The following is a 57,671-nucleotide window of genomic DNA, read 5'->3' as shown; positions in this document are numbered from 1 at the left end:
ATCACTAATTAACAGAAAGTAAGCGTCTATTGCTTGCAAGTATGCATCTTTACTTTGGTTTTTACATCTACCACATTTCCAATTCGCATATTGACGCTCCATCCCCAATCTCCCACACTCCGGACAAGCCACTCCAGGTAAAACCATCTCCGGCGTCACACCATATTGCCCCATAATATCTACGTCAAACTCGCCGCACTCTCGTAATATCGCATTTGCTATCTTTTGCAATGGCAGCCCGCCTTGTTTGTTACGTGAAAACGCGCCATCCATTTCGAGGATGCGTTGCGGAAGATGCTCGGCATGTACGACAGCTTTTGCAATGGCCTGCTTGTCTCCTTCAACTTTCACAATCGTACTCGGTTCAGCGATGGCAATGAAATAATAGATTGGGATATTGGAAAAGTGATGATCATGCAGCCAATTTCCGAAATGTATCTGATGGTTCTCCGCCTGTGTAATCGGATATTTAAAGCCGGTTTCTTTTTCCCCATCATCACGGATAAGCTGCTTGAGGACAGTATCAAAGGTGATTGTTCCTTTATAGTTTTTGCTTTCGATAATGAAAATGATATTTGGAGTGAGTATGAGAGAGTCGATTTGAACGGAATTACCATATGAGAGCTCGAGGTAGACATCGTGAAGAATAGTGTACTTGCGGGTGAGCAATCGCAACTGATAATCTACTTTCCTTTCACCGATATACCCGGTGACGCGGCTTGCTAAATCAGCTTGCATGATCGGCAACTGTTTGAAATAGGGTGGCGTTCGTGGGATAAGTACTTCCATCTTTTGCAGTGGCAACGGTTTGGGGCGTTTTCGAAGTAACATAGAATTCTCCTTTGTATGTAGTTTTTGTCAATCTATGTTCGATTATAGCATATTTTGAAATATAGTAAGTGGGTTGGTGATGCAAAAGCAATTATATCTAACTGGTACTTGAAATAACAGGGAAAAAAGATTCTTAAAGTTGTCTAATAGTTGATCAGCTAACCTAAATAGCCAGATACTCATAAATAAGCATCTAGCTATTGCGCGCACTTTATGGGGCTGTCTTTATTATATATTCATCCTTGTTCGGACTGAGAATCGGGTTATGGCTTGCAAGAAATCTATTGTACAATAAGTGATAATCATTTGCGATTTTTATCATAAGCTTTTCAACGTTCCATTCATCATAGAGATGCTTCATTTATATTAGTACTAATTTTTTACAAGAGTCTAAAAACCATGATCTTATACAACATCTTCTATCTAATTATACTCGAAAAATCATAGAATAAATGGTGAAGCTTTATCTCGGTATGATCTACCCAATAACAAGAAATATAGGTATGGAGAAATTTCCTATCAGCAACCATTTCATTTTTAACGCTAATAGCGGGATATTCTTCATTTTGAAGTTGGTTTATCTTGTTTGTGTTTAGACCAATATCAATATTTTTTACAACAAAACCAAACATACAATTTCGTTTGTAATACGATGAGTATAATGGCGGCGAATCCCCTACAAACCTATTTACTCCATCTTTTAAATATGCACGATTTAATGTTTTGCTTCCGTCTATTCTTTTACACTCGAAGATAAAATATTTATCACGAAAACTAAATGTATCTACACTAATCACTTTTAAATCAACACGGCCTTTTGGCTTATCATCCATATAATTTTCAGGCACCTCAGGAGTGAACAAGAACTCCCTTAGACCAACTTTTTCCCTGATATGATCATTGTCCAAATAATTATGCAATAAATAATCCCGAATATCTTCCTCATGATTATTTATTTTCTTACTTTCAGATCGGCAATCTGTCAACATCAACTCACAGCATGACAAAACCTTAGAAATAATTTTCTCAAGCATGTTTTTTGCAATTTTTGCGTTTAAACTTTTATCTTTAAATCCACTCATTATTATCTTCCCCTTCTGCAAGAACAGAATGGATTACCTTTGCCAAATCAAGCTCACTAATTGCGGGATGCCAATTTTTATATTCATTTGTTTTTAAAATATAAAATGAATTTTCTTCAAAGTTAATTATATCCTTCATTTGATGAAATAAATCATTGTGTTTATGCAACGCAAATTTACTTATCAGATCTAGGTTAGCCTCTTTTTCTTTTGCAACCCTTATTTTTTCAAAAGCTCCTTCCTCTTTAACAATCTTAAATTCAATGGCTGTAAATCTATTCTTTATCGATGGGTAAATTACCACTTGTATCGCTTGATTGAGTTCCTCTAGAACATCTTCCCAATAATTGATAAACGGTTGAGCATACTTATTCAAGTCTTCTTCGTTAGCTTCCCTAACGGCCGTTGGTCCTCCCGTTAATAACGGAATCTGTACTTCAAGAGCGTATTGGACAAAATGATCATCTAGTAAGTTGAAACACGATAAAACATACTCGTCCAAATCCCTTATTAAGGCATCCACATCTTCCGTTTGAACGAAAAGATTTTTTTTATTCTTATTTACAACAGTTTGAATGTCACAGACTTTTTGAGCCAACGTCGAATCAGCTGTTGCAGGGAAGTTTAATACTTCTGTTGGAAAGGCTTGTTCTCTTTCAATTCCTGCAGAAGTCCCTAACATTAAGTTTAAATAAGCATAAAAAGAGGAATTCAGCATCCCAACAAGTGATAACAATACTTTGCTACTATTCGAACCACCCGCAATTCCATAAATTGAATCTCTATACAAAAATTCGCTATTGGAGTAGGCTGCTTTCAATTTATAATTTGTAGTATTAAAGCCTTTTTTTAATAGAGCATATGGCGGTTTAAATAAATGTTCATCACGTGTACGGTGAATAGTGTTTTGTTGAAACACCGTCGATTGTGTCAAATCCACATGAAAAGATGTAATTCCGTTCGTTGAATCTATCATTTTTTTTCCATTTAAATGCTTAGCACTTTTTTTACCGGAGGATACCTGAAGTCCAGTACCTGACGCAAGCCCATTTCCTTCAATAATATTATTTATAGTGCCAAATTTCCCCTTAAGCTTCTTTATATTAAAATAATCATGACTAGTGCCATAAACAATTGTCTTCCATGCCCAATCATCATTTAAAAGTAGATTTTGCGGAATTTTCTTTTTATCATTTGATTCTATAACAATCGTACGAAAAAGTTTAAAGAAAATGTTTGGTTTTAAAGTGAGGTGAGTTAAAATATTATCTTCATTTCCTTGTTCACTAAATTTATAAAATATAACTGCTGCTGGACCTTTCGCTTTCTTAAATATCAAATTTCTAACAGCCGCGAGTTCAATGAACTTCTCGATCTTTGTTTCAGTCAAAAGCCATCTTCTGAAACCCTTTGCAAGGTCTTTCGAATTATAAAACAGCTTTGATACAACAATCAAACAGCATTGTGTATCTTTATTGGAGAAATCCTTTGTTCGAGCAATAAAGCTTCTGGAAATTTCATTATTAAGGTTTGGAATACCTTTTTGCTTACAGTATTCATTATGATAACCGTTTTTCACACTTCCCCATGGGGGGTTACCAAGAATGAAGTCAAATTTTTTATTCTTTAAATTTTCATCACTATTTGTATGAAAGAAATCATCGACAAATAAGTTGTTATTAACTAATTCCGGCAGTTTAAAATCTTTGAGACATTTAGGATCCTTGTAATCAAGTAGCGTAATATATAAAGAAAAAATTGCCACATTAACCGCTTCTTCGTTTTTATCGATCCCATATATATTATCGATTAATAGTTGATTTAATTTCTTATTATCATTAAAATATCGGCTACCTCTTAAATTACTTTCAATAATACTTCTTAATGTTTCTACAAGAAATATTCCCGAACCACAAGAGGGGTCCAAGACTCTACAAGATTCATTCTTTTGTAAATAAGGCTTAACTGTTTGTTTCAAAATAAAATCTACCAGATTGGGTGGAGTATAAAAAGCGCTGTCTTCTTTTTGTTTCTCCTCACCCAAGAGTCGCTCATAAATATTGCTAATTAATTCTACCGGGATAATATTAAAATCATACATTGGAAACAGAGAAAGCTGGCCATCTTCAAACCGAATTTCTCCTGACATCAAGTGATAAAGTTCAAGTAGACTTTCCTCGTCCAATAAATCCATCTCATAGGCCCTGTTTTTACGGAATTCGAATAAGTTACCATTAAATTTTGCTTTTAAATGCTCAAACAAGTTATATAAAGCTTCTTTTGACTTCAACGTTGTCAAAAATTGTCTCCTAGATTCCGATGGATTATTTGTGAACCCTTTGAAATCAATGTCTACTCCTCTATCAATTAGAAACCTGATAAAGATTAAACGCAAAGTTAATGTAACAGCGAAGGATTTATTTGATTTTCTTTGTAACTTATTTATTACAATCTTGATATTATCAAGCATGACGGTATCTATTGATGGCCTTGAAAATTCATTATTAAACTTTCGCCAAAAGTCATCACCAGTTATGTTCCAATAAGAGAAATCACCTAACTCATTAACTTCACTTTTATTAATCTCCTGAACTTTCATTAACATCTCATGTTCAGGTATTAGGTGATTACCATTATAAATCTCTATATGATCTTCATTGTCAAAAATTGCTATAGGAGTCTGGAAGTTCCATATCTCCTTATGTTTTTGTTTAAATGCCTCTTTGTTATCTATATGTTCAAAAAATAATACAAACGGCTTATTATCTACCAGGTAAAATGCATAAGGATTTAATTCTTTCAGTACGCGAATCCTTTGTAGGGATATTTCTGATGATAAACTTTCCTTCTTTAAATCACCCCTATAATAAAGTGAATTAGACTCGCTGTAACCCAATTCATTAATAATGTTATCTATTGGTACCATGCTATCACCCCTTTTTTGGGAGAACCAAATTTATAATCAACCATAATTACTATGTATAGATATTAAAATTATAGCATGTAATTAGTTAGATTACCAGAAAAAGAGAACGTATGATCTTGACTTTTATATTCTATCATTAATGTTAGCATTGATCTTATCTATATTCCATTTACTAATAAAGATACTATAAAATATTAACAATAAGTTTAAACGCATAATCATCAAAGTATTTCCATCTCTTTGATGCCCGAGAAAAAGTCTTTTGATTTTCGAAATGAATCCGATGGTTTTCCGCCTGTGTGATCGGATATTTAAAGCCGGTTTCTTTTTCCCCATCATCACGGATAAGCTGCTTGAGGACCGTATCAAAGGTGATCGTTCCTTTATAATTTTTACTTTCAATAATGAAAATGGCATTTGGAGTAAGTATGAGAGAGTCGATCTGAACGGAATTACCATATGGGAGCTCGAGGTAGACATCATGGAGAATGGTATACTTGCGGGTGAGCGAACGTAACTGATAGTCTACTTTCCTTTCACCAATATATCCGGTGACACGGCTTGCTAAATCTGCTTGCATAATCGGCAGCTGTTTGAAATGGGGTGGCATTCGTGGGATAAGTGCTTCCATCTTTTGCAGCGGCAGCGGTTTGGGGCGTTTTCGAAGTAACATAGAATTCTTCTTTGTATGTAGTTGTTGTCAATCTATGTTCGATTATAGCATATTTTGAAAATATGGAAAGCGGGTTGGTGATAGAATTTGAGAATTTCCTTTTATTTAAGAAGGGGAGAACCGCATCAAGCTTCGTGTTCTCTCCCTTCATCATCAAAACCGACAATGGACCCGTGTCTTATCCTCCTTATAAAACGCAAACGAAATAATATGGATAATAGCACTACAAGCTTTTAACTGAATACATTTCGATGCCTTCCATATCAATATGCGCAATTAATTCTTTATTCGTAATGCGCTCATAGTGAACCACGTCAAAAAAATATGGAAGATGGCTTTCTTCATTTAAGCTGAAATTCAAATCGGAAATCATGCTTCTTGTGATTCCTTCGCCCATAACAGCAATATCAATATCTGATCCCTTTTTGTAATTTCCCATCGCCCTGCTGCCAAAAACAACCGCACGCTTAACTTCATTATATTTGCCTATTGCCTGTTTTATTAATTCCTGATCGCTCTTTCGCAAACCAAACATTACTCCATTTCCTCCCGAAGCCGCTTGTACAGTATTTTCATTTGGGGCATAAATACGTTTGTAATTTCATCAACAAATTCTGTGGCCATTTGCTCATCATATGTATGAGTTGTCAAATTTCGTTTGGATAAGGCTTCGATCCAGATATGGCCATCATCAATTAAATCAATTTGATATGCTTGCTTAATGGCTTCCCTGGGACTCCTCGTAATATAACCTTGTGCTTCTAAATAATCTTTTAGAACCTTCCAAGACAACTCAAAAGTCATTTCAAAAAATTGAATGATTCCTGCCCGCTCTAATTCCGTATAAGCGGATTGCGTTGCATATTTCTCTAGAAGTTTGTACGAGCGTTCAAAGTTCTGAAACCGTTGCTTCCAACGAACTTCTTTTGATGGTCCCATAAAAAGCATCCCTCCCTAATATCAACATTATTATAATCCAAAACACGTGAAAAGCAAAGGAAACTCAGGCATGTCTGGCGCCCGAACAATAAAGGGAAACTTCATTCAGTGGAGGTTTCCGACGAACTCAGACGTTCTAGCACAGACTCCAACAGAATCGGACCTTTGTCATGCAGTTAACTCCTGAATATATTTTTTATTTCACCTTAAAATCTAGAAGTTAAGAGTGAGATCTGGCGGATGCTTGCTCCAAACGGGCGGCAACTCCGCAAAACAGGCGGGAAGCGAAAGTTTAAAACGAACCACTCTCTCTTTTTCAGCAGCCTCGCTCCGTTCCTCTGTCCCACTTGCAAGGTTGGTAACCGGCTTTTTATTAATAAGCCGGTTATATAAAAAAGGAATCTAACGTAGGTCGGATTCCTTTTTTGTATAAGAAAAATGCTTTATCGTCCACATTATGTCCTCTACCATTGCACTGATTTGCTCTATCTTTCATCCAGCATCACACCATCGCATACCATCCAAATGCGTCATTTTATCCCAAGCACTCCACCGCACATATTTAAACCTGCGCATGCTTTACTTTTTTCAAAGCTGTCTGCTCATCGGCCAACGCTTCCGGGTGGATGGCTTTTTGCTGCTGAATCATTCTTCTTACGGGCAAGGCATTTTTTGGTTGGTTGGCAATGAACGCGGCCTGGACGATATCTTGATCATCCAGATAGAAAACCGTGAATTTATTTGATGCGATCGATCCCCGTAAAACGGTTTTCGACCATCTTTTGGCATGCCCAAAATATTGAAACCGGCTATGGTATTGGTCCGACCAGAAGTACGGTGTATACGTATAGGGAGCGGATTGCGGATGCAGGATGTTCTGGGCGACTTTCTTGGCATGGTTTACGGCATGATCCCAATGCTCCACATGGATGGGAACACCCTGGTAGGGCCATGACGTACAATCCCCCGCCGCATAAATGTCCGGCACCGATGTCTCGCCATATTCATTAACAACATAGCCCCCATCTTCCTCTAAATACGGATGCGACACCGCCGTATTCGGTGTGACCCCCACACCTATCATGACAGCCTGGCATGGAATCCGTCGACCTTCTGCTGTTACGACTTCTTCTACGTTTATCTCGCCGTTAAACTGTGTGACAGCATCTTCTGTCAACACGTCAACGCCGTTTTGCTGATGCAAATCCAGAAAACATGCGGATACTTGCTGGCCAACAATATGTTCCATCGGGGAAGCGGACTTTTCCACAATCGTAACGTCGATTCCCAACTGGCTTAATGAAGAGGCAAGTTCGGCCCCGATAAAGCCGGCACCAATGATAACGGCCTGCTTCACGTGTTGCATATGTTGTTTCATTGCTATCGCATCATCCATGTTACGCAAATAAAAAATGCCGTTCCTATCATCTCCTGGTATGGACAATGTACGTAACCTTGATCCAGTCGCAAGGATGAGTTTATCCCACGCATAGGAAGGGCCATTTTTCGTCTCGAGGCTTTTATCAACGGGATCAATCCCTGTCACCTCAACCCCTAGCTTTAAGTCTATGTCTAATTTTTCATACATGGCAGGATCGCGCAATAAAATACCAGCATCCGCTTGCTCGCCCTTCAGCCACTCCTTTGATAGTGGGGGACGATCATAAGGCATCTGTCTGTCACGATCCAACAGCATAATTCGTCCCGGATACCCTTCTTTTCGCAAATTTTCCGCGGCATGCACGCCTGCAATGCCAGCTCCGATAATAATCGTAGTCGTTTCATGCGCCATTCCATTACCCCCTTTCGTCCATGACCCACACGGATCCGTTATGCTCGATAGCTTTATAGACGTGCAACGGGGTTTCTGCCGGTCCTTCCAATACGGAACCGTCACGAATATCGAAACAGGCAAAGTGCAATGGACACGTTAGACAGGTTCCCTCCAGCTCTCCATCGACCAGTTCGGAATATGCATGGGTACAAATCCCTTCTACAGCATAAACCTTCCCTTCTCCCCGGCCGACGACAATCGTTTTATCCTCTGTTTCACATTCCATCAGATCCCCTTCTTCAAGCTCGGAACTGGAACAAACATACATATAAGATTCATCTAAGACAACATTCGTCTCCTCTGAATGGTGCATGGCGATCCCCCTCGTGTTTCATTTTATATACGTTAAAACCAGTTAACTGGCTCAGGTTTTAAATTTCGAAAAACATGCTTGATTTCCTGATATTCCTCCAGCCCCGTTTTGCCGAGTTCGCGCCCGATCCCAGACTGTTTAAAGCCGCCCCATGGTGCCTCTGGAAAGTACAAGTTCACGTCGTTGATCCAGACGGTGCCCATTCGCATTTGCGCAACGCAGCGCTCGGCTTTAGCAATGTCATTAGTAAAAACACCCCCGGAAAGCCCGTAAATCGAATCGTTCGCAAGGCGGATAGCCTCCTCTTCGGTTGTGAATGTTTCCACTGTAATGACGGGACCAAATCCTTCATGCTGCACAACATTCATCTCTGTTGTACAATTGGTCAATACCGTTGGCAAATAGAAAAATCCATGTTGCAGTTTGGGATCATCGGGACGTCCGCCACCGACTGCGACCGTAGCGCCTTCCTGCTTGCCAGCTTCCACATACGTACCCACTTTATGTAAATGTTCCGCTGAAATGAGCGGCCCCATTTGTGTGGATGGATCAAAACCGCTGCCAAGCTTGATGTTCTTCACACGGTCGACAAGTGCCTGGATAAAATCATCATGCATGCTTTCTTCTACTATCAGGCGGGTTCCTGCTGAACAGATTTGACCGGCATGGAAAAATACCGCGTTTAACGCCTGATCGACAGCCGTTTCAAATGCAGCATCAGCAAACACAATGTTCGGGTTTTTTCCGCCAAGTTCCAGTGCCAGCTTTTTCACATTTACACTTGCTGCCTGCATAATCTTCTTACCGGTTTCAATCCCGCCTGTAAAAGAAATCAGATCGACATCCGTATTCGATGCAAGCTCCGCACCAACACTATTGCCGGGTCCGAGTACCAGGTTGACAACACCTGCAGGAATACCAGCTTCTTCCATTAACTCGAAAACTTTTACCGTTGTAAGGGGTGTAATTTCACTTGGCTTCATGACAAGTGTGTTGCCCGCCACCAGCGCCGGTGCCAATTTCCATGACGCCTGCAGCAATGGGTAGTTCCATGGCGTGATCTGCCCACAGACGCCGACAGGTTCACGGACCACCTTGCTGGTTGAATTGGCAATAGGTGAATCGATCAACTCGCCGCCGTCCTTGTCGGCCATTTCAGCAAAATAACGAAAAACGCCTGCGATATCATCCATATCCCCACGACTTTCCACTATTGTTTTACCGGTGTCGAGCGATTCAAGTTCAGCCAATTCCTCATGGTCACGCACAATCAAATCGGCAATATCACGCACAACCTTCGCGCGTTCGATAGCCGGGACGGCTGCCCATTCCTTTTTGTCAAACGCCTCCCGGGCAGCGGCAATTGCCAATTTCGCATCTTCCGCATCGCCCTCCGCTGCTGTTGCAATAACTTCTTGGTTATATGGATTGATAATTTCCCTCGTTTGTTTGGAACTGGCTTCCACCCACTCCCCATTAATAAACATCTTTTTCATACGCTCACCTCAAGCTTATTTATATACAACAACCTGGTCATCCTCAATGGTGACTTGGAAACTGCGTAATTTTTTATCAGGTTCTGCAAGCATCGCGCCATCATTTTTAATGTCATATTCGATCGCATGCCATGGGCAACGAAGGATTTCACCGTCTTTAATATATTCATAGTTTCCATGAACATTGGTCCGTTTCGTATCCCCACATAAGACGCCTTCTGAAAGCGGTGCGCCCTGGTGCAGACACCGATTGGCAAATGCGTAAAACTCGCCATCCTTTGTGCGGCAAACCACAATCGGAATCTTTCCTAAGGAAGCACTTCGCATCTTACCAGGCAGGATATCTTCTTTATAACAAACAACTTCTCGCATTACTTCACACTCCCTGTCAGTCGCGGCAATTTGGGATAGGATGCCCGCGCATTTTCGGAATAAATTTTTGTCTCCAACGCCTCATCCAGTTTAGGAAGCGCCTCGAGTGGTGAATCATAATCCCAATGTGGATAATCGGTTGCAAAACAAACCATATCCTCTGACCCCATTTGATCCACAAACTGCATAAATTCTTTCTGGCTTAATTCTTCAACGGGTTGGGTGGTAAACCGGACATGCTCCTGAATAATGCGACTGGGCATCCGTTTTACCCAAGGAATTTCGTGACGAAGCTGCTTATACTGCTGGTCCATCTTTTTCATCAGATGCGGAGCGTGCGTGAACCCACCCTCAATCATGACCAGGTGCAGGTCAGGGAATTTATCAAATACACCATTAAATACCATATTGGAAACCTCCATCATATGCGCTGTTGGCAACATCGTATGCCACTCGATAAAATAACGCGGCCAGCGTCCAAAATGGGTAGGTGGCTCATTATGGTGCATACCAATCGATAAATTATGGTGCTCGGCAGCTTCATAAATCGGATGGTAATACGGATCCCCCCACAGCCGGGTATCAATCGGCAGCAATATTTGCACCATTTTCGGATGAGGGCCGACCCGTTCTATTTCACGTACCGCTTGTTGTGGATCCTGCGCTGCAATATGTACGGAACCATATAAACGACTATCCTTTTCCAGCCAATTTTCAATTTGCCAATCATTATAGGCACTCGCTAAAGCAGTCCCCATTTCATACCAGCCATGCATGGACGACGGAGACGGGTCTAAAGCACCGGTCAAAATACCATATTCATGCCCTTCCGCATCGAGTAGTTGTTCTTGCATAAAACCAAGATCCGTACCCGCAGCTCCGCCATCCGGTGTTACCGCATCTGCACGATCAACACCAGCCACAGTCGGCTGCGTATAAGGCATATGCTTTTCCTGAATCCAATGATTATCTTCTATATATCGTCTCCATGGATTATCCAAATAAGGAAGAAGCTCCGAATATGTCACCCGTTCATGGATATCTGTGTCAATGATCCGACGTTTGTTCTGCCGCTTTGGCATAAAATCACCCCTGTTTTATCGTAAAAATTAATGTATTCACGCGCATGAATTGATTACAGTCTACAGAAGCCCCGGATTACTGGCAAACCCGATTTCATGAACTGAGTGGCCTCAGTGAAGCCCAGTGACTACCAGTGAACCTCAGTGAGCGTATTACTCCAAATTTGCATAAAACAAAAAAATCGATCGGCCGAGAGGAAAAAAGTTTTAATTAGATACACAGTTTCGTTGATTGGAATGGTGAGCAGCGACTCCTGCTGGAAAAGTGAAATAGATTTGTTTTGGGTAACTATGTAACTCGCACGTTTCGGACTTGCTGATGCACGATTTGGGTCCGCTATTGCACGAATCGGGCTTGCTGTCGCACGTTTTGGGCCTGCTCTCGCACGAATCGGGTCTGTTCCCGCACGTTTCAAGCCTGCTCTCGCACGAATCGGGTCTGTTCCCGCACGTTTCAAGCCTGCTCTCGCACGAATCGGGTCTGTTCCCGCACGTTTCAAGCCTGCTCTCGCACGAATCGGGTCTGTTCCCGCACGTTTCAAGCCTGCTCTCGCACGAATCGGGTCTGTTCCCGCACGTTTCAAGCCTGCTCTCGCACGAATCGGGTCTGTTCCCGCACGTTTCAAGCCTGCTCTCGCACGAATCGGGTCTGCTTTTGCACGTTTCGGGCTTGTTCCCGCACGTTTCAGCTCCGTTCTCGCACGTTTCGGGCTTGCTGTCGCACGTTTCAAGCCTGCTCTCGCACGTTTTCTTCCAAACTTATGAAAAAAGCATAAACCTTGAAACCTCGCAGCGAGATTAGCGAACAAGGTGACCAGCCATATCCGCAAAGAGCATCCGCCTGCTGTGGAAATCAACAGCTTTAGCACGTGTTCATAGAATCCGGGGTTACGCTTGGATTTTAGCTCCATATAACTAATGAATCAAATCGGTTAGTATTTCTTTGACTGAACGTCACTGAGCTTCACTGAGCAAGTTTAATGCATGAAACCGCCTGAAAACGTTTGTAATCGACATTGAATTGTCATTCTTTTTGATTTATCCTACTTATTAGTCGACAAATGGTGGAACAACATCTAGCAAGAATTCGCGAAAAACAATTTAACAGAAAGGATGATATTAAACACAGTGATGTCATTATCAAAGAAATGGATTACCCTATTAATTATTGGTATTGTACTTATGTTGACAGGTTGTCAAGAAGAATCCAGCAGTAAAGATGCTGAAGAAAGTAATGATTCCGCCGACATCAAAGAAATTGTCGGCATTGAGCCGGGATCAGGGACGATGGATATCGCCAAAAAAACAATTGATGCATACGACTTGGATGTTGATCTGCTCGAAAGTTCAGAAGCAGCCATGTTATCGGAATTAGAACGCGCAATTGATGCCAAAGAGCCGATTGTTGTTACCCTTTGGCAGCCACACTGGATCTTTAAAAAATACGATTTAAAATTTTTAGAGGATCCAAAAGGAACACTCGGTGAATCGGAAAACATACATACGATGGTCCGAAAAGGGCTTAAGGATGAAAAAGCTTCTGCTTACCAATTGCTGGATAACTTCCACTGGGAAGTAGAAGATATGAACGAGGTCATGTCAAAGTTTACCCAAGATGATGTTGAACCGAGCGAAGCAGCTGCCGAATGGATTGAAAACAATCGGGATAGAGTGGACGGTTGGCTGGAAGGTATTGACCCGGTTAAAGATGAGTCCATTGAGCTTGCCTATGTAAATTGGGATACAGAAACTTCCTCAACGAATGTCGTTAAACTTGTTCTTGAAGAATTGGGCTACGATGTCAAATTGACGACCGTTGATATGGGGATCGCCTTTCAAGCCCTTTCCGATGGCGACGTTGATGGGATGTTAATTGCCTGGCTTCCAGTAGGTGCAGCTTCTTATTATGAAAAATACAAGGACGAGATTGTCGACCTAGGTCCGAATTTAGAAGGTGCTCAACAAGGTTTTGTCGTACCAGATTATATGGATATTGATAGTGTGGAAGATTTACCAACGAAATAAGGTATGATAAAGGGAAACTTCAGCCAGGGGTTCCGACGAACAGGATGTGTCGTTCTTAGCCATTGTTTCCCCCACTGATAGGAGGGAATAATGGCTAAGTCCTTAGACGTCTGAATTGTAACGTCTTTGTGAACTGTGTCCTGCAGCCGAACAGCAGCGAACCCACGTTTAGGCGAGACCTTTGACCGTTTTGAGGGGGCTCTTTTAATGGAGGCCCCGACATTTTGAGGAAACTCCCGCACGTTTTAGCGGAAAACTCGACCGTTTTCAGGAAACTCCTGCACATTTTTTATGTGCCCTCGACCAATTTTAAAATCATTCGAACTAATACAAGCGATCCCGCTGAAACTTCATGCTTCAAGCCGCTAAGAAAGGCGCAAGCGCCCGAACGAAAGAACGCCGACTAAGTTCGGCACGTCCTGTGCCAACGTCGGCATGACCTGTATCCGCAGGCCCACGTACAAACTGCGCCCTGCCATGCAGGGTGGATCGGCGTTGCAGCGCAAAGCGGCGAAGTTAGCCGATCCTCCTCTTCATTCGCAATGAGATAAAGGAAACATGCCCCTGCAACAGGGGTATGCCGACGTTGGGCGGCAAGCCCGTTCTTAGTCGGCCTTCCTTTGTCCCCTGAACCGATGTTGACTTGATCTGCGTGGAGAAGTGTGAAGTTTGCTTGACTTTAGCGCTGGAGCCGGACATGGCCTATTTTGGAATGAGTAAAATAGAGCCTAATTTTTTATACTTTCTTACTTTTAAAGAAAACCCTCTTGCAACATCCTGCAAGAGGGTTAATCAACTTACTGTGCTTTTACCCAGTACGCTGCTTCATTAGTAGAAGCAGAAAGTGGGAATAGCTCCCTTTCCCCATCTTAATTTGCGTATCATCGTTATTTTTCGATCCGCTATTAACGAGACTTTCTACCTTTTAGTTGCCGCTTTCCGGTGCATTTTCACCCGTTTTAAACGTGTTATTAAATATTTTGAATTTACCGGAATGGTTCTCGAAAACAGCTATACAAAGCTGGATTCCGCAAATGCCAATGGAAAGTTTCAATGCACCTGTCTTTATTACAATAACAGTATTTAGTATTGTTTTCATGATGATCGGTTATCTTGGTTATCGTAGACGGGATATGGTAAAGGGTTCTTAACGTCAAGGAAACAAGAACTAAATTAAGGCTTTATAAGCTAACTGATTCCATTTGTTTATGGCATGGGTTGGCTTCTTTGCTCGATTTTCTTCGTTACTATGAAAGTGTATCATGATCGACATTTACTATCGTTTGATCAAACGCGCCAAACAGCAGGCACATGCTTATTTTAAATTTTGGATAAGCATTTGACCAGACGTTCCATCATGAGAGGATTTGAATTGGAGTATGAAAGATAATTTTTGGCGTGACTTACCGCGACCGTTTTTTGTATTGGCACCCATGGAAGATGTGACGGATGTTGTTTTCCGCCATGTGGTGAGTGAAGCAGCTAGGCCGGATAAGGGTAGCGACTACCAAAGAGTGTCCAGAAGGCCTTTCTAAACTGGAAGTTCCTGCTTGTACTTGGGCTGTTTTCGAATCGGTAGGTCCTTTTCCCAGCACATTGCAGGAAACATGAGGACGTATTTATTCGGAATGGTTTCCATCCTCAAGCTATCAACAATAGATAGACCGGAAATCCTGTCGATTAAAAGTAAAGATTTCACTTTACCAACTGTCAAAAGTGAAATTTGGATCCCGATTTCGAGAAGTAAATAAAATAATGAAAATAGCTGTTGAGATCCCCTTGGCAGCTATTATTCGATTAAATAAAAAGGACTTTTTCTTTTAGGGGAATGAGACTAGTTGGGGAGATTATTACTTTTTAACCCATTTAAAGGGGGGATAACTTATGGATCTAGGAACTCCAATAGCTATAGGAAATACAGCTGAAATTTATCGTTGCGGAAAGTGGTTTGTATAAAGAGAGATTTTAGAATGGATCCCATGATAGCTAGCGCGCGATTGGTGGAGCGTGCTTCAGAAGAATCTGAACGTCTTTTGAAGATCGTAAATCAATATTGCTCCTGATCATGTATACAGGTGTTTCTTCTTTTGAAGGTGAAGGTAAACCAAGTCCCCTATTGTAAGGAGACTTGATGCTTATTCCCATTTATCTATTATTTCATCTGCATCTGCTTTCAAAACAAGAAAAGCTTCTTCGGAAATCAGTTCATTTTCCCGTTGGTAGTTCAGTAATTGTTCGAATCCTTCATATGCTTCACAACCTTTTCTCCTTCCTGTTGCTCTTCAAATTGTACCACTGCGGTTAAATGTGTTTGTATTGATTTGGAACTTGTATCATCCGCAAAATCACCTGCGTCTTGATAGTAATCCACTACGTCTCGTATATCCACTATTTGGTCTGGAGATGTTCCGCCATTCGTACCAAAAGCTGTATCATCTTCTAGTAATGGACTTGTCAACAGTGTACCTGGCAGCTTTTCATCCTCTGGCGCTAGTCTTAAAGTGACATTTCCTGCGTCATCATCCGGCCAATCGGAATGTGTTTCCCATCCCTTTGTCCCACTTATTCTTGGGTAAGCTGTTCTTTGGCAAGTTCTCGGCAGGCACGTGGTGCAGTCCAAAAGGTCGTCAGCATGAGCAGGGATACTGGCACGGCTGTTACCACGATAAAGGATTGCAAAGAGTCTACACTGTTTTCTCCAATGGTTAATAGGACCGTTGCAACAAGCCCCATGATTAATGCCCAAAATACACGCATTAATTTAGATGGATCCCCATTCCCGGTAATGGCCATGGAAATCGTCAAGGACATCGAATCAGTCGTAGTCAGGACAAAGATAATGGTTGCTAGTAGAAATAGAAAACCTAATAGCGTTCCAAATGGCAATTGATCGGCAATAGCTATCATTGCGGCAGGTGGTCCATTACTGTCTAAGGCAGTGGAAATAGACCCTGGATTGCTCATTTCTTTGAAGATGCCTGTCCCACCAACGACCGTATACCAAAATGTTGTGATGACAGGCGCTATGATGGCAACGGTAGTAACAATTTGCCGGATGGTACGGCCACGGGAGATACGACTGACAAACATGGCCATCATCGGACCATATCCAATGAACCAGGCAAAGAAAAAGACCGTCCAGCTTCCCAGCCAAGCTCCATCACTGCGGAACGTGTTCATTTGGAAAAAGTTTTGCACATACAGGCCAAACGACTCCAAATACGAGTCAAAAATGAATAGTGCCGGTCCCAGTACAAGGACGGCTGCCATCAGAAAGAGCGCCAGAATGACATTATAACTACTCAAAATCTGAATTCCTTTGTGAATACCTGTGGCGGCAGAGATCCCTGCTACCAGAACAATCACAATCACAATCAAGGTCTGTACCAATAGATTATCCTGAACGCCGAACAAAGAATTCAGTCCATAACTTGCCTGTAATCCGAGAAATCCGATGGGGCCAATGGTACCTGCTGCCACCGATATAATGGAAAACGTGTCGACGATGGTTCCAAGCACACTTTTATGAATGATTTTATCGCCAAAAATCGGATAAAGCAATGCTCTTGGTTTTAATGGTGCACCGCGGTGATAATGGGAATACATGAACACAAATGTGCCCAGTGTACCGAGAATAGCCCAGGCTAGAAATCCCCAGTCAACAAAAGTCGATGCCAGTGCTGGTGACACAGCCTCTTTACTACCATCATCGATACCAGAAAAATGTGGCGGTACCTCTAAAAAGTGACTCAATGGTTCTGCAGCAGCCCAGAATACTCCTCCGGCAGCAAGCAAAGTACACATAATGATCGAAATCCATTTAAAATTGCTCATCTCCGGCTTTTCCAATTTTCCTAAACGTATCTTTCCAAACTTCGAAAATCCTAAAACTAATGCGATCAGAAAGGTTCCCATCATCAGAAACTGATAAATGGAACCAAAATATGTTACGGAAAAGTCAAACAGGTAATTTACCAAATTGGTTACCAGCTCCTGGTTAATCAGCGCCAGAATCACAAAGGCAAGCAACACACCTCCACTGAGAAAAAGAACTGGCTTATCTACTGTTGGCTTGTTCTTACTTGAATTCAATAGTTGCCCTCCTAATTTTAGCTTATAGTAAAGCTCAAACAACACAAAAAACTCACATTCGGATCACTGGCCATTCTTTGTTCTATTCGGCAGTGTGTCATGCGTATGCGAGATTTAAAGCGTCCATTAAATTAACATACAGCATTATAGGTTACAGGTTTTGTGAAGATGTGTCAACCCAAAGTGAAGTTTGATAGCTATGAAGAGTAAATTTATCAATCACATGAGGTGTCGGTTATTTGTGTTAAAAGATAGTGATTCTTCATTGCATGATAATCATGACTGTTCGCATGTTGAATATAGTAGCGAATATTCTTCTGGGTATTGAATCCCTCATTTTCGATTTTCCAACGGCTTCTGCCTGCGTTAATACAATTGGCAGCCGTTTAAACGTATGTTTTAGCTTCTTTGCCATCCGATAAAAGGCATTTTGTTCACAATCTTGTTTTTCTACATCTTCTGATTCGTTCTCAATAAATTCGGATGCTATATTAAAAACCATGTCTCTAACTACTAGCTTTGCTTCCAAAACATGATGCATATATAGCGTCTTTTTCTCTCCGGTTTCTTCGTTCTTATATTCTCGTTTCAGGCAATGCTTTTTTCAAAATGTGAAAAGACCTGTTCCATCAATGATGATTCCCCAATATTTACCGTCTATCCGATAATTATAAAAGCACTTCTTATTTATGAGTTCTTTCTACCATGTAAGTCCGAATGTTTTCAAGTTCCTCTATATTTAATTAAGCGAGACAGGAAATCGTTCACCGTATCATAGTGTGGTAACTCCTCCAGGCCTTCTATTTCCAGTATTTTTGATAGATTTTCTATACAGTTATCTGTATTAAATGCATCTGTCTTTCCCGCATCGACTCTAGACTGGATGCATTTTCCATCATAACCATCATTAAAATAACATCTGGATGATACGTAACATAGCTTGGATGCCCTGGATCTTTTACTTGCTTTCATTTCTTATTTAGATCCTCGCAAAAATGATTCTGGATTTTCATGAACTCGAAAAAATACTTTTTATCCTTTTCCGCTTCACATTTTTCTTTTCTTGTTATCATAATTAAAAACCTCCCGTATATGCTGTTATTATAGTAATTTCACCATTACGTTATTTCATAATCAGCATATTTTTGGGAGGTATATAGTTGAATTTAGCACGAAAATTTTTTTCTCTTCATAGCTGGAAGTTTTGAGCTTTTTGCGATGCACCTTTTTTCAGATTCATCCCAAACATGACATGGTCATTGAAAGCCCCCACGGAATGATGTTCCACTTTATCCGCCATTCACTTTTCAACTGGCTCAGAATCCAGGCGCAGCGCCCTTTCTATTTCAACTGCAGCGTATACCCGGTTTCCGCTTCCATTTCTTCATTAATCTCAGCCAATTCAGCTGCACCTGGTTCGTTTGCTACTTTGACAGAAACCTCGCCCTTATCCATGTGCACAGATGGGTTGCCTTGTTGCCCCCACTCGGCTGGAATGGCCTGGTTCGTGATCCGGATGATTTCATTTTGTTTCGGCGATCTGGCGTACGTTACCGCCATACCGATTTCATTGCTCAATGCTTGCATCATGTCGCCATACCTTGATGCAACTTCAGGTGATATAAAATGCAGTTCCATCAGGTCATGGCCGTTCATTTGTTTCATGCCTGTTTTAAAAATTGTCACGCCATAATCTGAGGCATATTGCTTGGCAACTGCGATAGCCTGGTTGTTTTCCAATGGCGCGACAGTGGTTTCTGGCATGTAAATTCCGCTCTTGTCTCCTGCACTGCCTGCTGTGCTACCAGCAGCCGCGACATCGCCATCTTCCGCAAACTGCAGCCGAAATCCGGTTGTCTGCTTAAACTGCTCCATAATATGTGCGCTGTTTTCCGGTTTCGCTTCTTTGGTCATCACCACGGCATCATGAATATGAACGGATGGCATGGCGACGTTTTTTTCTAGCAGCGATGCAAGCAATGGCTGGAACGCCTCATGCCGGACCGAATCGGAAAATACCACGTCCCAGCCCGTCTGTTGCTTGATGGCATTCGTTATCTTTTTTCGTTCTGCGTCTGCAATACTATTGGGAAAATCAAACGACAGCAGAATATGTTCATTCTCTGTTCCATTTTCCTGCACCCCACAGCGCAGGAATCGCGGATGCTCGGCAAAATAATCGCGGACAGCATCCATGGCGTGATTGGCGTTCATTTTTATCGCCTGAATGGGCAAGTCCAAATTGCTCAGTTGAAACCGAAGCTCCCGATCCAGCTTGTACCCAACGCGCCCTTCCAAGTCTACATGCCGGTGTGATTCGGGTATGCTTTGCAAAGCCAGAGCAACCGCAAATTGTTGGGCCTCATCCGCTAGCTTGAGCCGCTGAAAAATTTCTTGCAAGGATAAAATATAATCCGGCAGCAAATCCCAGTTTACATCCTTTAACATTGGACGGCTAAAGGTTAGCACACGACTGGCTACATCAGCAAATGTCTCCATCGATAAGCCCCACGGTCCAAGCGTTTCCATCATATGGGTCGCTTCGACTTTAGCCAATTTTCCTTTGGGCGTGTCACAATAGAAGGTGGCAATTTTCGGATGGACATTTTGACAGAGGCCAAATTTCAATGTATTTTCCCCATCCTTATTGTAAAGCAGCACATGGCCGATATAACTGCGAAGGCGCTCCTGTTCGCGATTGCGCCTGTATTTTTTCCCCACCACGCCACTACCTTCCTTTCGTTTATCAAACGGATAGGTCTCCCCATTTTCCGTTAGAATCGGATGAAAGCGGGGATGGATTTTATCGCCCAGCGCCGCTCGAGCATCATCATCTCCATGCACGAGCAGGGTATACGTCGGATCCAACGTTTCAATAAACCGGGTCATCTCACTCGCATCCGCATGTGCGGACAAGCCAAATTTATCCACCCGGCACTTCACCTGATAGCTTGTCCCATCAATGTCCAGCGTGTCTTCTTTGCCTTCAGCAAGCGCGAGTAGTTTTTTGCCGGGACTTTCCTCATCCTGATAACCGGTCAGATAAACAGCATGCTTGGGATTCGTAACTAAATGTTTCGCATACCAAGCACTCGCCCCGCCCGTCAGCATCCCAGATGACGCAACAATGCATGCGGGCTTGCCATTGATCACGCTTTCCCGCTCCTTCGCGCTAACCGGAATACATCTGCCCTCGGTTAAAAAAGCATCCCCGTTTGTCCGCACCCGATGCGCAACCGGTCCTTTCAGGTAATGTGGGTAATTTCGATAAATCCGGCTAACCGGCGTGACCAGACCATCCACATAAATCGGAAACGACGGGATTAAGCCTTTTTCCATGTAATCCTGCAAAACGAGGAGAACCTCCTGCGCCCGGCCAAGCGCAAATGCCGGAATCAAGGCAAAGCCGCCATTCGCAATTGTTTCCGCCACATTTTCTGCCAGCCGCTTTTCCTCCGTATTCCTATCCGTATGCAGGCGATTTCCATACGTCGATTCCATCACAACTACATCCGGCTGGATTCCATCTGCAACCTTCGCACCAGGAATCGTCCGCCCGCCGCGAAATGATAGATCACCAGTCACCAGTATCCGCTCGCCGTCATTTTCCAGCAAAAACATCACCGCCCCCATTATATGCCCCGCACGATACGCCGTAATGGTCGTATTACCAATTTTCAGCACACCGTTTGCCGGAAACACCCGGACCGCTTCCACCAGCTGCTGCATCTGTTCTTCAGTATACGGCATCAACGTCTGATTCATCCGGCTTTGCTCCGTCAAAATTTTAAACGAATCCTTCATCATCAACTGCAATAAATCAACCGTCGGCGGCGTCGCAAAAATGGGAACATCCGGATATAGCGTATGCACCACCGGCAACGCACCAATATGATCCGCATGCGCATGCGTAACCAACAGCACATCCGGCTTGCCGAGTTCATCTGTCATCCCCAGCATCGGCAGCCGATCCTCCCCATGCATCCGCATCCCAGCATCAATTAATATATTCGTCTCCCCAATTTGTATATGTAAACAGGAAGCACCAATCTCACTACCCCCGCCTAACACCGTCACCTTCATCAAACTCATCCTCTCCGCAAAAAATCAATAGTTTTATTATAACATGGGACAGATGACCATTGTCAGGGCCATCGTTGAGTGCGCATCATCTCTTAACTTTGAAGTGCCGTGCAGGTTTCAATGTGGCTCTCACACGTTTTGGTGCAGTTCCCGCACGTTTTGGCGTGGACCCCGCACGTTTCGGTGTTGATCCCGCACGTTTCAGCATGGTTTCTGCACGTTTTGATGTGGCTCCCGCACGTTTCGACGTGGGTCCTGCACGTTTTGATGTGGCTCCCGCACGTTTCGGCGTGGGTCCCGCACGTTTTGGCGTGATTCCCGCACGTTTCGATGTGGCTTCCGCACGTTTCAGCGTGTTTCCCGCACGTTTCAGCGTGTTTCCCGCACGTTTCGGCGTGGGTCCTGCACGTTTCGATGTGCCTCCCGCACGTTTTGGCGTGGGTCCTGCACGTTTTGGTTTGCCTCCCGCACGTTTCAGCCCATCTCCCGCATGTTTCAGCCCAAATCACGCTCGTCTCCATTCCAACATTTACTTTTTTAAAATATCCTCTAATTTATATTCAGTTCCTATTACCCAGCGCCTGTGCTGTCTATCGTTTATCAGCCCTGTATCCTTCATAAGTCTAGTAGCAACATTTCTCGATTGGATTTTTAAAAAGCGCATGCACTCTGAATTGGTTATCCATGGACGAATGAGCAGAAGATAGGTGGCTAAAGCTTGTCTGTGTGCATGTGGTGAGCACGTTTTACATTTGGGACAATACCAATTGGAATGAGTGCGTTCCATCCCAAGGTGACCACACTCCGGACAGCGCACCCCAGGCAAAACTATCTCCGGCGTCACACCATATTGCCCCATGATATCCACGTCAAACTCACCGCACTCCCGTAAAATCGCATTCGCTATCTTTTGCACTGGCAGTCCGCCACGATTATGACGCGAACACGCGCTATCCATTTCGAGAATGCGTTGCGGAAGATACTCGGCGTGTACGACAGCCTTTGCGATGGCCTGCTTGTCTCCTTCCACTTTTACTATCGTACTTGGTTCAGCGATGGCAATGAAATAATAGATTGGGATGTTGGAAAAGTGGTGGTCATGCAGCCAATTTTCGAGGTGAATCCGATGGTTTTCTGCCTGTGTGATCGGATATTTAAAGCCGGTTTCTTTTTCCCCATCATCACGGATAAGCTGCTTGAGGACCGTATCAAAGGTGATCGTTCCTTTATAATTTTTACTTTCAATAATGAAAATGGCATTTGGAGTAAGTATGAGAGAGTCGATCTGAACGGAATTACCATATGGGAGCTCGAGGTAGACATCATGGAGAATGGTATACTTGCGGGTGAGCGAACGTAACTGATAGTCTACTTTCCTTTCACCAATATATCCAGTGACACGGCTTGCTAAATCTGCTTGCATAATCGGCAGCTGTTTGAAATAGAGTGGCATTCGAGGAATAAGCACTTCCAGCTTTAGTAATGGAATCGGTTTGGAGCGTTTTCGAAGTAACATAGAATTCTCCTTTATATGAAGTTTTTGAAATACTTTCTAAAATTGTACCACAAGTTTTTGAATAATGCGCGCATTTGTAATGTAGAAATTCAAATTGGCAATAACATTTTGCACGTGGCCTTCCGTTCGAATACTGCCCTCTCCCGTTTAGAAACTGCTCCCTACCGGTCTGACGCCGCTCTCTCCCTTTTTAATCAAACATCCCCCTTTCCACCTAAACCGCACACCCACAACCGGCAGTTCGTTAAAAAGGCCCACCCCTTTTCAAAGAAAAAAGAACCCAACCCAGGTGAGGCTGCTGAAAAGTGAAATAGATTCGTTTTGAAAATCTATGCATCTTACACATTTCGTACTTGCTGTTGCACGTTTCAGATCTGCTCTCGCACGTTTCGGATCTGCTGCCGCACGTTTCGGGTCTGCTCCCGCACGTTTCAGGCCTGCTCCCGCACGTTTTGGGTCTGCTCCCGCACGTTTCAGACCTGCTCTCGCACGTTTCAGGCCTGCTCTCGCACGTTTCAGGCCTGCTCCCGCACGTTTCAGGCCTGCTCTCGCACGTTTCAGGCCTGCTCCCGCACGTTTCAGATCTGCTCTCGCACGTTTTGGGTCTGCTCCCGCACGTTTCAGGCCTGCTCCCGCACGTTTCTTAAAAAGTAGCTCATGCAGATAACTATTACAGTAATCGAGCTTCCCGATAACTTCAGCCAGGCAAAGCCAGCAATTACGCTCTCCGCTCACTTCTAATCTTCTCTGTCTCGTCACCATCTACAGTAAGATCTTCCTTATTAATAACGACACCATATTCCTCGTAGGCGCCTTGGATGGTGACATAGCCATTTTTCACGTCTTCCAGTACAGCGTCTACGTCTCTTTCTAATGGGTTTCCCCAGCCGCCTCCACCTGCACGGTAAAATTGAATGATTCCTCCTGGCGGCATTTTCACAGCAAAGGATGTTTCGTCAACTTTTTCTGCTTGCGGTGTTCCGTAATTGACGATGACCTGATTACTTGGGGCGTCCTGTCCATCGGCAAAGCCTTTTGTCGTGTTGCGTACACCGGCCATCATGACGCTTGTTGAACTCTCGGTTAAGTGCTGAATTTGTACATCCAGCCCGGGGGTACCGCGCCATTTGCCAGCACCGGTGAAGTCCTCTACATATTCATGTTTTAATACGCGACTTGGATATTGAATCTCATTCATCTCGATGGAAGGCAGGGTTACACCTGTCATTACTGGCGGATACAGTCCCCAGCCATCTGTTTCGTATGCAGCACCAGCGCCGCCGGTATAACCGAAGAAGTTTAGGTTAACCCACTGATTTCCGTCTTTATCCACACCATTTGTATAAGCTAGCGGCAGTTTATGCGCATTTACCCCAACGCGTTTCGGTGCACATTCGGAAATCGCCAGTAACACTGCTTCGGCAATTTCCGCGCCGACACAAGCAGTCGCATGTCCACACGGTGCGGGTAACTCCGGATTGACCACGGTACCAGATGGCGCGGTGACGGTAACAGGGTTCATATATCCCTCATTAATTGGTATATCCTCGTCGCAGCAAGTAGATATCCCAACGAAGGCAAAGGATGTCGTATTGGAAAGCGGACTATTTATAAACCCTTTCGCCTGTGGGGACGATCCAGAAAAATCAATGTGTAAATCACTGCCGGAAACTGTTACTGTTGTGCGAACTTTAATATCCCGATTTCCTTGAAAGTCATGATCAGCAAACGTTTCGGCGCTGTAAGTTCCATCCGGCCAACTGGCAATCTCATCCCGTACCCTTTTTTCTGTATACGAAATCCGCTGATCGATCGCGTTCACCATTTGTTCTTGGCCATACTGATCCAACATATGCTGAATCCGGCTGGTGGCTACCTTACAAGCGCCAATCATCGCATCTAAATCCCCTTCGATTCTATGTTAAACCGTCATGGAAGATAAAGATGTAATGGGTACAGTGAATAAAGGATCGGGATTTCCTACCGTTGTAAAACGGGTTAAAGTGGATGATGCTTTCCAATACCAGATCAAAAATTCCAAAGGCGCAACGTTTTATATCATGGCATCGAGCAAATATGTTACGGTTAGTGGTGGAACGAAAAAGGCTGCAACAAAAACCGCAAAAAAAAGCGACCAAAAAGAAAACAACCCAAGCAAAAGGAACGGTATATTTGCCGGCTAGTGCGAAAATGTGGAAAACGTATAAAACCAATGTTAAGCCAGTAGCTAAGAATAGTGATTGGAGTTTGACCCCTTCCAAGTTTGGAGGGTTAACTTACAAGATTTTAGCCAGACCATACCCCGATGTTGTTACGATTCAAACCGACCGGAGGTAACGGAATATATACGTTGCGAAAAGCACCGGGGCAATTATAAAATGATAGCTTTATTGCTATTGATATTAATTATAATATTATTAATGAAAGGGTGAATTACATGGCTAAGAAAAAACAAGGACGGGTAAAGCCGGGGACAAAGTCTAAAAAGCAATCGCCGTGTCACAAAAAAGGATCAGCGGTTAAAGCAAAATAAATGATAATATTATTGTAATTAATATTGCTATCAATTACAATAGTATTAATATGAGGTGTCAAATACACAATATATTGTATTCATCTGCAAAATGATCACGTGTTATGTGTTTGGATTAGACCCCAGCAAGCGCACTATGTCGGTCAGCATAGTGCGCCTTATTTTTGTATGGAAATTTCAAATAAAAATGTATACAATTATATATAATGGGAACTGGGGGGATAATATGAATAAAAGGGTAGATAGGGAGGAATTAGAGGATTTTTTAAGGGACGTAAATCAAAACAGAGATCAAGTGCAAAAGAGATTGGATCAAGTAAAATCGGATATAGGAACTATCTTAAACATGGAATCATTTTCTGGTAAAACAGCCGATCAAGCAAAGAACTATTTTTCTGAAATCCATATAACATTATTAAGTGCATTTAGCAAGCTATTTGATGATATAAGCGAACAATTAACCCATAACATTGATACATTCCAATCGGAAGTAGACAACGGCACAAATGCACGTATCCAATCCGATTATTTAGAAGAAATAAAAGAAGATATGCAACATACATATAATGATTTAAAAACCAAGAAAAATTCTATTGACGAGATTATTGACAGCGTGGCGAATATAAGCGCAGCAACGAAGCCTAATTTTTCTAACGTTAAGAAAAATAATAAGGAAATCAATCAGTCAATAACGGAATTACTGGATGATTTAGATGCATTTACGCAAAAAAAACAACATGATTCTGTTGGCGATTTAATGCACCAAATGGAGGTAACGATACAACGGGCAGGAGCAAACCAAGGGAAAGCACGTTTTAACGATTATGTGGATCGTGTAGCCTTACAGGGATTACCCGTATTACAAGAAAGCATAAAAGATTATGAACGGGCGAAAATGTTCGATCAAGTGAATAGGATGGATCCGGTTCAATTGTCTGGAAATGTGAATGTGGATCATAACAATGAAAACGGGATCGTGGAGTGGAAAAAAGGCAATCAAGAAATAAGCAAAGGCAAAAATATTGATTATAAGGAATTAGGGATCGAACCATTAAAAACCAAAGTTAATGGCCATGATGTTCATTATATAAACCAAGACGGAAATTTTATTATTTTTAAAGATAATCCGGATTTAACTTATTATACCAACGGTGCTGAAATGGGACGATTCAATTATTATATGGCGGATGCTTCCAAATTTACCGCCAATTATTACAGTCCGTTTGCATTAGCGAAAATGGCTAAAGTCGGTATAAATATGGTTAACCCTTTACAAAACGCAGTGGATAAAATACAAAAGACCGCAAAAAACAAATTGCCTAGCAAAGTAAAGGATAATACAATCGTGAAGGATTTGGGGCCGGCATTCGGCGTATATGAAGTTGAAAAACATATACCGGTATGGAAGGAAATCATCGGGACTGCTGTTCCAAAAGTGGGGACAAAAGAAGTTATTTTGTATATTAGTGATAATGATGGCGAAACATGGGATGGTAAAATGCGATTTGTTATAAAACCAGACGGAGAAATAGCACAAAAAGAATTTTAAAAAGGTGGGTAGATATGGAATACATTTTAGGTCCGATTTTTATTATGGTTATTTATAATGTCTTTACAGAAAAAAAGATTAGTTTCAGAGAAAATATTTTGGGTTTAATTTTGGTTGCTGGCGGGTTTTTTATTATCCAGACATTTGACGGATATATTTATTTTATAAGTATGTTAATTTTAGCAGCCGTTTTTGTTTTACTGGATTACCTGTTTTCTAAAAAAGAAAAAACGTGGTCCGATGAAATCTATACGTTTTTATATTTTTTAGGTATTACTTTTATAGCAGGGTTCATAGGGATCTTTTTAAATTATATAGGATAACAAAGCTATGTTAAAATACATGGCTATTTTTTTGGCCAAATTGTGTATATGGTTATTTCTATATATTCATATAATCACGAGCCAGTGGGACAATCGATTATTTGCCACGATCATATCAAAGACATCCTGACGCTTTTCCCCGCGCTCATAAATTTTCAGCGGTGGAATGCGAAGCCCGTCATGCCAAATATCCTCTGCTTTTGGATTATAGCCGCCAGCCACAGGACCGCCATTATCCCCCATATGACTTCTCACCGCTGGAAGCAAAATTGGCTTTCGATTATAAGATACTGGCATGACAATGGTCCACCGCCCCAACAATGGCATACAAGTGCAGGGTACATCCTGGCGCTTGTGACAAGTCTGGAAATAACGGAGAGCGGGCAGTCCGTGTGACCGTTGCGCTCATCTCCTTTGCGATGGCATCCAAAGAGCCACCAACGACTTGTGAAAGAATGGTGTTTTAATTTTGATTCATGACTCCAAGTGACCTCCTTCTCTCGTATATAAAAATTCCATTTCGTCACCGGCTTTTAGTGTTTTGCCAGCAATGCTGCTAGAATAGGTTTCCTTCTTCCCGTTCGTGTAAATCGATACATTTCCATATTGCTCATTGCTGCTTTCGGGAATTATCATTCAATCATTAAAAATCGTTACCGGATCGTTCTCAAAGTAAACGGTCCGTTCCCGCTTTTGTTACATGGATGGCTGCCCGTTAAAGCGGGATAAATTTATGCTGTCTTCCTCAACTATATTCAGTATTTTTTCATTAACCTTTTGGTGCTGTCACTGATACCATCCTTCTGTACCCGAACTCCTTTAGACATTGCATAACGCGCTCTCCCATTCTGGCATAGTTCGCTCCCGACTTTCCGGCGCGCTCTCCCGTTCTGGCATAGTTCGCTCCCGACTTTCGGAGCTCATAGTTAAATAGTAATACCCGGCTTTTAGTTAACCTAAGTTAACTAAAAGCCGGGTATTTGAGAAATCGGCAACCACAGAATATGAATTTCATATTCTATCATTTCGGGCATGAATGGGCTGGCTAAATCAGCTTTCATGCCCATTCAGGTCAATCCAGAGTAGTTTTCTAAAACATCGTAGAAAGACTGTTCCCGCCCCTTAACCTTCATCCAAGTACCTCGCTCCATTTTTTCATTTCCGGCTGCTTCTCCCCAAAGAAAATAGGATTCGCAAAGCCATACAAGCGGCCATCGGCATATCGAATATCGGCCCGGATCCAATGATAGCCTTCCCGGGCAGTGAAATCGAATGCATGCTGCGACTGATTTGCCCATTCTTTTTCAACTATTTCTCCGTCAATGATCCACTCCACGTAAAGCGATTCATCGGTATCTACCTGCACGCTAGCAATTCCTTGCCAAAGCGAACACTGATCCCCTGGCATATGCTCACCAATACGAAAGTGCACAAACGCGCCTCTGGATACGGTGACATGCCCGTTTCGAACACCCTTCATCACATTGCTTGCGGTCAATTGCTCACAATACACAAACGTTCCGGGATCACCGATTAACGATGGCTCTGTGCTTCCTTCATATGCGTCATCCGGCCTTAGGTGGGAATCGGATCCGCCTATTCCAGTAATCCGATACCCATCATTTAACAAATCATTCCAGGCCACTAGCGCATCCTCGGTTGCCGGAAGATTATCCGGATAGGTAGGATCGTTGCATATTTCAATTGTATCAATATTTTCCAAAAGCGTTTCTTCAAAGATCCACGGGCACCCTTTTAAAAATGGATGATTTATCGAGATAATCGCATCGCCATAGTCACTCGCAATGATTCGATTCATTCCATCTTCCTCATACATATCCTGCAATCGGTTTGCTGAAAAAGGAGATGTAGTTGGATTGATAATATTAAAGTGCCCGAGAGTGGAAGTGACTTCCACCCCTGGCATAACGAGTGTATCTGTTTTAGCAAACCACGATGTCGGTACAATGTTGTGGTCGGTCGCCACGAAGAAGTCCAAGCCTTGCTTCGCGGCACTTTCCATATTTTCCTCGCGCGTCATTTCCCCGTCAGAATAAATGGTGTGGGTATGAAAGTCACCTTTATACCATTTCTTATCATGTTGAAACGGTTTATCCTGTTCCAAGCGATCTAAGCGAAATGTATGATGATCCGCCCGCCAGATGTCCGTATCCGCTTGTCCTGCTTCATCAGCATCCTGGTTAAAGGAAATAACGACATCACACCAGCTATCCAACGCCTTTATTTCCTCACGCGATGACAGGGAAATATCCAGCGTCCATTCCCCTTCATGGATCGGACCGGAAATCGTATAGGGGCTCGTCTTATCACTTGCTTCATGAATGATCACCGACCCCGAGGCACCCGCTTTTAACAGCTGTGCACGTAATGTATTGTGCGCATCATAAACCATTACTGTCAGCCACACAGGCTTCTCGATCTTCACATCGATTGCCAGTGCATAAATATCTTTCGGTACATGAAGCGAATGCTGTTGCGCCAGTTGTTTCCCTGTTTCCGTTTGACTAATTTGCAAAATATCAGACATCATTCTCACCTCTTATTACTTACTATTGACTTCATCAAGTGCTTGTTGTGCATCTTTTTTCGCGGCTTTCAATGCTTCCTCTGCAGGTACGTTTTGCAATTCAATTTTGTCGGTAGCAATGGATAATGCATCGAGGATTTTCCCGCCGGTTGGGTCGACAAATTCAGGGCTTGCCGTTTGCGCCTGTTCGTATGGTACACCAGCATATGGATTTTCCTTCACGAACTCGGCATATGCAGGTACATCCAATGTTGCCTCCTGTGTTGGTACATACCCAATATGCTCCGACCAATCGGCATTTACTTCCGGACTCGTAAAGTAACTGATCCATTGGTATGCTGCATCTTTTTCTTCATCACTAATCCCCTTTGGAATCGCCATATACAATCCGTTAACAATCGGCTTGGCATCATGTCCATCCAGACCCGGCTGTGGTATCGAATCAATGATATCGAAATCCAGGTCGCCTTTATCGCCTGAAGAGCCCGTATAACCGGCTGCGGAACCATTCATGACTTGGTCGATTGTCTTATACCAATACTCCCAGCCTTGTCCACCTGAGTTCACTTTCATCGTTTCGTCTTCATGAATTTGCTTGCGAATGAAATCCCATGAATCGATCCATTCCGGACTGTCGATCATTACTTTCGTCTGGTCCTCATTTAAAATGTTGCCACCATTACTTAACGCAATATCAATGAGATTTTCCTCTTTCCACATTGGCTCGTGGCCATAGTCGACCAGCCCTTTTTCCTGTAATTCTTTCGAGGCTTTCGCTAAATTTTCCCATGAGGAATAAGCTTCTTCTGGATCAATACCCGCTTCTTCATAAATGTCCTTTCGATAATACATCACTTGTGTTGTTCCATAACCTGGCAGCGCATATAACGAGCCATCAATTTCAGCTGAAGCAATCAGTGCATCCAGGAAATCATCCTTGTTAAAATCGTCATCATCTTTCACATAGGAATCCAGCGGTTCAACCGCATCTTTTTGCGCCAAATCCGTCAGCGGTGTTATCTCGGAAAGAAACACACCAGGCGCCGTATCGGATGCAATGGCTGCTTGCAATTTTTCATACGTTTCGTCATAATCAGCTTGCGGTACAGCTTTGACAACCACATCATCCTGTGACTCATTAAAATCACCAATGATCCGCTTCATGTTTTCATCCGCTTCACTTCCCAATCCATACCAAAACTCAATTTCGACCGCACCATCAGCTGACTTTCCACTTGATGACGAACATGCGGATAACACAAGAACCAGTATTGCTGCCAACGAGATACCTATTAATTTTTTTCGCATTTTTCATTCCTCCTAGTTTTTTATAATAATGAGCAACAGGGTACGGGAAAGGTTCGGGATGACTGAAAAAGTAAAATTAATGCGTTCCGAAAACTCTGCTGCAAGTCTGCTCTCGCCCGATTCGGACTCCCTCCCGCACGTTTCGAATTTCCTCTCGCACGTTTCGGACTTCCTCTCGCACGTTTCGTGCCTCCTCCCGCACGTTTCGGACTTCCTCTCGCACGTTTCGTGCCTCCTCCCGCACGTTTCAGCCTTCCTCCCGCACGTTTCAGCCTTCCTCCCGCACGTTTCGTGCCTCCTCCCGCACGTTTCGGACTTCCTCTCGCCTGCACCAGATATCCTCCCGAACAAACACGCCACTTTTAAATCGTTAACGATGAATCTATGTTTTTTACCCTTTAAGCCCGGTATCACCAATGCCTTTGATAAACCATTTATGCAGTACAACAAATAAAATCAGCAGCGGGATAACCGATAACACGTTTGCCCCCATAATCAATGGCCATTTATCAGCAAAAGAACCCTCTGACATGAAGAATTTGTTTAATCCGACCGTGATCAAATAGTTCTGCTCACTTTTGACAATGAGTGACGGCCATAAATAATTGTTATACATTTGGACAAAGCTGATCAATCCCACGGTAAATATCGTCGACTTACTCATCGGGATCATGACCCTGCGCAAAATAGCAAAGTCTCCCGCCCCATCTGCCCGTGCAGCTTCGATCATTTCTTTGGGAACCTGCATAAATGCCTGTCTTAACAGAAAGATACAAAACACACTGGCAATATTAGAGACGATAATCCCGGATAATGTGTCCAGCAGCCCCAGTTTGGCCACAATCACATAGCTCGGTACATACGTTGCCGCCGGGGGTAGCATATACGTCAGTAAAATAAGATTAAACAATAACGTTTTTCCTTTAAATTGCATTTGTGTCAGTGCATAAGCGATCATGCTTGATAGCACTAACTGAAAGAGCACAATCACCAAGGCGGTGAACGTACTATTATAGATGTAGAGTCCAAACGGTGCTAAATCCAGCGCTTCCTTAAAATTCCCCCATTGCGCAACACTCGGGAACCATTTTAATGGGATGGCAAATATTTCTTCCGGTGTTTTCAATGAACTTAGAAACATCCAAATTAAAGGGAATACCATCAAGATACCGAGTATGCTTAATAACACATAATTTACGATTGTCTTTGCTTTTGATTCTGCATTGTACATGTCGTATCCCCTCCTTAATAATGGACCCAGCGTTTGGACACGTAAAACATCGTTAGCGCTAAAACAGCAGTTAATAAGACAATAATCGTCGCGAGCGCTGTAGCTTGTCCCATATTAAATTGTTCAAAAGCCATTTGATAGTATAAATATAAGAGTGTCCTTGTGCTGCCCGCTGGTCCCCCCTGTGTCATGACTTGAATCTGGTCATAGGCCTGAATCGATTCAATCGCTGTCATAATTACTAAAAACAGGGTTGTTGGTGAGACAAGCGGAATGACAATAGTTCGTACTTTTTGCAGCCAGGATGATCCTTCCATATCGCTGACTTCGTAAAGATCTTGCGGGATTTTGGATAACGAATCCGAATAGAAAAGCATCGCCCATCCGGCATTTTTCCATACGGTAACAATGATGATCGCCCAGATTGCCGTATCGGAATCCTGTAACCATGCCGGCTGTGGTAAATGGAGCCAGCCTAACATCTGATTTAACAACCCAACATCCGGCTCATAAATCCATGACCATACAATTGACATCGCTACCATCGGCGTAATCCAAGGCGAAAACAGAAGTGATCGAAAAAAGGTAATCCCTTTTAACCCTTCTCGTAATAACAGCGCCAATAATAACCCGATCACAATCGTTGGAATGATCGTCCAGATACCAAAAACGAAGGTATTTTTTAATGCTTGATAAAACTCACTGCTGGTAAAGGCATTGGTATAATTATCCGCACCTACATACTCATAGGTTGGGCTAATATAGTCCCAGTCAGTAAAACTCAGCCACACGGATACAATCATTGGAATAAACCAGAAAACAAGTAGTGGGATCAGAGGGATTCCCAGGAAGAAAAAAAGTTTACCCGCTGTTTTCAACCGACTCACTGTGCCACCCCTTCCCTTCTATAAAGGGAATGACCACTCTTTGGATCGAATAGATGTATTTTATGTAAGGCGAATTCCAAAGATATGACGTCATTTTCCTTTACTTTCTGGTCCGGATCCAGGCGAATAACAAGCTCATTGCCGGCCACTTTTCCATGTACATTAAGGTCTGCACCCATTAATTCCACAAATTCTACTTCCATCGTTATTTCCGTATCTGTATCACTTAATCGGATATCCTCCGGACGTACCCCAACCACAACGTCACCCTGGTAATCAATGTTGTCTGGCAATCCACTTATTTCGCCTCCACCTGTCAGGGTAAGTTTATTGTCGGCCAGGACACCATTCATAAAATTCATCGGTGGTGCGCCCATAAAACTGGCAACAAAGGTAGTTTTTGGATGACGGTATACCTCTTCTGGTGTGCCAATCTGTTCGATGTAGCCATTATTTAAAACGACAATTCGAGTTGCCATCGTCATGGCCTCTGTCTGATCATGGGTGACATAAATGGTTGTCGTTTTCAATTTGCGATGTAAATTAATAATTTCTTTGCGCATTTGAATCCGCAGTTTGGCATCTAAGTTGGATAACGGCTCATCCATTAAAAAGATATGTGCGTTACGGACAATGGCTCGTCCAAGCGCAACCCGCTGCCGCTGCCCACCAGACAAATCTTTTGGCTTTCGTTTTAAGTAAGCGGTCAGCCCTAAGATCTCGGCTGCATGCTCCACCTTTTTTTGGATATCACGCTTTTTATACTTTCTAATTTTCAATCCAAAGGCAATGTTATCAAAGACCGTATAATGCGGAAATAACGCGTAATTTTGAAATACCATCGCAATATCCCGATCTTTCGGCGGCAGGTCGTTCACGAGTTTATCATCCATCCAAAGTTCGCCCCCGCTTATCCCTTCCAATCCAGCAATCATTCGCAGTGTGGTCGATTTCCCACATCCGGAGGGACCAACAAACACAATGAATTCATTTTCCTCGATATCCAAATTAAAATCATGGATTACCTTTTCACTTTTATCACTATACTTTTTCATAATATTTCGCATTTTTATTTTTGACATAGTCACGCTCACCTTTCCCGCTGCTTTTTATAATCGAAAACGGCATGCTTTTACAAAATCTCACAGACTAGTGAGTGAAGGAACGTACCTGCTTCATTTTGCATTCGTATGGATGAAGAGATCATGATAAGAGTGAATAATATGGTCTGCATGCCTGAAGTGACTCGATGAATGACTCGGCTCAGCGACAATACCAATACTAGCAGCCGTTCCGCTTTTTTTTCCAAGTACCATATCCCCGTCTGAATCTCCAATAATGATGGCCCGATCGGATGTAAGATTCAGTTGATCACAAGCCTTTTCAACCATCTCAGGAAACGGTTTGCCTACTGTCACCTGATCATGGCCAATAACGCTAGCAAAATAGGAATCTATCTTCAACGCCTTTAAATGGTCGATAGCCCGATCCTGATTATCCGATGTCACTACACCAAGTTTAATTGAACATGCTTTTGCCTCATCTAAAAATGACTGCAGACCAGTAATGGGCCGAATTTTTTCCTTCCATCCTGTCTGGCGATTCGTTTGTATGTATACATTCGTCACTAGTTCTAGCGCTTGATCCCACGAAATACCGAACGCATAAAGCTGATAAGCCAAAATCGTAACGATATCATCCATTGACCCAATCGCAAGCGGTCCTTTAGCATCCCAATCCCTTTCATTGCTATCATAGCCAATCGATTGGGAAAGGATATTTTTATATTCTTCAGGTAATTTCACAGTTGAAACAACACGTGTGATGAGTTCCTCTGCCCAGTTCACCCACAACGAACCGAAATCAATTAACGTCCCATCTTTATCGAATAGAATTCCATCAATATCATAGGCCTGATTATCCACGTTTAATTGAACCACGATTGCCCCCCTTTGCATCCTAACTTCATTTTATTAAAAATAAATTAAATGTTGTTAACAAACTTTACGTTTAATACCATAACGAATATATAATTTTATGTCAAACGTGTTTTTTATGCGTTTACCAATCCTTTTGAAGCTTTAACTTTATATTCGCAAGCATTCTTTAATAAATATGTGTAATAAGGATTTAACGACACTTATAATGTCCTAACCGGAAAATATGGCAATTATTCAGGCTATTCGACAGCTTACGCGCATTATTTCGACTTATTTCATTCATTTATCGAAAATAAAATTTTTTTGGGAATAAAGGAAGCAGGTAAAGACCACAGGGAAGCTGCTGCTTATTTGATAGTAGTTCAATTGATTTCTACAATTAAACTTGTTCAAGGGTCTACGTAGCATTAGAAACAAGCGGGAGCAGGCGCCAAGCAAGCGGGAAAGCGGGGATAATCGTGTGGGAACTGACGCCAAGTGACCGCTAGCTCATAGTGATCGACTCAATATTCATGAGAAAGGAATTTAGGATTTCTGCGCATTTGATCGTCTTTCCTGCAGCGGAGCGCACTTTTTCCGCGAACGCAAACCGGCCAAGACCACTGAAAAGTGATATGACTCGCTCTCTCCGTTTTAGACTCTGGCTTCGGGGCCGTCTTGGTGCGGCTTTGACCCGTTTCGAGCAAGCTCTCGCACGTTTTGATGCAGCTCCCGCACGTTTCGATGCAGCTCTCGCACGTTTTGGCGCAGCTCTCGCACGTTTCGATGCAGCTCCCGCACGTTTTGGCGCAATTCCCGCACGTTTCAGTGCAGTTCCCGCACGTTTTGGCGCGAATCTCGCACGTTTCGATACAGTTCCCGCACGTTTTGGCGCAGTTCCCGCACGTTTCGATGCAGATCCCGCACGGCTTGACGCAGTTTCCGCACGTTTCATTAGTAATCTCGAACCCGCCCCCCACGTCCCACCCATTTCCTACTTGACACACATCATCATAAGGGAGTACATTTATATAGTTCAAAAATAAACAGTTCATATACGAACCATATAACATTGGATGGTGTGTAACATGAATAAAGAAAATAATAAATTAGATCCAGCGATGGAATTAATGCATTCCTTTTGGAAGCTGCAAAAGAGCATGATGCATTGCTTCAAAATAACCGTGGCGAACAATGGGCTGTCCGTACCCATGTTTGTTGTGTTAATGGCCATTGCCCATCACGAAAAGGAAATGATGCAAAAAGATGTGCAGATGAAAACAAATTTTCCAAAAAGCACACTTAGTCAAGCGGTCGAGGGACTTGTTCAAGCCGGTTTAATTCAGCGGCAACAGCGGGAGGAAAACCGGCGGGAAATACATTTGTCCATCAGTCAAAAGGGCCGCGACTTGATGCAGCAGCTCCCTTCCCAGGACGACAGCATCCATTACAAATTTCGTCAGGCGGTGGAATCCTTGTCAGATCAACAAATGCAAGAACTGCTAGCGATAAATAAACAAATTGCATCTTATCTTTACGACGCAAGGAGCGATTCAACATGCTAAAACTATTAAAGAACATCAAGGTCTATAAATGGCTGATGTTGACCGTTTTCGTGCTCATGTTTGCGCAGGCCATGTCCGAATTATATCTGCCTACATTAATGGGTGACATCGTGGATCATGGCGTGGTCACCGGCGATGTCGGCTACATTTGGAAGATTGGTGGCGTGATGCTGCTGGTTGCGGCAATTGGTGTGACCGTATCCGTATTAGCCAGTTATTATTCAGCGAAAATAGCTATGGGGCTTGGCCGGGATATTCGGCGCAACGTATTTACCCATGTACAGGATTTTTCGCTAAAAGAATTCGACGAGGTTGGCACCGCATCGCTTATCACACGGACGACCAACGATATTACCCAAATTCAGCAGGTGCTGATGATGCTGTTGCGAATGGTGATTATGGCGCCATTCATGATGATAGGCGGAATTATTATGGCCGTCTCCAAGGATGCCAAACTGTCGCTGGTGATTGTCGCCACCATGCCTGTTTTAGCGGGGGCAGTCATCCTGATTATGAAAAAAGGAGTTCCACTTTTTAAAGCTGTCCAGGAAAGATTGGATAAACTAAATAGGGTGATGCGGGAAAATCTCACTGGCGTGCGTGTCATTCGGGCATTTCATCGCGAGGAACAAGAAGCAGATCGCCTGCAGGATGCCAATGCCAATTTGACCAATGTTTCGATCAGGGTGAATAAGCTCATGGCGTTCATGATGCCAACGATGATGCTGCTGATGAATATGACAATCGTTGCCATTATTTGGTTTGGCGGGATACGAATTGATCACGGCGGCATGCAAATTGGCGATCTGATGGCATTTATTCAATATGTGATGCAGATTATGTTTGCATTAGTGATGGCTTCGATGATGTTTGTCATCGTCCCACGTGCATCGGTCTCAGCCAACCGGATCAATGCCGTGCTCGAACAAAAACCAAGCATTTATGATCATGGCAAGCATTCGGCAGACAAATTACCTGGGACACTGGAATTCGATCATGTTTCCTTTCGTTACCCAGGTGCAGAGGAACCCGCTTTATCTGATATCAGTTTTACGGCTAGGCCTGGGGAAGTAACGGCAATTATCGGTGGAACTGGCTCAGGCAAATCAACACTGGTCCATTTAATTCCACGTTTTTATGACGCTACAAGCGGGACGATACGTGTAAATGGTACTGACATTCAAGCAGCAACACAGGCCGAAATCCGTTCCAAAATTGGGTTTGTCCCACAACAGGCAACGCTTTTCACTGGTACCATTGCCGATAATATCCGCTTTGGAAAAGAAGATGCCACAACCGAGGAAATCATGCATGCCGCAACCATTGCTCAGGCTGACGAATTTATCCAAGACATGGAGAACGGCTATGAAACCAATGTGGAGCAAGGTGGAACCAATGTATCCGGCGGGCAAAAACAGCGCTTGTCCATTGCCAGAGCGCTTGTCCGCAAGCCAGATATATACTTGTTTGATGATAGTTTTTCGGCACTTGATTACCGTACGGATGCGAATTTACGCGCAGCCTTGAAAACAGAAACCAATCAGGCTACCGTCCTAATTGTTGCCCAACGCGTCAGTACGGTACTCGATGCAGATCGAATTATTGTCCTTGATCATGGCCATGTAGCCGGTATTGGCATCCACAAAGAATTGGTAAAATCCAATGACGTCTACCGGGAAATTGTTGCATCACAGCTTGGAGAGGAGGAGATCGCATGAGTAAAGATACCTCCCGCGGACATGGCGGCATGATGGTGTCCGGGCAAAAGCCAAAAGATTTCAAAGGTACATTTAAACGTCTATTATCCTATTTAAAACCGCGTCGAAAACGGTTGATTCTCGTATTTTTCGCCGCCATATTCAGTACCATTTTCATGATTTTAGGTCCAAAGATCATGGGAAATACGATAACGGAATTGTTTGAAGGAGCATATGCCAAATTGCAGGGCGTTCCTGGTGGCGGTATTGATTTTGCGAAAATCGGGCAAATGTTGTTATTACTTGCGGGGTTATATGTCGTTAGTAATCTATTTAATTTGCTGCAGCAGTACCTAATGGCTAGCGTGGTCCAGCGTACAGTCTATGACATGCGGACGGATGTATTTTCCAAATTGAAAAAACTGCCGCTCAAATACTATGATGGACACGCACATGGGGACACGTTAAGCCGGGTAACGAATGACATTGATACAATCGCCAACACCCTGCAACAAAGTTTGACACAATTTATCCGCTCGATCATTACGATTGTCGGAATCATCATCATGATGTTAACCATCAGTCCCTTATTGACCCTGATTGCACTCGTTAGCCTGCCATTATCCGTGTTTGTGATCAAGCCATTTTTGAAAAAGTCACAGCGGTACTTTGCCAAGCAGCAGCGAACATTGGGCAACCTCAATGGCCATATCGAGGAAATGTATACCGGCCATCAAGTAGTAAAAGCATTTGGACAGGAACGTAAATCCCAGCAAACATTTGACTTGGTAAATGAGGAACTTTACCAGACTGGAAAAAGCGCCCAATTTATTTCCGGGATTATTATGCCGGTGATGTCGTTTATCGGGAATTTGAGTTATGTGTTAATTAGTATTGTAGGTGGTGTATTGGTTACCCAGCGCGTCATCTCGATTGGGGATATCCAGGCATTCATTTCCTATTCAAAGCAATTTAGCCAGCCAATCACCCAAACGGCCAACATTGCAAATATCGTCCAGGCCACAGTTGCCGCCGCCGAGCGTGTTTTTGAACTGCTGGATGAGGAAGAAGAAGTGAAGGAAACGCCATCCCTTGGCACAGATCGAGCCAAGACCAGAGGAGAAGTTGCCTTTGAACATGTTGACTTTGGGTATGGCCAGGAGCTGCTCATCAAGGATATGAATATTCATGTTTCACCGGGTCAGACGGTGGCCATTGTCGGTCCTACTGGTGCTGGAAAAATCACCTTGATCAACTTGCTCATGCGTTTTTACGAGGTTAACGATGGGAAAATCACCATCGACGGTAAAGATATAACAACCATTTCCCGGGGTGAACTTCGTCGCAGCTTTGGCATGGTACTGCAGGACACGTGGTTGTTCAACGGAACCATTAAAGAAAACATCGCGTACGGAAAAGATCATGCGAGTGAATCGGAAATCATGGCTGCCGCCCGCGCTGCACGTGCAGATGATTTTATTCGCACACTGCCGGATGGCTATGAGACGGTATTGAACGAAGAAGCATCAAATATTTCTCAAGGACAAAAGCAGCTCTTAACCATTGCCCGTGCCATCCTGGCTGATTCACCAATCATGATCTTGGATGAAGCAACGTCCAGTGTCGACACACGAACAGAGGTATTTATCCAACAAGCAATGAATGAATTAATGGAAGGAAGAACAAGCTTCGTGATTGCACATCGCCTTTCCACCATTCAAGAAGCTGACCTCATCCTTGTGATGGATAAAGGAACCGTCATCGAGCAAGGAACACATCAAGAACTGCTAGACCAAAACAGATTTTACGCAGACTTGTATCACAGCCAATTCTCAGACAAAAGAGTAAGTTAATCAAACCCAGCCTCCTTTTTAGGGAGGCTGGGTTTAAAAGCTAGGCCTAGCTTTTTTAGGGAAGCTGCTGAAAAAGTGAAATAGATTCGTTTGAAAACATCTGTATCCTGGACGTTTCTGGCTTGCTCTCGCACGTTTCGGCCTTGTTCCCGCACGTTTCTGGCTTGCTCCCGCACGTTTCGGCCTTGTTCTCGCACGTTTCAAGCCTGCTCTCGCACGTTTCGGCCTTGTTCCCGCACGTTTCAAGCCTGCTCTCGCACGTTTCGGCCTTGTTCCCGCACGTTTCAAGCCTGCTCTCGCACGTTTCGGCCTTGTTCCCGCACGTTTCAAGCCTGCTCTCGCACGTTTCGGCCTTGTTCCCGCACGTTTCAAGCCTGCTCTCGCACGTTTCGGCCTTGTTCCCGCACGTTTCAAGCCTGCTCTCGCACGAATTTCCGAAACGTGGCCGGAGCTTGTCCAAATCGGGACACAGGTCACGCGCGATACGGGATGGCCCTCCCTCCAAACGAGACACAGGCCGTGCCATACGAGTCTAACCTCACGATCTCCCACAGCATTTTTTATATTTTTCCCACTACCACAAGGACATGGATCATTCCTGCCTACTTTTACTTGTTTTTTACTACTCTCGCCTAAAGGTGGTCTGCTTGCTGGTAATGGCCTTAATGTCTCTTGGTTACGCAATTCAGATGACATATAGCCTTTAAGAAACCATTCCCTTGTATGATTCATCAAGTCAATCACTTGATTCATTAAGGCTTGAACGGACTCCATACTGGTAAATTCAAGTGTGCCCCCTAAAAATTGCAGAACATCATTGGGACTATCACCTATTCTTGTAGCATACACACATTCTTCGACCAAACCGTCCGCTTCTTGCTTATTCATTTCATAATTTTGAGTAAGAAAATGAACGAATTGCACATAGCTTTTGTTTCGTTCCACAAAACCTGGTTCACCGGCCTTCATAAGTTGTCCTTTCTTAAATGGGTAGAAAGGCAGGTCCTTTCTCATCTGATGTTCCTTTTTTACCCTTTTTGGATCAAACACCCTAATATTTGAGAAACCATCTTCATCAGAATGGAAAACATTATGATAGGAATTGACACGATGCATCACCGTCAAATATGTTGGAATGTCAAGTGGTGTTCCGGTATACATTTTCACCATTTCTTCCAATTTAAATATACTTAATGTTCCATAGTAATATAAGAGTCCAAGGGTCAGCTTAATCCATTCCGTATTCCTTTGCACAATAGAAGTTACATTAGGATCACTTTCTAGTGGCAATACTGAATCGATCAACTCATCCGGTAACGCCAATACCTTTTTCCCTGCAAATGTACCGGAATAAACGATGCCACTCGTTCGAAAGTATTCTATTTGATCTTTGTTTAAATTGGGGAATGTATGGTAACCACCGTTCCGCGCAATTTCGGTTAGAATATGGAAACGCTCCACGTCCAACTACAAGCACATCTGCCTCAATTTTCCCGGTATCTTTTCTTGTAAAAGTGCGATTAATTCTGCTTTCTTCAAGCCGCTTGCATTTTTTATATCTAATTGTTTCCTGATTTCATCCAGTTCATATTTCGTATATTTATTCAATCCATCATTGAGCGTAAAAGGAACTCAATTTTTTGTCAAAGCGTTTTATCCCGCTTATCTTCCATATCCCTTTGCATCTCTTTTAACCCCGCCAATGCATCCATTAACTTTTCCTGTACTTCATTATCTACCTTTTCATCCAAGTATCTCACCCCTAGTAACTGTTGGTATGCTTCATTAATTGTATCATGAATGAACATTCGTGTTGGATAATGCATTCCTTTTTGCAAGTTCAATAGTTCCCTTCATTATTAACACTTTTACTTTCTATCAAACCTAGCGTGCGACTTCCAAATTTAATGGTGCTCTCAACCGTTCTAATCGGAACCTCTATCAAATTTGATATGCTCCCGCCCCTTCTATCAACAAACAGTGCGAGATAGAGAGACGTTTGTTCATATACTGCTTTTTAATCCTTGGTACTTAAGAATGATTTCCTTCTCAACTGGTTTACCCGGCCTCATTTACGTTAATTATGATAGTAACCTTGAATCGGAAAGGAGCAATATAATGACACGCAGGATTTTCATGCTATTTCTATTAACTATTGCAATTGTTTTAACGGCATGCAGCGGGAACGCAGATAAGGATAATAGCAACAAGAAGGACACCACGGATAAAGAGGAAACGGCTACTCAACAAGACAAGGATGCGCAAAAGGTTCAAGTTGACTTGAATAATGGGGAAGATGAATCAGTTGGTACCGCGACATTAACGCAAGACTCGGATGGAGTGGAAATTACACTTGAAGGCGAAAATCTCCCAAAAGGCACCCACGCTTTTCATATACATGAGAAAGGCCAATGCGAAGCACCAGCCTTCGAATCAGCGGGAGGGCATTTCAATCCTGATGATACGAAACATGGGTTCGATGCCTCAGACGGGCCGCACGCTGGAGACATGCCAAATATTGAAGTTGGAGAAGATGGCACCGTAAAACAATCATTTCTTGTAAAAAATGTCACGTTAAAAAAGGGTGAAAAGAACTCTCTTTTACGTAATGACGGGACCTCTCTCGTCATTCATGAAGGTGCTGATGATGGAAAATCACAACCAGCAGGAGATGCTGGTGACAGACTGGCCTGTGGACCCATAAAGTGAAACTTCACTTAGTGGAGGCCAATAAACTTAAAGAATCTTGTGCAGGCATCGCCACAGGACGTGACAATGCCTGCCTTTCCTTCCCAAATGACGACGATTCAGACAGATTCGTAGTCCCACTTGAAAAAAAGGAGATAATTCAATAAGGCTGCTGAATAAGTGAAATTGACTTGCTCTCCCCGTTTTAGACTCAGGATTCGACCCGTCTTGACGCGACACAGGTCCATCTTGACACAGTTCCCGCACGTTTCGGCGCTGCTCTCGCACGTTTCTGTACAGTTCTCGCATGTTTCGGCGCGGCGCCCGCACGTTTCGACGCTGCTCCTGCCCGCTTTCGACCAAGTAGGTCTCAATTAAATCTCCCTATTTGCCTAACAAGATTCCTAAAGTGACCGCATCATCCGAAACCCATATCCAACCGTCCGTTTCTCCCATTTTCGCTGCACATATCTCACTGTTGCTCCCTGCACTGGCGCAATGCGCGGCAATGGTCCGCTCGAATCACTAGGCGCAGCTGTTTCCGAGGAGAACTCATAATTCTGATTCATCCCTTGTATGCCCTTCAACAATTGGTCATACGCATCCACACCAGCGAGCTGCTTGGCGGAATAACCCGCAACACGAAGATCCCCGCTCACATGCTTTTCATTTATTTTTGCTACATATTGCTTCATGACCTGAACGTCATTTTCAATATTTTCCATCATGGCCGTTTGATCGGTATCATAGGCATGCAGCTTTTCAACCGCTTCATAAATCTGACTTCTTCCTTGCGTTAATGTAAACAGGAATTCTTCATCATCTACATAAGGAAGCGAAACGATATCTTTTACCGACTTAAGTAACGCATTCGTTTCATCGGTCAAATGAATGGTCACTTGCTCCGCCTTTTTCAACCCGTCTACCAAATCACCCTCCAAAAACTGTTGATGGATATAACCATCTTCATCGGGTTCCAGATCCAGCAGCCGACTCTCCATGCGGTGCAACACATCCCGATAATCCACAATAAACCTTTCCAGAAACAACAAAAAAGGCAGATGTAGTTCCTCATAAAACGAACGAATTGCCTGCGCACCCTTCCCACGAAAGGAATCATCCAGCATCACAACCGCCTTTACCCGCTCCTGCAGTTGTTTCACCTGATCTTCCAACCTATATAAACGATCCTTCGTATTCCTAATCCCCTTCAGTAAACCACCCACATGCAAAACCTTCATATAAACCAACACCCCCAAATACCTTACAGAACATAAGATCAGTTCCTCTTGGGCACGGTCTCTTGTCCCAGTTACGCAAAAGCTGTTCTCTCTCTTTTTCACAGCTACTTTGCAAAACTATTTTATTAATTCTATCTATATTATATGGTAAATACCTGCCATTTCGAAAGGGGTAGAAGGTACTGTTTTTTTCTATAGCTTGTGAAATGTCCAACTTTTTTACAAACAGAATGGAACAGAAGGTCATTTCAGGCGGGACAAGCAACTTATCCGGAACCAACGAAAACACCCTGCTGTCAAGCATGATTGGTTCGCTGTGCGCTCGATCTACTTTCTGGTCGGCTTGATCAACTTTGTACCTTACCGATCTACTTTACAAGCTATCCGATCTATTTTCACATACATACAATCATAAATCATGCAAAATACCCGGTACCAGAAATAACCCGCTCCGCACACATCCAAGTCATTTCCAAGCAAATTGGTTGAATTAAAGTTGCCGATAGGATAGGCTTCACATGGAACGATACATCCAGCAAACATAGCTAGATGCATAAGACTTAAACCACTGATCGGGCACTCCAATCATGAATAAGCCATAAAAGCAAATGGTTCTATATAGAAAAGAGGTTATCCTATTGAAACTTGTCGGAATTTCAGGAGCGTTGGCCGGTGAAAAAACATCGCTTGCTGTCAACGATGTGTTGGTCGCGGCTAAATTAATCGACCCATCCATACAGACAAAATTGATTGACTTAAGGGATTACGAGGTGGAGTTTTCGGTTGGTGCTCCTTTAGTTGATTATAACGAGGATACGTGGGATGTCGTGAATACGATAGCGTCTGCCGATTTCCTGGTATTTGGCACCCCTATTTATCAAGCATCCATTTCTGGTGCATTAAAAAACCTGTTAGACCTTTTCCCCGAGAATGCTTTCAAATATAAAGTAACCGGAATCGTAGCCACAGGCTGGTCCAACAAACATTTCCTTGTACCAGAATATCAATTAAAGCCGATCCTATCTTATCTAAAAGGATTAGTGCCAACAGGGAATGTCTTTATCCAAAATGATGCCTTTAACGAAGAAAGTGAGGAAATTATTGATCGTACTGTTGCCAAGCGAATTCAAAACCTCGCCAACGAAATGATTTATTTGCAACGTGGGATCAATAATAGGTGATCGCTTGTTTTTGCAGGAAAAAGTTTGACTGAACTTAAGTCATTTGTACAGTCTGCTGTCGCACGTTTCAAGCCTGCTCTCGCACGTTTCAGGCCTGCTCCCGCACGTTTCGGACTTGTTATCGCACGTTTCAGGCCTGCTCTCGCACGTTTCGGACTTGTTATCGCACGTCTCAGGCCTGCTGTCGCACGTTTTGGACTTGTTCCCGCACGTTTCTGGTCTGCTGTCGCACGTTTTGGACTTGTTCCCGCACGTTCCAGGCCTGCTCTCGCACGTTTCAGCCCGTTTTCTTCTAAACGATTATGAAAGGTATTTTTTCAGTGATCTCAAAACTTGAAGTGGTAGTCCTACAGCCACAGGATTTAGCAGGCTAAAGCACATATTTCTTGATTGCCTTTGCTACCCCGCTTTTATCATTCGAATCGGTCACCGCATCTGCCACTTCCTTTAATTGCTTTGTTGCGTTTCCCATCGCCACACCAAATCCCGCAGCTTTTATTAAACGGAAATCGTTCATATTATCCCCGATCGCCATTACCTCTTCCATCGTTATCCCTGTATGCGCACAAACTTTTCGGATACCAGATTCTTTCGTTTTTCCTTTTGGACCAATCTCAATATTCGTTGAAGAAGAACTCGTCATTTCTATCGCCGGCAAAGTCTGTACCTGTTCCCTGATTTTTTCTAAAATATGTACATCACGATGCCGCATGCCAAATTTAAGCCAATCCTTTGTAAGCATTTCCTTTGTCCAGTGGCGCTTTCCAACCAGACCATCCACATGATATCCCCAAAAATTTGCGTCATATGATCCTGCAAGTTGGTGCAAGGCGCGAATATCATTTATAGGAATAATCGATCGTTCCAGTAATTCACCTGATTCCCCCCATACCTCTGCTCCATTCACCAATACTATGGGCGCATGCAATCCTAATGTTTTTTGATACTTCCCAACCCGTTGCCTACCCCTGCCAGTGGTGAAGACCACCATAACTCCCGCCTGTATTGCCCGATTGATCCATTTCTTATTTTTGGCAGAAATCCGTTTATCGAACGAAAGCAGTGTTTCATCTAAATCAATCGCTACTAAACGATAACGAACCATCCAATCCCTCTCTTCTACTGTAAAACTGATATGCCTAGCCCCCAAAAGGCTGCATCATATTTGTGAAGACTTTCATAATTTATTACTATGCATCGTATTCACGTTAATGTGGGGACAAGTCAAGTACCCTGCCACAAAAAAGCGATTGAACTTCTCGTCCCATGATCAACTTTCATGCTGACTCGATCGACTTCTTGACCAACTCGATCAACTTTGTCTCCAGTTCACTTTTTCTTGGACGAAGTAATTATCCCGTCAATAATCATCACAGGAGAAAAACCAATCACGTTTCGCATATTTGACAACGCTTTCAAAATATGGTTTAATATTAGATACTTTCATCACAAATAACGAATTGGGCCATGGAGATCCACACCGAACTTTCCTTGTTTGGAAAGCGCGTTTTGTGGGTCATATTTTTTTATTTGGTTTCATATGCTTGTAAGATGGGAATACATTGATTCAGCATTTTTCGTATAATGATCTGGATTCTCTCTATCAATTTAGCAAAGGGGTGAAATAATGCTGATCCGAGACAATTACTACGATCATAAACGCGGGCAGATTCAACAGCTTGTTTTGGAAGTATTGGATAACCTGCAGCAAATGATGGAGCACTTTGATACGTATTTGGTCAAACCAACAAATGACAATAAGGCGTTTATTTTAGAAAACGAAGACTACATTGATTCTAACGAAAAGAAAGTAGAAAAATATATTTTAGAAATTATTTCACTGGAGCAATTGGACACATCCGCAATCAAATGGTTGTTTGCCATGAGCCGGATCATTCGCGAACTGGAGCGGGTTGGTGATCAATTAACCAATATTATTACGATTAGCGATGTCATCGACACAAACATCCTACGCCCAATGATTCGATCATTTTTTGATTATGAAAAAGACATGATGACCTGGCTGACAGCCGGCATTCAGGATGATAATGCCGAAAAGCTTCATGACGTTATGTCACATGATGCCTATGTTAATCATTTAAACAAAGAGACTTACCAGGATTTGGTAGATTTAATTAATGAAGATGAGCAGTTAACCGAGAGTAGATTGAAGATGGTTATTATTAGCCGGTTTTTGGAACGGATCGGGGACCATTTGGTTAATGCGGCACGAACCTATAAAGATGCCATTGAGGTGTATCAGTGATTGGCATGCGAGTGGTGGAGCAATCCTTATTTTAGGAAAGTTACGAGCATGTTTGGGGAGGTTGTCCATTTTTTCGTGATGGTACTGCACCGACTCAGGAGAGAATCTATTAATCTCGAGCGAAAACTGATTGATTTTGGGCCACGTCATACTTTTTCGGGCGGCATATGGCCAATTTCGAGACACAATCGCGTTTCTCGGGCGGCAACAACCCAGTTCGGAACTACAATCGCACGTTTTCGGGCGGCAACAACCCAGTTCGGAACCACAATCGCACGTTTTCGGGCGGCACGCAGATGGTTCGGCCAGGGAAACGTACGCTATCGAAATCCAACGATGAGATATAATCGCGAAATAACATCTTCTACGCTTTGAAACGGCAATTGTTTCCATCTTGCAAACCACATAGCAATTAAGGAGTATTAGATAGAAAGAGGAATTATAATGTTAGCTAGTATATTAGGATTTTTTGGCGGCTTAGGGATCTTCCTTTATGGCACGCATCTATTAAGTAACGGCTTGCAAAAAGTCGGGGCATCGAAAATGCGCAAGTCCCTCGCTGCCATGACAAATACACGATGGAAGGGCATTTTAAGCGGAATTGGTGTGACATTTTTCCTGCAAAGCAGCACGGTCACAAACATTCTGGTAGTCGGCTTAGTAAGCGGCTCGATCATCACGCTGTCGCAAGCATTTGGTATTGTGCTTGGATCTGCGATTGGGACAACGCTTACGGTACAAATTTTAACGTTTGATGTAGCAAAGTATGCATCCATATTCATTTTTTTGGGAGCTATTTCCATTATTTTCTTGAACAAAAATATCTGGAAATCGATCGGCCAAATTGCACTCAGCATTGGCTTTATTTTCTTTGGGATCGGTGTAATCACGTCTTCCCTGGAACCGTTGAGCGAAAATGCCAATGTCCTGCACTTTCTGGTTACGCTATCAGATAAACCAATTTTATTCGCGCTCATTGGCATGGTTTTCACCGCACTCATGCATAGCAGTGCCGCGATGATTATTATCGGAATTGCTTTTGTCACTTCAGGTGTGCTTACACTGCCAGCTGTTTTACCACTCGTTCTCGGGGCAAATGTTGGGGCAACCCTGCCTGTGGTCGTCTCCAGTTTATCCTCGCAATTGGAAGGAAAAAAACTGGCCATATTTTATTTTTTATTTAAAGGCATCGGCGTCATCATCGCCATGTCGCTGCTTTCGTTTATAACAGGGTGGGTAGATCTATTACCCGGCGATCCCGAGCGGCAAATTGCCCACTTTCATACCATATTTAATATTGCGATTGCTATGTTGTTCTTCCCATTCTTACCATGGATTGCCCAACTATTCAAACGGATTTTCCCGCAGCAGTCAGCGGTACCTGAATTTCAAATTCGGCTGGACGAGGGGCTGTTAGCCGTACCGGAAGAAGCGTTAATTAGCAGCAAGGATGAGATTTTCCGATTGGCGGAAATGGTCCGGGAAAATATGATTAATCAGTTAAAAGGATACATTGATGGCACCGTTACGAAAGAAGACATTGACAAAGTGGAACAAACGATTGATGCCTCGTATGTCCAGATACAGCAATACCTGTTAAAGCTTGGACAGCGCGACTTATCAAGCACCCAGTCCAACGAAGAAGTGAAGCTGTTAAACATTTTGAATGATATTGAACACATTGGCGACATTGTCATCCGGTTTATTAGTAAAGCGGAGAAAGTTAGTGAAAAGAATATTTCATTAAGCGGAAAGGATCAAGGCCAACTAACCGAATTGCTCGGATATATCGAACAATCTTATGCAGACTCATTAACAGCATTTAAGGAAGATGACCGGAAAATAGCACGGAAAAACATCCAAACCCAGTCGACCATCAACCAATTTGAAAAGGACGCGAAATTCGAACACTTTAACAACCTGATCACCAAACAAGAACATAACCCAGACATCAGCGCCGTTTACCTGGACATCGTCAACCAGCTCATGCAGGTTTATCATCATAGCATGAACATCTCACGTACGGTGTTAGGACTGATTTAGAGGCTCGGCGAGGTTACGGAATTTGTAATTAAACTTGACAGGATAAAGTGAAACTTCATTCAGTGGTGGTTTCCTTTTCTCCCCCGCACCGATAGGAGACCACTGAAAAAGTTCCTTTCGTAATCGTTTGGAAGAGGGCCGGGCCGGAAACGTGCGAGCGCCGACCCGTATCGTGCGGGGATGCGGCCGAATCGTGCGGGAACTGACCCGAATCGTGCGGGAATACGGCCAAATCGTGCGGGAACTAACCCGAATCGTGCGGGAACCGGGCCAAATCGTGCGGGAACTAATCCGAAACGTGCGGGAATACGACCAAATCGTGCGGGAGCTGACCCGTATCGTGCGGGAACTAACCCGAATCGTGCGGGAATACGGCCAAATCGTGCGGGAACCGGCCCGAAAACGTGCGAGCGCCGGCCCGTATCGTGCGCCAGCAAATACGAAATGTGTGGGATGCGTGTCTATTTCATTTTTCAGCAGCCTCCATCGGATGAAGCAGTTAGCCAGTTTATTATGTCTAACCAAAGAGAAGTAATCTTGTCCTTGAGGAGGGCGGTTACTTCTTTTGGTTTAGGAACGACAATGGTTATAATCAACGTAAGCGTAGCTATTTGTACCAAGCCGGCTGATGAATCATGGGTTTTCTTTAACAAACAGCCCATACTTCCGCTGAAACCGCTCTATTATCCGAATCCACGACGTACTAAACAATGCCAGAAAGAACACATTTGACAGCCCATGGGCAAGGTCAAACCAAAAGCTGGCACTATAATAGGCAAGCAGTTCTGCCCAGTTAAATTCCTGCATCAAGCCAAGAACAACCCACAAGTTCATAAACCACCCGAAGATAAATCCCATGACAAACCCATAGATGCATCTTCCAACGATGTGTTTCATCAGCCATCGATTGCGCATCAGACCGGCAATGAGCCCAATCATTCCCCAAGCGTACATTTGCCACGGTGTCCATGGTCCTTGCCCTAAAAAAAGATTGGAAACAATGGCGGCTAAGACACCAACAACGAAACCACTTTGTGGGCCTAATACAATGGCCGTTACAATAATCACAAATGTGGTTGGCTGTACACTCGGTAATGATGCAAATGGAACACGACTCACGGCCGCAATTGCTCCTAAAATGGCCAGCATCACCAATTCTCTGCTTGTCAATTTCTGCTTGGCAAATCGAGCCATAAATGGTGTAAATGAAGCGATCATAATCAATAAGCTAAAGATGAGATAATGACGGGAGCTGAGTAATGTAAACCCTATTAGCACAATAAGAAGTAAGATAGCTAATCCGATCAAATATTTTTTTGTAAACGCCATTTTCGTTTTGCCTCCTGCAATGTAACGACAGTTGGAACGTCCATTTTTCGCGTTATTCGATTCATAACCGTTGTATAGTACATGTTTTCCTGAAAAAATTGTCTCGTATTCTCTGTTACCGTAATATCCCCTTGAAAAATCATACTGCATCGTGTTGCATAGGAAGCGGCGAATTCCACATCATGTGTTACCATCATAATGGTCATCCCCTCTTCCATCAGGGATTGTAAGGTGGTACCTAATTTTTCTTTTGCTTGGGGATCGAGTCCTTTTGTTGGTTCATCAATGAGTAAAATAGATGGGTTAACTAATAGTGCGCCAATCAGCGCTGCTTTTTGCCGTTCCCCACCACTCAAATCATACGGATGACGATCCTTGAAGGATGCAAACTGAAATTTATCCAACCACGTTTCAATAACTGTTTCTGCATTTTCCATTCCAAAAGCGTCTGCAATGGAACGGTATTCTTTCATAAGGCTATCCTGAACAAAAAACAAAGCAGGGTCTTGCGGAAGATATCCGATTTGACCTGCATCGATTCTTTTTTGTTTTTTTCCGTTGAACGTTACGTATCCATGCTGCGGCTTGACGATACCACTGATAACCTTTAATAAGGTCGACTTTCCTGAGCCATTGGCGCCAAGGATGGCATGCCATTCTCCCCTGGCAACCGACATGGACAGGTTATTCAAGACAAGTGGTGTGTATCGATCATATTGAAAATCAATTTCCTTTAGTTGCAAAAAATCTTTATGATGATCTTCATTAACTGTAGCTGCCTGTTGTTCTGATAAATTCGTTTCCATAATCTGTTGCCGATCAAGCCATTGTTTCGTACCTTTCACATTTACTGGGATACATTCAGGCTGTACCTCATCACTATAATTTAAATAAACCTTCGACGTAATAGGCAAATATTGTTGAAGGTTAGATTGACTGGAAAGTTGACGAATCACCTCTTTGGGTGCATCAAAATGGGTAATATAACCTCCTTCCAGTACCATCACCTTATCTGCTATCGAAAACAATTCTTCTAATTGATGCTCGACGACAAGAATGGTAATACCAAATTCATCGTTTACGCGTTCTAATGTATGGAAAAACTCCCTGGAGGCAATCGGGTCCAATTGCCCTGTTGGTTCATCAAGCAATAAAACTTCTGGATCTAAGAGTAGAACAGAAGCAAGATTAAGAAGCTGCTTCTCTCCTCCAGATAATTCATGGGTTTTTTTGGCCAACAAATGGTTTAAGTCGAAAAAGTGTACCATCTCAGCAACCTTTTTACGCATTTCAGCCGTCGAGCAGCCAATATTCTCTAACCCAAATAAGAGTTCATCCATGACATTTTCCATCACGATTTGATGATCGGGATGCTGAAATACCATCCCGATATCCTTTGCCCGTTTGACAGCGGGATGGTTTTCCAGTTCTTTTCCTTTATATAAAATATGTCCATGTCTCCTACCGTGAGGAGCGATATCATGCTTGATTAATTGTAGAAGTGTTGATTTCCCACTGCCGGATGGTCCACAAAGAACAATAAACTCCCCCTTATTGACGGAAAAATTAATGTTCGTTACCGCGCTTGTTTGTGCATCCGGGTAGGCAAACGTGATATTTTTCGCTGATAAAATTTCCACTTGATGACTTCCTTTCCCTCTGCCAAATTAGGAAAGCCGATAAGAAATATCCACATAACCATAAAGATATTTTTCCACTCCGTCTTCCAGATCGTTTCCAACTCTGGTAACAGCTGGAGTGTCCCCGCATTTATCCGCCAACCATAGAGCAACATGAGACTTAAAACGATGAAATAACCAAATGCTATCCAGTCTCTTCGCTTCATCTCATACGCCTGATAGTTACTTCTTTTCTGCAGGCCATACCCTCGTGCTGTCATGGAGTCTGCAGCCTGGATGGAATCTTCCAGCGAACCCGTTAGTAGCATTTGTACTAATTGCATTCCATTTTTGGCACGTCTCGGAATCGACCCTTGCTTTAGCGATAATCCCTTGACGGTCTGAATCATTTCCATTTCTTTTATTTTTCGTTGCAAAACCGGGACAAATCTCATGGAAAGCATAATCAAAAGCGCCCATTGCGGAATGACCCTGGAAAATAAATATAAAAATTTGTCCGCGGGTATGACGATATTGAAGGTAACAAACAGAGCTAAAATTCCTGCCAGCGTCGAGGCAATCATCACACCTTGAATAATCGCTTCTAACATAACTGGATTATCAAATAAATAGAATAGGATATGGTTGCCCCGCCGATTAAAGATTGGTGTTAGGACAAGGATAAACAAGCTCATGAGCACAATAGCCCAACACCATTTTTTTAATCTCTGTCCCTTATCAAGCAAAAAGTTAAACCAAATAATGAGAATCAATGCGACCAGAAGGAAAATAGGGTGCTGATACAGCATCAGCCCAGCTATAACCAGAACATAATAGAGAAATAGAATAAATGGATGATAGGAACGAATTCCTCTTACCAATCCTCGGAGTCCTCCAAATAGTTCGTAGTATAGTTCCAATTGATCGCGTCCCCTGGTTTAATTGGCCATATCCCTGCACTTCGGTCAATCATTTTTCCATTTACCCGGATATGCCAGCCACTCAGTTCTCCCTCATCAAACTCATACAAATTGTCGATTCCCTCCACGTAAGCAGATGCCTTCGATCCCCGAACACTAATTTGAATCCCTTTTTCCTTTAAAATCTTCCGCGTGACATCTAACACCATATCTCCATCTTTCATCGGAACGTTTGTATCCGATAAGATAGTCCCTTTGACATCACCAGTTGTAACGGAAACTGTAACTGTTTTTGGAGGCGTCTTCTTTGTTTTTTCTGGCTGTTTTTTACTTTTATCCTTTTTGGAATCTTTTTTTGTATCCTGCTTTGAACTTTGCTTTGAAGCCTGTTTCGTTTCTTTTTTAGATGTGTTTTTTGAAGCCGGTTTTGATTCTTGTTTTCCCGCTTGCTTATCTTTAGTAGAACTAGCAGAATTACTATTGCTTTTACTGGACGAATGAGAAGATTTTGTATCATTCGTTTTGCTATCCTTTTCGGATGATGAACTAGATTTAGAATGGGATTTACTTTCACTTTCACTTTTTTTATTTTCATCGTTTTTATCTTGCTTATGAGAGGTATGTGCATCTGATTTGGAATCCGCTGTCTTTTTCTTCTTATCATTCGTTTTATCAACCGATTTTGCTGTGCTTTCCTGACTGCTGTCTTCACTTGTTACATGATGGCTATCTGCCTCTGATCCAGTCTTACTTGTCCCACAGCTTACTAAAAGCGCAAAAAAGATCCCAATCATGATAAAAATGAATAATCTCTTTTTCACTAGAATACGCCCCTTTTTTGGGTAACCCTATGAACACTGGGTTACCCAACATATAAATTATAACTTGGCAGATTTTCTTCTTTTGATAACCAGGAGAACCGCTCCCACCATCACGAACAATAACCCTATTAATAAATAATTGAACATTGTTGTCGCTGTATTTGGTAATTTATTGCCAGAATCACTTCCGGGTGTTCCATCATCGTTTGAAGCTGGTACTAGGGTATTATTATTATCATTATCATCATCGTTAGCCTGGTTATCACCACGATCGATACCATTATCGTTTGGATTTGTTAAATTCCCTGGTTTTTCTGGATTCGGATCCGGGTTCGTTGGATTCTCTGGTTCCTCTGGATTTGGATCTGGTTTAATTGGATCCTTTGGTTCTTCCGGATTTGGATCAGGCTTTGATGGATTCCCTGGTTCCTCTGGATTCGGATCCGGTTTTGTTTGATCACCTGGTTCTTCTGGCTCTTCACCAGCGCCATTATCGATTACAGGTTGTTGGTATACTAAACCTGAATCATTACTATATTTTTCATATGCGACATAAGCAAGTAAAGCCTGCTCAGATGACATCGGCATGGAATTGCTATCGAGCACATGCGAATAACCACCATCATCTTGTTGGAATTCCGCTAAGTGTTCTAATAGATTTCCACCATCTTTGGTAAACAGATCACCTGTTGGATCTATTCCTAATGAACTTAAGGCAACAATCACTTGCGATATGGACTCACTCGTATCTCCACCGGTAAATGTTTCATAAAAACCACCATTATTCTCTTGTTCCTCTGAAAGATAATTAACTGCTCGGTCAGTCGCCGCTTTTACCTCTGGATTATCCTGATAAGGTGCAAGAGAAGCTAACACCATGGCCGTAATATCAATTGTAGGATCACTTCCGAAAAGCGCCCATCCACCATTATCCTTTTCTTGCTTAAGAATAGATTCAATTAGATTTTCTCTATATCCCTCTGGTACATCATAATGACCACTATCAACCGCGATTAAGGTATAAATATCACCATTAATTCCTGGATAAGGGTTGTTTTCGTCGTCGACTAATATATCAATAAGGTCATAATCAGTTACATCCTCGCCGAGCAGCGATAAAGCAATAATAATCTTTTGCAATTCAAAACTTCTAAATTCTCCATTTGCCTCTTTAACTTTTTCTTTAACAGAATCTATATAACTATCAGGAACTGGATAATCCGTATGTGCTAATCCCCAAATCCACCATTCGCTTCCATATTCCAATGAAATATTCTGATCAACATAGTTAAAAAGATCATCCATATGTTGTGTTACATCATAATTTGCTTTATTATCTGATGATTTATCCGATTCATCTATTTCATCTGAATCACTAGGTATATCCTGATCTGGTGAATTTTCGTCAGTATTCCCTTCACTTGGTTCTTCATTTTCTTCTTGCTCCCCATTATCTGAATCCGAAGCGTCATCAAACGATTGAACTTCGAGTTGAACAGTATCTCCGTCTTCCAACCTGCTTTGCACAGCGCCTTTCTGTGCGGCATCACCATTAATAGTTAAATTCCAATAATCGTTTTCAGCTAGTTCCGTATCATCTATGTTATTAATAAACGTAAATAAATCCTCGTCTACGGATACATCAAGATCAACATCTTGTGCTTTAGCTGCTTGATATAATGCATCATAGGCTGTACTTCTTATCGTTAAATCAACTTCTGTTTCGTCAATAACAGGATTGTCCTCCCCATCTACCGCTGAAACGGTAACTGTCATCGTCGGGGCGTTCATACCATCTTCCATGGATACAGTAGTAAATGTTAAATTATCTCCATTTTTAACTTTATACGAAGACACGCCAACATCCGAATATACCCCCTGTGTATTGAATGACCAATAGTATGGCATATCCTCCTCGACGTCACCTATTTTGGTAATATAGTGGCCCATACTACCATATTCCTTTGTCTCTAGTTCAATATTATTTTGATCTGTTGCAGCTTTTAAAACATCATAAGCATCATCTCCTGGATCAAAGCTTACGGCTGTTAACGGCAAAACTTCTTCCCCTTCATAGTTTTGTGCCGAAACCGTGACAGCGCTTTCCAAAGAAGCAGCTTCTATAGTTATTGGATGAAAACCAAGAATATTGCCCAATACCAACAATAATGCAAAAAATAACATGAATGGCTTTAATAGTTTTTCATTCATCATTATTCCCCTTAATAGTTTCGTATTTTACACCTTTTAGTTGAGAAATTTGTGCAAAAAAATACATCTCTTCAACCGAGAGATGTAAGCTAATAATATGTGTCAACAACATTATGTAAACGTACGTATATACACGTATATTTTAATGTATTCATGTGTAGGCACACCTCCTATACTCGTAGGTTGAATGGTGCAAAAACAGGCAGTTATCCTGGCTCATGGTCTTCATTTTCTATCACCTTCCCATCAATCGACAGTGGTATATCGATAGAAAACTCACATATACAGTGGCGGTACCGCGTCGGCTTTTAACCGAACTTCCCTTTTCATGACATAGAAATACTTCTATAAGTCAACCCGTTTTTAATATTCAATTGTTTTAATTATAAGTAATAAAGGTATGGCTGTCAATGACGGTATGTGTCAAGTTTTTCTCGACGCTGCTTTCATACCAATATTTCAGGCACTATCATTTTGTACACTTTATTCGGGCTACCGCGCTGTCGCTTGCTGGCCCCGATTTTGAGGTAACGTTCTACAGCCCAAGAACGTAACCCCAAAATCAGAGTATAATTTATTTAAAGCTTTTAACTAAATTACCCATGGCTGTAGAATGGGCCGTATATAAGCCTATAGCGCCTTGTCTAGTTCCCACTGATGGACGAGTTGGGTTAC

The 57,671-nt window shown here is 42.7% G+C and carries 49 protein-coding genes, 3 pseudogenes and 1 riboswitch (1 of these 53 running past the window's edge); of the genes and pseudogenes, 14 read left to right on the top strand and 38 right to left on the bottom strand.

Annotation, left to right across the window (positions count from 1 at the left end; translation table 11 throughout):
• The 12 genes from WMZ97_RS12215 to WMZ97_RS12160 all read right to left on the bottom strand — a co-directional run.
• Positions 1-831: the 5' portion of a nuclease-related domain-containing protein gene (locus WMZ97_RS12215; protein WP_343272371.1), read on the bottom strand. The gene continues 147 nt to the left of window position 1, outside the view; the window shows 831 of its 978 coding nt (coding positions 1-831); its start codon is at positions 829-831; its stop codon lies off the left edge, out of view.
• A 419-nt stretch (positions 832-1,250) separates the two neighbouring features.
• Positions 1,251-1,913: a hypothetical protein gene (locus tag WMZ97_RS12210; RefSeq protein WP_343272370.1), complete on the bottom strand. Its 663-nt coding sequence runs from the start codon at positions 1,911-1,913 to the stop codon at positions 1,251-1,253.
• Positions 1,900-4,839 carry an HsdM family class I SAM-dependent methyltransferase gene (locus WMZ97_RS12205; protein WP_343272369.1) on the bottom strand — a complete coding sequence of 980 codons (2,940 nt, stop codon included), beginning with the start codon at positions 4,837-4,839 and terminating at the stop codon, positions 1,900-1,902. The genes WMZ97_RS12210 and WMZ97_RS12205 overlap by 14 nt, the downstream gene beginning before the upstream one ends.
• A 184-nt stretch (positions 4,840-5,023) precedes the next feature.
• Entirely contained in the window at positions 5,024-5,512 is a 489-nt protein-coding gene (locus tag WMZ97_RS12200; RefSeq protein WP_343272368.1) for a nuclease-related domain-containing protein, read from the bottom strand.
• 223 nt (positions 5,513-5,735) lie between these two features.
• Positions 5,736-6,047 carry a nucleotidyltransferase domain-containing protein gene (locus tag WMZ97_RS12195; protein ID WP_343272367.1) on the bottom strand — a complete coding sequence of 104 codons (312 nt, stop codon included), beginning with the start codon at positions 6,045-6,047 and terminating at the stop codon, positions 5,736-5,738.
• Positions 6,047-6,451 (bottom strand): nucleotidyltransferase substrate binding protein, encoded by a 405-nt coding sequence (locus WMZ97_RS12190; RefSeq protein WP_343272366.1) that lies wholly within the window; start codon positions 6,449-6,451, stop codon positions 6,047-6,049. The genes WMZ97_RS12195 and WMZ97_RS12190 overlap by 1 nt, the downstream gene beginning before the upstream one ends.
• A gap of 562 nt (positions 6,452-7,013) precedes the next feature.
• Complete coding sequence (locus WMZ97_RS12185; RefSeq protein WP_343272365.1) at positions 7,014-8,243, bottom strand: NAD(P)/FAD-dependent oxidoreductase; 1,230 nt, start codon at positions 8,241-8,243, stop codon at positions 7,014-7,016.
• 4 nt (positions 8,244-8,247) lie between these two features.
• Positions 8,248-8,598 (bottom strand): Rieske (2Fe-2S) protein, encoded by a 351-nt coding sequence (locus WMZ97_RS12180; RefSeq protein ID WP_343272364.1) that lies wholly within the window; start codon positions 8,596-8,598, stop codon positions 8,248-8,250.
• Between the two features lie 32 nt (positions 8,599-8,630).
• The gene (betB, locus tag WMZ97_RS12175) at positions 8,631-10,094 is read right to left on the bottom strand and encodes a betaine-aldehyde dehydrogenase (protein ID WP_343272363.1); all 1,464 of its coding nucleotides are present in this window, start codon (positions 10,092-10,094) and stop codon (positions 8,631-8,633) included.
• A gap of 15 nt (positions 10,095-10,109) precedes the next feature.
• Positions 10,110-10,466, bottom strand: a complete 357-nt coding sequence (locus WMZ97_RS12170) for a Rieske (2Fe-2S) protein (protein WP_343272362.1) — start codon at positions 10,464-10,466, stop codon at positions 10,110-10,112.
• On the bottom strand, positions 10,466-11,548 hold the full coding sequence (locus WMZ97_RS12165; protein WP_343272361.1) for an amidohydrolase family protein: 1,083 nt from the start codon (positions 11,546-11,548) through the stop codon (positions 10,466-10,468). Before WMZ97_RS12165 ends, WMZ97_RS12170 begins: the two co-directional genes overlap by 1 nt.
• Before the next feature lie 128 nt (positions 11,549-11,676).
• The gene (locus WMZ97_RS12160) at positions 11,677-12,378 is read right to left on the bottom strand and encodes a ribosomal eL19 family protein (protein ID WP_343272360.1); all 702 of its coding nucleotides are present in this window, start codon (positions 12,376-12,378) and stop codon (positions 11,677-11,679) included.
• A gap of 301 nt (positions 12,379-12,679) precedes the next feature.
• Between WMZ97_RS12160 and WMZ97_RS12155 the strand changes: the two genes are divergently transcribed.
• Positions 12,680-13,573: a glycine betaine ABC transporter substrate-binding protein gene (locus WMZ97_RS12155; protein ID WP_343272423.1), complete on the top strand. Its 894-nt coding sequence runs from the start codon at positions 12,680-12,682 to the stop codon at positions 13,571-13,573.
• Positions 13,574-14,498: 925 nt separating this feature from the next.
• Here WMZ97_RS12155 and WMZ97_RS12150 read toward each other — a convergent pair.
• The gene (locus WMZ97_RS12150) at positions 14,499-14,672 is read right to left on the bottom strand and encodes a hypothetical protein (protein WP_343272359.1); all 174 of its coding nucleotides are present in this window, start codon (positions 14,670-14,672) and stop codon (positions 14,499-14,501) included.
• A gap of 280 nt (positions 14,673-14,952) precedes the next feature.
• Here WMZ97_RS12150 and WMZ97_RS12145 point away from each other — a divergent pair.
• Together WMZ97_RS12145 and WMZ97_RS12140 are read left to right on the top strand one after the other, a co-directional pair.
• Positions 14,953-15,066: pseudogene (locus WMZ97_RS12145) on the top strand (tRNA-dihydrouridine synthase); the annotation flags it as partial.
• Positions 15,065-15,324: pseudogene (locus WMZ97_RS12140) on the top strand (GyrI-like domain-containing protein); the annotation flags it as partial. The pseudogenes WMZ97_RS12145 and WMZ97_RS12140, both read left to right, overlap by 2 nt.
• A 384-nt stretch (positions 15,325-15,708) precedes the next feature.
• Here the strand turns inward: WMZ97_RS12140 and WMZ97_RS21930 are convergent.
• From WMZ97_RS21930 to WMZ97_RS12105, 7 genes and pseudogenes are all read right to left on the bottom strand, one after another.
• Positions 15,709-15,944, bottom strand: a pseudogene (locus tag WMZ97_RS21930) (FIMAH domain-containing protein).
• Between the two features lie 191 nt (positions 15,945-16,135).
• On the bottom strand, positions 16,136-17,665 hold the full coding sequence (locus tag WMZ97_RS12130; protein WP_343272357.1) for a BCCT family transporter: 1,530 nt from the start codon (positions 17,663-17,665) through the stop codon (positions 16,136-16,138).
• A 262-nt stretch (positions 17,666-17,927) separates the two neighbouring features.
• On the bottom strand, positions 17,928-18,206 hold the full coding sequence (locus WMZ97_RS12125) for a hypothetical protein (protein WP_343272356.1): 279 nt from the start codon (positions 18,204-18,206) through the stop codon (positions 17,928-17,930).
• Positions 18,207-19,006: 800 nt separating this feature from the next.
• On the bottom strand, positions 19,007-21,748 hold the full coding sequence (locus WMZ97_RS12120; RefSeq protein WP_343272355.1) for an MBL fold metallo-hydrolase: 2,742 nt from the start codon (positions 21,746-21,748) through the stop codon (positions 19,007-19,009).
• Positions 21,749-22,277: 529 nt separating this feature from the next.
• Positions 22,278-23,264 (bottom strand): nuclease-related domain-containing protein, encoded by a 987-nt coding sequence (locus WMZ97_RS12115; protein WP_343272354.1) that lies wholly within the window; start codon positions 23,262-23,264, stop codon positions 22,278-22,280.
• A 264-nt stretch (positions 23,265-23,528) separates the two neighbouring features.
• Positions 23,529-24,026: a hypothetical protein gene (locus WMZ97_RS12110; protein ID WP_343272353.1), complete on the bottom strand. Its 498-nt coding sequence runs from the start codon at positions 24,024-24,026 to the stop codon at positions 23,529-23,531.
• Positions 23,983-25,158: a hydantoinase B/oxoprolinase family protein gene (locus WMZ97_RS12105; protein ID WP_343272352.1), complete on the bottom strand. Its 1,176-nt coding sequence runs from the start codon at positions 25,156-25,158 to the stop codon at positions 23,983-23,985. Before WMZ97_RS12105 ends, WMZ97_RS12110 begins: the two co-directional genes overlap by 44 nt.
• A 113-nt stretch (positions 25,159-25,271) precedes the next feature.
• Between WMZ97_RS12105 and WMZ97_RS12100 the strand changes: the two genes are divergently transcribed.
• From WMZ97_RS12100 to WMZ97_RS12090, 3 genes are all read left to right on the top strand, one after another.
• The gene (locus WMZ97_RS12100; protein WP_343272351.1) at positions 25,272-25,601 is read left to right on the top strand and encodes a hypothetical protein; all 330 of its coding nucleotides are present in this window, start codon (positions 25,272-25,274) and stop codon (positions 25,599-25,601) included.
• A gap of 422 nt (positions 25,602-26,023) precedes the next feature.
• Complete coding sequence (locus WMZ97_RS12095; protein WP_343272350.1) at positions 26,024-27,346, top strand: T7SS effector LXG polymorphic toxin; 1,323 nt, start codon at positions 26,024-26,026, stop codon at positions 27,344-27,346.
• Between the two features lie 14 nt (positions 27,347-27,360).
• Entirely contained in the window at positions 27,361-27,669 is a 309-nt protein-coding gene (locus WMZ97_RS12090; protein WP_343272349.1) for a hypothetical protein, read from the top strand.
• Positions 27,670-27,735: 66 nt separating this feature from the next.
• Here the strand turns inward: WMZ97_RS12090 and WMZ97_RS12085 are convergent, their stop codons facing one another.
• The 9 genes from WMZ97_RS12085 to WMZ97_RS12045 form a co-directional block, all read right to left on the bottom strand.
• Positions 27,736-27,966 carry a hydantoinase B/oxoprolinase family protein gene (locus WMZ97_RS12085; protein WP_343272348.1) on the bottom strand — a complete coding sequence of 77 codons (231 nt, stop codon included), beginning with the start codon at positions 27,964-27,966 and terminating at the stop codon, positions 27,736-27,738.
• A gap of 832 nt (positions 27,967-28,798) precedes the next feature.
• Positions 28,799-30,220 carry a CehA/McbA family metallohydrolase gene (locus WMZ97_RS12080; RefSeq protein WP_343272347.1) on the bottom strand — a complete coding sequence of 474 codons (1,422 nt, stop codon included), beginning with the start codon at positions 30,218-30,220 and terminating at the stop codon, positions 28,799-28,801.
• 12 nt (positions 30,221-30,232) lie between these two features.
• Positions 30,233-31,525: an ABC transporter substrate-binding protein gene (locus WMZ97_RS12075; RefSeq protein WP_343272346.1), complete on the bottom strand. Its 1,293-nt coding sequence runs from the start codon at positions 31,523-31,525 to the stop codon at positions 30,233-30,235.
• A gap of 20 nt (positions 31,526-31,545) precedes the next feature.
• Positions 31,546-31,857 (bottom strand): hypothetical protein, encoded by a 312-nt coding sequence (locus WMZ97_RS12070; protein WP_343272345.1) that lies wholly within the window; start codon positions 31,855-31,857, stop codon positions 31,546-31,548.
• Positions 31,858-31,916: 59 nt separating this feature from the next.
• Positions 31,917-32,756, bottom strand: coding sequence for a carbohydrate ABC transporter permease (locus WMZ97_RS12065; RefSeq protein ID WP_343272344.1), 840 nt, complete (start codon positions 32,754-32,756; stop codon positions 31,917-31,919).
• Positions 32,757-32,770: 14 nt separating this feature from the next.
• Positions 32,771-33,643, bottom strand: coding sequence for a carbohydrate ABC transporter permease (locus tag WMZ97_RS12060; protein WP_343272343.1), 873 nt, complete (start codon positions 33,641-33,643; stop codon positions 32,771-32,773).
• On the bottom strand, positions 33,640-34,725 hold the full coding sequence (locus WMZ97_RS12055; protein ID WP_343272342.1) for an ABC transporter ATP-binding protein: 1,086 nt from the start codon (positions 34,723-34,725) through the stop codon (positions 33,640-33,642). The genes WMZ97_RS12060 and WMZ97_RS12055 overlap by 4 nt, the downstream gene beginning before the upstream one ends.
• A 93-nt stretch (positions 34,726-34,818) precedes the next feature.
• Positions 34,819-35,583, bottom strand: a complete 765-nt coding sequence (locus WMZ97_RS12050; protein WP_343272341.1) for an HAD family hydrolase — start codon at positions 35,581-35,583, stop codon at positions 34,819-34,821.
• A gap of 484 nt (positions 35,584-36,067) precedes the next feature.
• Entirely contained in the window at positions 36,068-36,517 is a 450-nt protein-coding gene (locus tag WMZ97_RS12045) for a hypothetical protein (RefSeq protein WP_343272340.1), read from the bottom strand.
• 133 nt (positions 36,518-36,650) lie between these two features.
• Here WMZ97_RS12045 and WMZ97_RS12040 point away from each other — a divergent pair, with 133 nt between their 5' ends.
• From WMZ97_RS12040 to WMZ97_RS12030, 3 genes are read left to right on the top strand one after another with little or no spacing between them, the layout of a single operon-like run.
• On the top strand, positions 36,651-37,127 hold the full coding sequence (locus WMZ97_RS12040; RefSeq protein WP_343272339.1) for a MarR family winged helix-turn-helix transcriptional regulator: 477 nt from the start codon (positions 36,651-36,653) through the stop codon (positions 37,125-37,127).
• On the top strand, positions 37,121-38,845 hold the full coding sequence (locus tag WMZ97_RS12035; protein WP_343272338.1) for an ABC transporter ATP-binding protein: 1,725 nt from the start codon (positions 37,121-37,123) through the stop codon (positions 38,843-38,845). Before WMZ97_RS12040 ends, WMZ97_RS12035 begins: the two co-directional genes overlap by 7 nt.
• A complete protein-coding gene (locus tag WMZ97_RS12030; RefSeq protein WP_343272337.1) occupies positions 38,842-40,677 on the top strand; it encodes an ABC transporter ATP-binding protein in 1,836 nt (611 codons plus the stop codon). The genes WMZ97_RS12035 and WMZ97_RS12030 overlap by 4 nt, the downstream gene beginning before the upstream one ends.
• Positions 40,678-40,710: 33 nt before the next feature.
• On the opposite strand, the gene WMZ97_RS12025 is transcribed toward WMZ97_RS12030, so the two are convergent.
• Both WMZ97_RS12025 and WMZ97_RS12020 read right to left on the bottom strand, forming a co-directional pair.
• Complete coding sequence (locus WMZ97_RS12025; RefSeq protein WP_343272422.1) at positions 40,711-42,138, bottom strand: SEC-C metal-binding domain-containing protein; 1,428 nt, start codon at positions 42,136-42,138, stop codon at positions 40,711-40,713.
• Between the two features lie 182 nt (positions 42,139-42,320).
• Complete coding sequence (locus WMZ97_RS12020) at positions 42,321-42,521, bottom strand: hypothetical protein (protein ID WP_343272336.1); 201 nt, start codon at positions 42,519-42,521, stop codon at positions 42,321-42,323.
• A 274-nt stretch (positions 42,522-42,795) separates the two neighbouring features.
• Between WMZ97_RS12020 and WMZ97_RS12015 the strand changes: the two genes are divergently transcribed.
• A complete protein-coding gene (locus WMZ97_RS12015; RefSeq protein ID WP_343272335.1) occupies positions 42,796-43,386 on the top strand; it encodes a superoxide dismutase family protein in 591 nt (196 codons plus the stop codon).
• Positions 43,387-43,769: 383 nt separating this feature from the next.
• Here WMZ97_RS12015 and WMZ97_RS12010 read toward each other — a convergent pair whose 3' ends face one another.
• Positions 43,770-44,606 carry a ribonuclease YeeF family protein gene (locus tag WMZ97_RS12010; protein ID WP_343272334.1) on the bottom strand — a complete coding sequence of 279 codons (837 nt, stop codon included), beginning with the start codon at positions 44,604-44,606 and terminating at the stop codon, positions 43,770-43,772.
• 638 nt (positions 44,607-45,244) lie between these two features.
• Here WMZ97_RS12010 and WMZ97_RS12005 point away from each other — a divergent pair.
• On the top strand, positions 45,245-45,787 hold the full coding sequence (locus WMZ97_RS12005; RefSeq protein ID WP_343272333.1) for an NADPH-dependent FMN reductase: 543 nt from the start codon (positions 45,245-45,247) through the stop codon (positions 45,785-45,787).
• A 370-nt stretch (positions 45,788-46,157) separates the two neighbouring features.
• Here the strand turns inward: WMZ97_RS12005 and WMZ97_RS12000 are convergent, their stop codons facing one another.
• Positions 46,158-46,892 (bottom strand): Cof-type HAD-IIB family hydrolase, encoded by a 735-nt coding sequence (locus WMZ97_RS12000; RefSeq protein ID WP_343272332.1) that lies wholly within the window; start codon positions 46,890-46,892, stop codon positions 46,158-46,160.
• A 522-nt stretch (positions 46,893-47,414) separates the two neighbouring features.
• Here WMZ97_RS12000 and WMZ97_RS11995 point away from each other — a divergent pair.
• From WMZ97_RS11995 to WMZ97_RS11985, 3 genes are all read left to right on the top strand, one after another.
• Entirely contained in the window at positions 47,415-48,053 is a 639-nt protein-coding gene (locus WMZ97_RS11995) for a phosphate signaling complex PhoU family protein (protein ID WP_343272331.1), read from the top strand.
• 444 nt (positions 48,054-48,497) lie between these two features.
• The gene (locus WMZ97_RS11990) at positions 48,498-50,096 is read left to right on the top strand and encodes a Na/Pi cotransporter family protein (RefSeq protein ID WP_343272330.1); all 1,599 of its coding nucleotides are present in this window, start codon (positions 48,498-48,500) and stop codon (positions 50,094-50,096) included.
• A 180-nt stretch (positions 50,097-50,276) separates the two neighbouring features.
• Positions 50,277-50,828 (top strand): ribosomal eL19 family protein, encoded by a 552-nt coding sequence (locus WMZ97_RS11985; protein WP_343272329.1) that lies wholly within the window; start codon positions 50,277-50,279, stop codon positions 50,826-50,828.
• Here the strand turns inward: WMZ97_RS11985 and WMZ97_RS11980 are convergent.
• The 5 genes from WMZ97_RS11980 to WMZ97_RS11960 are packed head-to-tail and all read right to left on the bottom strand — an operon-like array spanning position 50,730 to position 56,999.
• Positions 50,730-51,425, bottom strand: a complete 696-nt coding sequence (locus WMZ97_RS11980) for an ECF transporter S component (RefSeq protein WP_343272328.1) — start codon at positions 51,423-51,425, stop codon at positions 50,730-50,732. The two genes, WMZ97_RS11985 and WMZ97_RS11980, sit on opposite strands and share 99 nt — an antisense overlap.
• The gene (locus WMZ97_RS11975; RefSeq protein ID WP_343272327.1) at positions 51,401-53,065 is read right to left on the bottom strand and encodes an ABC transporter ATP-binding protein; all 1,665 of its coding nucleotides are present in this window, start codon (positions 53,063-53,065) and stop codon (positions 51,401-51,403) included. Before WMZ97_RS11975 ends, WMZ97_RS11980 begins: the two co-directional genes overlap by 25 nt.
• Positions 53,002-53,925: an energy-coupling factor transporter transmembrane component T gene (locus WMZ97_RS11970; protein WP_343272326.1), complete on the bottom strand. Its 924-nt coding sequence runs from the start codon at positions 53,923-53,925 to the stop codon at positions 53,002-53,004. Before WMZ97_RS11970 ends, WMZ97_RS11975 begins: the two co-directional genes overlap by 64 nt.
• Positions 53,919-54,785 (bottom strand): DUF4430 domain-containing protein, encoded by an 867-nt coding sequence (locus WMZ97_RS11965; RefSeq protein ID WP_343272325.1) that lies wholly within the window; start codon positions 54,783-54,785, stop codon positions 53,919-53,921. Before WMZ97_RS11965 ends, WMZ97_RS11970 begins: the two co-directional genes overlap by 7 nt.
• A gap of 57 nt (positions 54,786-54,842) precedes the next feature.
• Positions 54,843-56,999: a DUF4430 domain-containing protein gene (locus WMZ97_RS11960; RefSeq protein ID WP_343272324.1), complete on the bottom strand. Its 2,157-nt coding sequence runs from the start codon at positions 56,997-56,999 to the stop codon at positions 54,843-54,845.
• A gap of 181 nt (positions 57,000-57,180) precedes the next feature.
• A riboswitch (cobalamin riboswitch) is annotated at positions 57,181-57,372 on the bottom strand.
• Between the last annotated feature and the right edge of the window lie 299 nt (positions 57,373-57,671).

It is taken from the genome of Lentibacillus songyuanensis (assembly GCF_039548255.1).
GTDB lineage: Bacteria > Bacillota > Bacilli > Bacillales > Amphibacillaceae > Lentibacillus_C > Lentibacillus_C songyuanensis.
The sequence above is the reverse complement of the archived record's forward strand: the minus strand, read 5'-3'. Positions and strand labels throughout refer to the sequence as shown.

Bases quoted from the DNA above. Each gene is read 5' to 3' on its own strand.
- WMZ97_RS12210 (WP_343272370.1), bottom strand. From the start codon at position 1,913: ATGAGTGGATTTAAAGATAAAAGTTTAAACGCAAAAATTGCAAAAAAC.
- WMZ97_RS12205 (WP_343272369.1), bottom strand. From the start codon at position 4,839: ATGGTACCAATAGATAACATTATTAATGAATTGGGTTACAGCGAGTCT.
- WMZ97_RS12200 (WP_343272368.1), bottom strand. From the start codon at position 5,512: ATGTTACTTCGAAAACGCCCCAAACCGCTGCCGCTGCAAAAGATGGAA.
- WMZ97_RS12195 (WP_343272367.1), bottom strand. From the start codon at position 6,047: ATGTTTGGTTTGCGAAAGAGCGATCAGGAATTAATAAAACAGGCAATA.
- WMZ97_RS12190 (WP_343272366.1), bottom strand. From the start codon at position 6,451: ATGGGACCATCAAAAGAAGTTCGTTGGAAGCAACGGTTTCAGAACTTT.
- WMZ97_RS12185 (WP_343272365.1), bottom strand. From the start codon at position 8,243: ATGGCGCATGAAACGACTACGATTATTATCGGAGCTGGCATTGCAGGC.
- WMZ97_RS12180 (WP_343272364.1), bottom strand. From the start codon at position 8,598: ATGCACCATTCAGAGGAGACGAATGTTGTCTTAGATGAATCTTATATG.
- betB (WP_343272363.1), bottom strand. From the start codon at position 10,094: ATGAAAAAGATGTTTATTAATGGGGAGTGGGTGGAAGCCAGTTCCAAA.
- WMZ97_RS12170 (WP_343272362.1), bottom strand. From the start codon at position 10,466: ATGCGAGAAGTTGTTTGTTATAAAGAAGATATCCTGCCTGGTAAGATG.
- WMZ97_RS12165 (WP_343272361.1), bottom strand. From the start codon at position 11,548: ATGCCAAAGCGGCAGAACAAACGTCGGATCATTGACACAGATATCCAT.
- WMZ97_RS12155 (WP_343272423.1), top strand. From the start codon at position 12,680: ATGTCATTATCAAAGAAATGGATTACCCTATTAATTATTGGTATTGTA.
- WMZ97_RS12150 (WP_343272359.1), bottom strand. From the start codon at position 14,672: ATGAAAACAATACTAAATACTGTTATTGTAATAAAGACAGGTGCATTG.
- WMZ97_RS12125 (WP_343272356.1), bottom strand. From the start codon at position 18,206: ATGCATCATGTTTTGGAAGCAAAGCTAGTAGTTAGAGACATGGTTTTT.
- WMZ97_RS12120 (WP_343272355.1), bottom strand. From the start codon at position 21,748: ATGAAGGTGACGGTGTTAGGCGGGGGTAGTGAGATTGGTGCTTCCTGT.
- WMZ97_RS12115 (WP_343272354.1), bottom strand. From the start codon at position 23,264: ATGTTACTTCGAAAACGCTCCAAACCGATTCCATTACTAAAGCTGGAA.
- WMZ97_RS12110 (WP_343272353.1), bottom strand. From the start codon at position 24,026: ATGGTGACGAGACAGAGAAGATTAGAAGTGAGCGGAGAGCGTAATTGC.
- WMZ97_RS12105 (WP_343272352.1), bottom strand. From the start codon at position 25,158: ATGATTGGCGCTTGTAAGGTAGCCACCAGCCGGATTCAGCATATGTTG.
- WMZ97_RS12100 (WP_343272351.1), top strand. From the start codon at position 25,272: ATGATGCTTTCCAATACCAGATCAAAAATTCCAAAGGCGCAACGTTTT.
- WMZ97_RS12095 (WP_343272350.1), top strand. From the start codon at position 26,024: ATGAATAAAAGGGTAGATAGGGAGGAATTAGAGGATTTTTTAAGGGAC.
- WMZ97_RS12090 (WP_343272349.1), top strand. From the start codon at position 27,361: ATGGAATACATTTTAGGTCCGATTTTTATTATGGTTATTTATAATGTC.
- WMZ97_RS12085 (WP_343272348.1), bottom strand. From the start codon at position 27,966: ATGCCAGTATCTTATAATCGAAAGCCAATTTTGCTTCCAGCGGTGAGA.
- WMZ97_RS12080 (WP_343272347.1), bottom strand. From the start codon at position 30,220: ATGATGTCTGATATTTTGCAAATTAGTCAAACGGAAACAGGGAAACAA.
- WMZ97_RS12075 (WP_343272346.1), bottom strand. From the start codon at position 31,525: ATGCGAAAAAAATTAATAGGTATCTCGTTGGCAGCAATACTGGTTCTT.
- WMZ97_RS12065 (WP_343272344.1), bottom strand. From the start codon at position 32,756: ATGTACAATGCAGAATCAAAAGCAAAGACAATCGTAAATTATGTGTTA.
- WMZ97_RS12055 (WP_343272342.1), bottom strand. From the start codon at position 34,725: ATGTCAAAAATAAAAATGCGAAATATTATGAAAAAGTATAGTGATAAA.
- WMZ97_RS12045 (WP_343272340.1), bottom strand. From the start codon at position 36,517: ATGAAACGTGCGGAAACTGCGTCAAGCCGTGCGGGATCTGCATCGAAA.
- WMZ97_RS12040 (WP_343272339.1), top strand. From the start codon at position 36,651: ATGAATAAAGAAAATAATAAATTAGATCCAGCGATGGAATTAATGCAT.
- WMZ97_RS12035 (WP_343272338.1), top strand. From the start codon at position 37,121: ATGCTAAAACTATTAAAGAACATCAAGGTCTATAAATGGCTGATGTTG.
- WMZ97_RS12030 (WP_343272337.1), top strand. From the start codon at position 38,842: ATGAGTAAAGATACCTCCCGCGGACATGGCGGCATGATGGTGTCCGGG.
- WMZ97_RS12015 (WP_343272335.1), top strand. From the start codon at position 42,796: ATGACACGCAGGATTTTCATGCTATTTCTATTAACTATTGCAATTGTT.
- WMZ97_RS12010 (WP_343272334.1), bottom strand. From the start codon at position 44,606: ATGAAGGTTTTGCATGTGGGTGGTTTACTGAAGGGGATTAGGAATACG.
- WMZ97_RS12000 (WP_343272332.1), bottom strand. From the start codon at position 46,892: ATGGTTCGTTATCGTTTAGTAGCGATTGATTTAGATGAAACACTGCTT.
- WMZ97_RS11995 (WP_343272331.1), top strand. From the start codon at position 47,415: ATGCTGATCCGAGACAATTACTACGATCATAAACGCGGGCAGATTCAA.
- WMZ97_RS11990 (WP_343272330.1), top strand. From the start codon at position 48,498: ATGTTAGCTAGTATATTAGGATTTTTTGGCGGCTTAGGGATCTTCCTT.
- WMZ97_RS11985 (WP_343272329.1), top strand. From the start codon at position 50,277: ATGCGGCCGAATCGTGCGGGAACTGACCCGAATCGTGCGGGAATACGG.
- WMZ97_RS11980 (WP_343272328.1), bottom strand. From the start codon at position 51,425: ATGGCGTTTACAAAAAAATATTTGATCGGATTAGCTATCTTACTTCTT.
- WMZ97_RS11960 (WP_343272324.1), bottom strand. From the start codon at position 56,999: ATGATGAATGAAAAACTATTAAAGCCATTCATGTTATTTTTTGCATTA.